Genomic DNA, 55,260 nt, shown 5'->3' on the forward strand with positions numbered 1-55,260 from the left:
AGGGCTTTGCTCAATGCTGCAGGCTTTTCCTCGGCTTCCTCGCCGGCAACAAATGCATTCATCATCACAACCAGCTCTTTTAATTGACGTGCCATCTCACTGGCCTTATCCAAAGTTTTCACATAATCAATCGGAGGCGAGCCATCTTCAAGTCTTTGAGCATGCAGCCGGGCAGTTAACACATCAATAGATTTGACAAGGTCATTGCCTACTGCCAAAGCCAGCCGTAATTCAACCACAGTATCTTTAATCAGTGGCTCATTCGCTTCCACATCAGACACCAGTCTTTCGTGTTCTTTGTCGAGCCAGTCCGTCAATTGACGAATGGTCTCTCTGCGTTCTTTGTTCACCGTACCGGGGAGGCTCTGAAACGTTTGTGACGCATTTTCAAAGGCTTTGGTTAACCGTCCAACTTCATCCTCAAGCTGCCTGACCTCGGGTTTAACGGCGACTTGATCCATCAACAGGTCGGTCTGGAGCGTCATAATTCGGGGCATACGCTGGAAGTAAAACATGGCGCGCTCCGCCGTGAGCAAAGCCTCGTCAACCTTTTCAAGAGATTTCTGCATCTGTCCCAGCAAGCTGTCGACTTCTTGTGTTCTCTCACCGGGATATTTGCCTCTCAACCCGGTCAGCTCCTTGAGCCGGACATCAGTAACATAATATTGTTGAGGGTGGGCAGCCCGCCATGCTTTGATCATGTCCCGCAACTCCCGGAGCTGGCCGGGGCTGAGCATTTCCCCGGCCAAGGACCAGATTTCTTTCTCAAACTGCATGTAGATTCCCACTAAATCCTTGGCCTCCGGGCCATAAACTTTCGGTATCCAGTATTCCTCGACAACCATGCGTTGCAGGGTAATAAATACAACCATATCCAGAAGATTGGCCGCAGGGTTGCGGTCGGCAGCCACCCGCATAACGGAAGAGATCAATGAGACTCTTCTGTATTTAAGGGCAATGCGTTTTGTGGGATCATCTATTTTCTCCAAAATTTTATCCATCTCCTCCCAGACCCGCGCGGTATATTGGTCCGAAAAGGCTATCACTTCAGCCTGCAGGCTCAAATAAGTACGCTTGGTTCCTCCTTTGCCTGCAAACTCTTTCTCGACTTCCATCTTGGGCTCTTTAGGCTTAAAAAGGTGAACGGAGCAGCCGGTAAGTGAGGTTACCGATAACAGAACCAACATGAAGGAACGTAAGCAAAGTATTGCTAGACGGTTTTCCATTCGCATGGCCATATTCTCCTCCCCTCCGATCGGGGTAAAGTCCAGATGATCAGGCGCGTCCCTCCTATTTAGTCCTATCAGATATGTACGGAACAGATCCCCCTTTTCATGTGCCGATCCCAAGTCCCCTTGTTGTACCATCATCTAAAAAAACGAAGCCGGACTGCGCCGCCGTAACTTTCACGGTCGTTTTCTTCCGGCAAGCCGACTGAGATCCTGAACATTTAACGGCCACGGTTAGTCTTACATGGCTGAATGCATCTCACAACAGTCTGAGCCCCATGGTTTTCCGGTCCCCGGTCACCTGAGGCTTGGCTCTTCACCCCACATATTAACAATTGTTAAAGACAGAGAGCTGCTTGTCAACTTTCGAAAGTGAGAGGAGAGGGGGAGGACTTAGGGGGTGATAATTGTCGTCAAGTGTAGATGTAAGCTGAGGGAAACAGCAAAAACTGGTAAGCTGCCTACTCTACCAGCAGCAGGCCGATATACTGGACGAAATCGTCATTGTTCCTGATCGGGCGCACCGTAATGCCGCAAGCTTCCGCCAGGGCGAACACGTCGCAGCCGCAGGATTCCAGCGAGGGGCGACGCTTTTCCGGGAAGCGGCAGGCGCGCTCGTCGCAGCTTTCGCACCAGCAGCACGGTCCGCCGGAGAATACCAGCGCCTTCTTGCTGCCCTGCAGAAAGGCCTCTTTTTCCAGCTCCAGCAGCCCCCTCTGGAACGCTTCCAGCGGCGGCTGTCCGGCTACGACGATTGCCTTGGAATAACAGGCCAGAAGCTCCCGGAATTCGCCCGTTCCCATCGAATGGGGGGGACAACTCCATTTGCGACCGTAGCATGAACAGCCGTAGCTGCACTTGGCCTTGACCCACGGTTCGATCCGGATCAGGGCGGGGTCGATGCCATTGGCCTCGAAAAATCCGAGCGCGAGGGCCTTCCTGCGCAGCACGGCGATTCGGTCGGTCCTGCTGTCGACCCGGGGATGGCGGGTGGCCACAATGGCATGGGAATAGGAGGGAAGTTCAAGGATCTCGACATGGCTGAATCCGGCCGAGCGCACCATGCGACTGGTTTCCTCGATGCTGTAAGCGCGGCCATTGTAGGTGTTGACCAGCATGTGCGCATCGTACAGAGCACCGAAATCGTTGCCATCGGTGAAAAAGTCGTGAATCACCAGCAGTCCGTCATCCTGCACGGTTTCACCCAGCCGGAGGAACATGGCTTCCACCTCCTGCGGCCCGTAGCAGTGGATCAGATTCGACAGCAGCAGGATTGAGGCGCTGCCGGCATGACGGCGGACAAAGGCGGCCGACTCCTGCGGATCGAGCAGGTTGCAGGGTTGAAGGCTGACCGGAGCATCCGCTGCAAAGGCTGCCAGTGCCAGTGTGTCCTCGAGGTCGCAGGCCACGGCGTGCCAACCGGCATGACGTTCCAGGAAAGTCTTGAGATAGGTGCCGTCGCCAGTGCCGATATCGATGAGCGTGCCCGCCGCGAAAGGAACCGGCAGCGCATCCCACAACTCCTGCGCCCGCACCAGGGCCGCCCCGTGCATGGCCTCCTGAAAAAGCCGGCGGCGCTGCTGCAGCTCTTCGGGAGCCAGATCCTCGGAGCGGCCCCCTTGGCCGTTGCGCAGGACCGCACCCAGCCCCTTCCACTTGTCCATCAGCAGCTTCTCGAATTCCAGCACCTTCAGCTGGTTCAGCCCACTCTCGCCCAGCAGGTATCTCCTTGAAAACTGCGAGAGATAGAGATGCTGGTCGTACTGTTCCAAAACGCCGAGCCGCACCAGCAGTTCCAGGAAGCGCGCCCCCTCTTGCTCTTTCATCCCGCCAGTCGCCAGCACCTCCGTCAGGCTGCATCCATTCTGGCCAACCGCCTCGATGATGCCGCATTCCACGGCCTGCATCAGGATCGACACCATCCGGTAGCCTGTCGTCAGGTCGCAGAATGTGGCGTATGTACCGTCCGAGGGCAGTATTTTCATTGTTATCCCATTGTCTCTGAGCTGAAACAGGCGAGTTCAGAACCTGTCATTTGAAGGAACGCAGAATATAGTCGGCGATTGCCCGGGCATCCCGGTCGGGCAGGCTGGCCTCATCGAACCTGATCATGCGCGAGCGGGGTTTGCGCACAACCCTGACGATATCCTCGGGGGTAGTGATATTGTTGGCTCGCAGAGTTGCACCGCGCAGGTTCCTGGCAGGATCGCTGACATTGCCGCCATCGGGATGACAACTGCTGCAGAACTGACGGAACAGCTCCTCGCCCGAGGCACTCTGCGGTTTCTGCACCGGAACCACTTTTGGCGCCTCGTTGTTCGTTTTCGAACCCTGAGGGCTGCAGGCCATGATCAGGCAGACAGGAACGGCCATCAGTGCGGCAGTGCGTGTAAACGACGTGAACATGGCGACCCCTTTCGAAAATTGAATCTGCAGACCATTTATCACAGAGGTCATGGAGAAAATTCAAGCAGTTACAGCTTTACACGTCTTCAGCGGCACGTGACTTAAAGTAGATTTTTATCGTTATTCCTCTCTGTGATCCCTGTGGCTGACTGCCGTTTTAGGTCAAATGGCAGTAGCAATTATGCGGTTCGTATGCTGGTCGAAGGGGTGAAAAGGAGGTCAAGCTCGTCGAAATCCAGGCTGCGTTCGGCCAGATTCCGCACCAGGTCCAGCTTTTCGGTGTCTTCGGCAGTGGTCTTGGACACATCCTCCGTAATGATGCGGTACAGTTCGGCAGTGGTCTGCAGCTCGGTGCGCAGGTAAGGGATGCGGCTGCGGTCGAGGATACGCTGGGTGATGGTGCTGATCTGGCTGATCCCGGGAATGACCAGGCCGGCAATGCGCGAGCGGTATTCCGGCATCTGGTACAGGTTGGCCAGGGTCACCAGCAATTCGTCGCGGCTGCTGGTAACGATCAGCAGGGATGACTCCTTGAGCAGTTCGGTGATGCGCTGGGTCGATGCGGCGCCGATCTGGACGTTGTGGATGATGCGCCCCATCTCGCGGCGGTTGCCGTGCAGCGGCAGGTTCAACAGGCGCGATATGCGCCGCAGGGTCGGGTTGGCCAGGACCGGCTGGTAATCGAATCCGCCGATGATGCGGAAGGGCTGGTCCGACAGCGCACGCCGGAGGTAATCCAGCACCCGCTCGCGCTTTTCGGGAATGAGCTTGTTGGCCAGCACAGCCCGCACCTCGGCACCCTCCTTCTCGAACAGGGCCAGGTTCATGCAGATCGTGTCGACCACGTTCCCCACCCCGCCCCCCGAGACCATCAGCACCGGTGCATCAAGCATGCGGGCGATGCGGGCATTGGAAAGTTTCAGGACCGAACCGACGCCGGGGTGGCCGGAGCCTTCGATGATGATGAAATCGCAGCGCCGCTCCAGTTCTGCAAAAGCCTGCAGAATCCTGTCCCGGAGGTCTGCCAGAGCGATGTCGCCGTCGATGAACCGGCGGGCGGTTTCGGGATACACCACCACTGGTGACATGGAGCGCAGATCTTTCTGAAGGCCGAACACTTCGGCTATCAGGGCCGCGTCCTTATCGACCGGTATCCCTCGCAGCATGGCGGGTTTGGGTCCCAAGGGCTTGATGAAGCCGACCCGTGCATATTTTTTCAGGGCCAGATGTAGCAGTGAAATGCTGGTGGTCGTCTTGCCGCAGTTCTGTCCGGTGGCCGCGATGAAGATCTTTTGCGCCATGGTTCATCCTCCCCGGCTGTGTGCACTCTGGATTCCGCGTATCTTCCCGGCGCCCGTCCCCTTATCTGTAGTTATATCACAGGCCCTTCGGCGTCACAGTACGCCTCAGGCGCAGCACCCGCAATTGTTCAGGCCGCTCAGGGCCGCATCGTAGATCTGGTCAAGCTCACCGGCATCGGCCACCGAGATCCCGAGATCGGTCACCAGTCCGTTCTTGAGGCTATAGATCCAGCCGTGTATCACCAGGTTTTGCCCACGCTCCCATGCCTCGCGCACGATGGTGGTTTTACAGACGTTCACGACCTGCTCGATCACGTGCAGTTCGCACAGCCGGTCAGAGACCGATTTCGATGACTCCTGTGGTAAGAGCCGCCGCTGGTGTTTCTGCTGCACATCCTGGACATGTCGCAGCCAATTGTCGATCAAGCCGAGCTTTCTGTTCTCCAGCGCAGCCTCGATACCGCCGCAGCCGTAGTGACCACAGACGATGATATGTCTGACCTTCAGTACCTCAACCGCGTACTGGATCACCGAGAGACAGTTCAGATCGGTATGGATGACGACATTGGCCACATTGCGGTGAACGAACAGCTCCCCCGGCAGCAGCCCGACAATTTCATTGGCCGGCACCCGGCTGTCGGAACAGCCGATCCAGAGATATTCCGGGGCATGTTGGTTGACCAGCCGCTGAAAAAAGGAGGCATCCTGCCCAGTCATCCGGATGGACCAATCACGGTTGCTCTCCAGCAGGTCGCTCAGATTTCTTTTCAGCATTCATAATCTCCTGGTTCGGAATATGGTCCGCACCCGCGGCACCGTGCAGCGCCCTACCCTATGTAAAACCTCAGTGCAAATCAACCCGAAAAAACATCCTCAAGCCCAGCCATCTGTGCAACGACATATTTTGGCTACCAGCAAAAAAGCTTCTGTCGCTCAAGCAGGATTGCCAGGGTCACCAGCAGGGGAAAGAAATTCAGGTAGGAAAAAAGGGCCGAGTCACAGCGGCAGAAGGCCATGACAACAGGCACCAGGGGAACCGTGGCGAACCAGGGGGCCAGCTTCGGACCGATCAGGCCAAAAGCCGGCAGAAGCATGGCGACAGCGGCCAGTGCCATCAGCCAGGGCAGCAGGTAGGCGACGGAAGCATGGCGTTCCGAAGCCGATCCCAAAAGCGGCAGTCCGGTGCAGCGATAGTCGTTGATGTGCCTGCTTTGAAACAGCCGGAAATGCGGAATCTGCCACAGATACAACAGGCCTGCCAGCAACACCGCGCGGAAATCGCGGGGATCTCCACCGGCAGCACTCCAGCCGATCAGAGGCGTCATGGCTCCGCACAGGGCGCCCACGACCGGGGCAAGAGAGGTATGACGTTTGAGGGGGGTATACACCGCCAGGTACCAGGCCAGGGCCACCCCCCCCAGCAGGGCCGGCAAAGCGCCTCCGGCCGCCGCCAGCAGAAGCAGGCCGGCCAGGGCGGCCGCGCCGCCGATGGCGGCTGCGCGGAGCGGCGTCAAATCCCCGCTGGGCAACGGGCGCAGACATGTCCGCACCATCAGGCGGTCGATATCCCGCTCCAGCACCTGATTCAATGCAGAACCGGCCGCAGCCAGCAGAACGACCCCGCCGTAGACCTCGACCAACAACGCCGGGTGCGTACCGGCCGAAAACAGGAAACAGCCCCCCAGAGCGGCGATACCGTTCAGCAACACCAGGCGCGGACGGAACAGCCGCATCAGGGAGACGATCATTTCAATTCCTTAATGAATTCGACGATCGCCTCCAGATCTTCCTTGGACAGATCAGGATTGGCGGGCATGATCGGCTGGAACCCCTCCACCACGGTCGCCATCGGCTCACGGATGGACTCTATCAGGAAAGCCCTGTCGGCGGTCACCGTCAGCGGCTTGCCATCCTTGGTCACTTTGACCTGACTGCCGAACAGCCCTTTCAAGGTGGGACCGATGCTGGGCGAGCCGTCCAGGGAATGGCATCCGACGCAGCCATGCTTCTCCATCAGCGTCCTGCCGTTACCGGCGGCGCCGGCGGTTTCCTGCTGCAGCCAGGCGGCAAACTCCGGCGCGGGCAGCGCCTCGATGGTGGTGATCATGGCCGAGTGCCCGGTGCCGCAGTACTGCGAGCAGAACAGGTCGTAGGAACCGGCCTTGTCGGCCACGAACCAGACATGGTTCTTCATGCCCGGCACCACGTCGCGCTTGACCCGGAAGGCGGGCACGTAGAAGCCGTGCACCACGTCCGGCGACACCAACTCCACCTTGACCGGCTTGCCCACCGGAACGTACAGCTTGGTGGCAGTCCTGCCGTTGGCATAACTGAAGCTCCATGACCACATGCGAGCAGTTGCGGTCACCTCCATCGCCCCTTCCGGCACGTTGCGCAATGCCAGGTAACCGGCCCAGCCGTAATAGAACATGGCCAGCACCAGTAAGGTCGGCAGCAGGGTCCAGACCACCTCCAGACGCAGGTTGTTCTCCACCCGCGAGGTCGGCTCCGGGGAGCGGGAACGGTGGTAACGGACGACAAAGGTCACCATGGCGGCTGTGATGCCGATCAACAGCACCAGACAGGCTCCGAAGATGAACATGAAGACCGGATCGATCGCTTCGGTCGTTGTTATCGGATGCATGGGGTTCACGGCGTCTCCTCACAGGCGGTTATCGATACAGCACATCGAAAAAGGTAAACCCGATGTTGACGGCAATGGCCACGAGGGCCACGAACAACAGAGCGCGCAGCAGCCGGCCTTCGTGCTTCATGTGCATGAATACGGCGATCACGAGCCCGGCCTTGAGCGAGGCGACCGCCAGGGCCACCAGCACGCGATAGCCCCCCAGGTCGAAACGCGTCACCAGCACGGTGACAACCGTCAGGACCAGCAGAGCTATCCAGACCAGGGTCAATGTGCGGTAGCTTATGATGTGGTGCTGTTCTCTCATGTATGACCTCTTGCATTCCCGGGAAAGGCGAGATACGCGGCGCAATAATCTGCAACGGCGGTTACAGGATCAGATAGTACAGCGGAAAGATGAAGATCCAGATCAGATCGACCAGATGCCAGTAAAGCGCCCCGTTCTCCAGCAGAACAAAGTGTTCGGCGTTGACCGAACCCCCCTTGACCTTGGCGGCGATCCAGGCCAGCAGCCCCCCTCCGATCAGGACGTGCAGGCCGTGAATGCCGGTAGTCATGTAGTAGAGACCGAAGAAGACCGATTCTCCCGGCGCCCCGGCCTTCAGGTGCTCCGAGCCGGGATAGATGCCGTGGCCGATTTTGGCGCTCCATTCGAAATACTTGATGATCATGAACCCCGTGGCACAGAGGATGGTACCGCCGATCAGTCCCACTGCCCGGCGCGCTTCGCTGCGCTGTGCGGCTGTCACCGCCATGGCGGCAAAAAGGCTGCTGGTCAGCAGGATCACCGTATTGGCGCTCCCGAGGACCCAGTTCAGCTGTTTTCCGGCGGTGGTGAACTCGTGGGGATAACGGCGAAGGTAGACCGCATAGAGCAGGAACAGGCCGCTGAACAACAGGAGCTCGGTAAACAGAAACAGCCACATGCCGAGCTTGGCCCCGGTGTAATCCTTATGCATTGGATGGCTCATGGGATGCCCGCCCCCCGATAATCATAGGGTCCGTGTGTCACCACCGGTTCCTGCAGGAAATTTTCCGAGGGGGGCGGTGTCGGAACGCTCCACTCCAGGGTGGCGCCCCCCCAGGGATTGCCGCTGAATTCCGCTCCCTTGAACAGTCCCCGGAACAGGTTGATCACCATCAGCACCAGTCCGGCCGCCAGAATCCAGCTGCCGATGGTGGCCACCAGGTTGAGGGGGGCGAACTCGGGCAGATAGTCGTAGTAGCGCCGGGGCATGCCGCGCATGCCGAGCACCTGCATGGTAAAGTAGAGGATATTGAAACCGGTGAACATCAGCGCCCAGGCAATCACGGCCGGTTTCTCGGCGTACCTGCGGCCGTAGAATTTGGGCAGCCAGTAGTGCATGGCAGCGAAAAAGGCGAAGCCGGCACCGCCGAACATGACGTAATGGAAATGCCCGACCACGAAGTGGGTGTCATGCACATGGATGTCAGTGGCAGCCGCGCCCAGGATCAGACCGGACAACCCGCCGATCGAGAACAGCAGGATAAAGGAGAGCGCGAACAGCATCGGGGCTTCCAGTGAGATGGAGCCCTTGTAGAGGGTCGAAACCCAGTTGAATACCTTGATGGCCGAGGGAATGGCCACGATGAAGGTCAGGAACGAAAACACCAGGACGGCGGTATCGCTCATGCCGCTGGTGAACATGTGGTGGCCCCAGACGATGGAACCGGCCGCAGCGATGGCGAGACTGGAAAAAGCGATCATCTTGTAGCCGAAGATCGGTTTGCGGGAAAAGACCGGGACGATGTCCGAAATCACCCCCATGGCCGGCAGGATCATGATGTAGACCGCCGGGTGGGAATAGATCCAGAACAGATGCTGGTACATGATCGGGTCTCCCCCCTGGCCGGGATCAAACAGGCCTGTGCCAAGGAGCCTTTCCGCCATTACCAGCACCAGGGTGATGGCCAGGATCGGGGTCGCCAGAATCTGCACCCAGGCCGTGGCATACAGCGACCAGGTAAAGAGCGGGACCCGGCTCCAACTCATCCCCTCGGCCCGCAGGCGGTGGATGGTGGTGACGAAATTGAGGCCGGTCAGGATCGATGAAAAACCGATCACGAACACGCCGAAAACGGCCAGGGAAACATTGGTCCCGGTGCGTGAGCTGAAAGGTACGTAGAAGGTCCAGCCGGTATCGGGGGGACCGCCGCCGGTAAAAAGCGCAACCACGATGATCACTGCCCCGATGATGAACAGCCACCAGGACAGAAGGTTCAGGCGCGGAAACGAGACGTCCCGGGCGCCGATCTGGATCGGCATGACCAGATTACCGAAAGAGCCCTGGAAGCCGGGAATGATGAACAGAAAAATCATCACCACCCCGTGCACCGTAAACAAGGCGTTGTAGGTCTGGGCATTCATGATGGTGCGGCCCGGCGCCATCAGTTCGATCCTCAGCAAAAGCCCGAGCACCGCCCCCACCAGGAAGAATCCGAACACCGAGTACAGATACAGAAGCCCGATCCGTTTATGATCGGTAGAAAAGATCCAGGCAGTGATGCCGCGCTTGCCGGTATCGTTCCAAAACCCGCCTGCGGCGGGGATATCAGCCTGTTCAACCTGGTTCATGTGTCCTCCGATTGAGCGGTCAAAAACAATCATATATGTCCTGTATCCAGGGGTGACGCCGGACTGCAGGAGCGCCTGAAAAAGCCGCCCCCGCCGCAGAAACGCTTTAAACCGCCGCGCTGCAGAGGTAGAGGCCTTTCAGGCGCGGAGGCAGGAAGGCGTCACCCGGATTCAGGATGTTCCCTTGCCGCCGCATTTTCTGCCGGTCACGATCAGATATGCCAGAAAACCGCCCGTGCACAGGATCACCACTGTGGCGCTGACCCGCAGCAGATTGAAGACGTAGGTCTTGTTGGCCGGGTCATAGGTGAAGCAGTAGTCGACCACCTTGCGGATGGTGGTCCCCACTCTCCCCTCACGCGCCTCGACCAGCGCCAGGCTCACGTCTTTGGCCAGGAACGAGGTCCCGTACAGGTAACGCACGATGGTACCGTCCCCGGCAATCACCAGACTCGCCACCGGATGAATGAAATCGCGCCCTTTACGCTGGAAATGGTAACCGGCAGCCTCGGTCAGGCGCCGGATGTCAGCCGCGTCGCCGGTCAGGAAGCGCCAAGCTTGTGGGGGAAGAGGGGGCTTCATGTTTGTCAGGTACATGCGTTTGGCACGTGCCGCCTGTTCAGACGTCTCGGTATCGTCGATGCTGATCGAGATCACCCGGTAGTCTTGGCCGGGGGTGCGCCGGATGTCCGGCAGCACGCGGGCCAACCCGCTCTGGAGATAATTGCAGACATTGGTGCAGCCGTAATAGACCGGCAGGATGATGGTGGGGCCGCTGATCAGCCCCCCCAGGCGGACCGATCTGCCTGACTCGTCCCGAAAAGCGATGTCCAGAGGAAGCTTGGCGCCGAGATGTTCCTCCAGGCCGACCGCAGCCTTTTGTGGCGAAGCGGCCTGTTCCGAGTGTTGCTGGTGTTCCTCGACATGGGCGGACACCGGGGCGGCTGACAGGACCAGTGCCGTCAGCAGTGCAGGTTTCGACAGCCCCTTGGCCAGCCGAAGTAAAACACCTTGTATATCGCTGAATTTAAGGCAGTTTTTCACAAATCGTCCTCCTGAAGCCTCAAGAGTTTCTAACACTATCACATTACATTCCGGGTCGCAACGACGAGCTGCTCCAGCTTCTGATCTCACTCCAGCTCCAGTGGCGGCTCGTCCAGCAGCGCCAGTTGCTCGCGCAGCTCCAGGATCTGTTCCCCCCAGTAGCGCACGGTATTGAACCAGGGGAAGGTCGCGGGAAAGATCGGATCGTGCCAGCGGCTGCCGAGCCAGGCGCTGTAATGGAGCATGCGCAGGGTGCGCAGCGCCTCGACCAGGCGCAGCTCGCGCGGGTCGAAGCGGTTGAACTCGTTGTAGCCCTCGATCAGCGCCTCCAACTGGGCGGTGCGGCGCTGCCGGTCGCCGGAGAGCATCATCCAGAGATCCTGCACCGCCGGGGCCAGGCGGGCGTCGTCGAAATCGACGAAGTGCGGGGCATTGTCGCGCCAGAGGATATTTCCGGCATGGCAGTCGCCGTGGGTCCGGATCAGACGGAGCGGGCCGAAATCGGCCAGCAGCGCATCGATGGCTTCGAGCAGCTGGCTGGTCACGGCCTGGTAGCTGGCTAGGTACTCCTGGGGGATGAAGCGTTCGATTATCAGCGCCACGGCTTCATGCCCGAAGGTGCGGCTGTCCAGCACCGGGCGGTGACTGAAGGGCTGCACTGCGCCGATGGAGTGGATCCGGCCCAGCATGCGCCCCAGGATCAGCAGGTTGTCCAGGTTGTCGAACTCCGGGGCGTGCCCCCCCTGGCGCGGGTACAGGGCAAAGCGGAACTCCCCGTGGCGGAACAGGCTGGCCCCGTCCGGATTCATCCAGGGCGCCACCACCGGCAGCTCGTGTTCGGCCAGCTCGAAGCAGAAGCGGTGTTCCTCGAGGATCTGCTCGTCGCTCCAGCGTCCGGGGCGGTAGAACTTGGCGATCAGCGGCTGCGCCTCCTCGATGCCGACCTGATAAACCCGGTTCTCGTAGCTGTTGAGCGCCAGGGTGCGGCAGTCGCAGCGAAAGCCCTGGCTTTCGACGGCATCCATGATAAAGGCCGGGGTCAGGGTCTGGAAGGGATGCAGGCTGGTATCGGTATCGGGCATGAAAGTCTCGCTCGGCTTTGAAATGCTCACAGTAATAGCATAGCATCTGCACGGCTGCAACCAGGGTGAACTTTGGAATGGAACGTGAGAACAGGGAGGGCGTGCAACTGCTCGTCCGATTATCCGGCAGATTTCAAGGCAGGCCCCCGACCATCAACCTGAAAGGGGTTGACAGCATCTTTCCGGCCACGATCAGGGTGAAGAGCAGGTACAGCACCATGGCAACCAGGACCAGCCTGCGCTGGATCGATGGAATGATCCGCACCAGGCTGCTGCGGTTTCTGAAGGGCATCAGCGCCCCTACCCCCAGTCCCGCAGTGCCCCCTCCCAGCAGCGTGGCATACAGGACATAACCGACATGGCCGTACTCCTGCTGCAGGAGGCAGAAGGGGCAGTGGTGGGTCGGCAGTTCGTAGAAGTAGAGGCAGATGAATGAGACCAGCGAGGCGGCTGCCATGATGAAGGCGACAAAGCTGGCGGCCGAAAACAGGTAGCCGCCGCGGTCTTTCAGCCGGAACCACGCCCCGCTCACCATGGTCAGCACCATGGCGCCGAAGAAGAGTACCGCCATCGGAGCGGCCGGCAGGGCGGCCAGGTCCCCGGCGATGTTCCGCTTGTCCAGGCTGAACAGGCTGCCGCAGCAGGAGGTGATCACATTCGCCTGCAATCCCCCGAAATACCCGAAAAGGGCCACGGTCTCCATCAGCACCAGCGGGACCAGCAGCATCAACAGGGCATACTTGGCCTTGATCAAGGGGTAGTCGTAGCCCCGGTTGTCGGCACGATTGACGATCAGCCACACCCCTGCCAGCAGGCAGTTGACGATCTTGAGCAGCAGCACCGGATAACCGTACGGATTCACGTTCAGGCTGCCGGCCGCGCACATGGCGCCTACGAAGCGGGAATGGAGCGCGTCAGCCGTGAAGATGAACAGGAACAGGGAGAGGATCTGGAACACCAGCACGCTGCCCAGGATGGCCGAGATCAGATAGGTCCGGCGCTCGAGCCGCAGCTGAAAATCGCTGCCGCTGCGCAGGTCCCATTTCCGCAGGATATGGTATCCGTACCAGCCAGCATAGATGAGCAGCAGGCTGATCAGGACCGACGTCAGTACCAGGGCGATGACGGCAGGGTGCATCATGGTGTGCCCCCGCTCCCGATGATGCGTCCGTCCCGCATCTCCACCACCCGGTCGGCCAGCGGCGAATCAAAGACGATCGGATCGTGGCTGGCGATCAGCACGGTCCTGCCCTGCTCCCTGAAGGTGCCGACGATCGCCATGAACTCCCGCGACAGCGTGCTGTCCAGGTGCGCGGTCGGCTCGTCGGCGATGATGACGGCGGGGTTGTTGATCAGGGCCCTGGCAATGGCGGCGCGCTGCAGTTCGCCCCCCGAAAGCCACTCCACCCGCGAGGCGGCCTGACGGGAAAGGGCGAACAGTTCCAGAAGCTCCATGGCCCGGCTGCGGCAGGCGGCATGGCTCTCACCGGTGGGATAGGCCGGGAGCATGATGTTTTCCAGGACCGAGATGCCCCGCACCAGGTTGAACTGCTGAAAGATGAAGCCGAAGGCCGAGCGCCGGATGCCGGTCAGGAAACGCTCCGGCAGGCTGGAGATGTCGAGGCCTTCTTCGGGAGGGCGTTCGGGAAGAAAATCGGGCCGGATACCATGCAGGCGGATGCGGCCCGACGTAGGACGTGCCATGCAGCCGATCAGGGCCAGGAGCGAGGTTTTGCCGGAACCGCTGGGGCCCTTCAGGATGGTGACTCTGCCCGGCTCCACGGTCAGGCAGACATCGTCCACTGCCGTAAACTGGTTGCTCTTGCCGGTATTGAAGGTTTTGGTGACGTGGGAGAGTTCGATCATGGTCATGACCTCATGGCGGCGTCCGGGTCGCTGGAGGCGGCCAGCCAGGCCGGAACGATGGTAGCTGCCGTATAGGGGAGTACGGACAGAAAAAAGAGCACCGTCACCTGGAAGGCGTCGATGACCGGCACCAGCCTGAAGCGGGGATAGAGGACCGACCATCCCTTCAGCGCCGATTCGAACAGGCCGGCGGAGAAGAAGAACACATGGCCATAGGCCAGCACGATCCCGACCAGAAAGGCGGTCAGCGAGATCACGGCCCCTTCCCAGAACTTGAGCAGCAATACGTCGGAGGTTTCCCAGCCGATGGACTTGAGGATGCCGATCTCCTTGCGCTCCTCGGCGGAGAGGCCGGTGGCCTTGTCCCAGGCGAATATGACGAACGAGAGCACCGCCGTAGCGAGGATCACGACCATCATGCCGCCCCGCCATTCGAAAATGGCGTCGTAGGTCCTCAGGATCTCGCTCTTCAGGATGGGGCGCGTGTCCGGGAACAGTTCCGCGATCTTGGCAGCCACGGTGGCCTGCTCGCGCGAGTTGGCCACGGTGACGGCCAGGTCGGTGGCATATCCCTGCGGCAGGTTGAATAACGCGTGAAAATCGGCGGCGGACATGACGATCAGGTCGGCCGCCACCAAGTCGGAAGCCGCCGGATACACCCCTCCTACGGTTACCGGCAGCGGCTCGCCCCTGGAGGAGCGCAATGCCGTCACATCCCCGACCTTGATCTGCTGATTTCGCGCAACGCCCGCTCCGACGAGGATTCGCCCCGGCGCGACGATCGGCTCTTCCGGCACCATCACCGTATAGGTGGCGCCAAAGGCCGGATGAAAGTAATAGCCCCACAGCCGCGGCGCCACCCTGCCGACCCCCCGGATGGCGCCGATCCGCTCGGCATAGCCGGCCGGTATCAGGTCGTGTCTGCCAGCCGCCAGCCGCTGCACCACGATGTCGGGTGCCTCCGCAAGGATCGCGGCGGCCTCCTGCCTGACGGCCTGGACGAAAAAGATCAGCGAGGCGAGTACGAAGACGATCAGCGTGTACACCGCCAGCAGGGAGAGATTTTTCACCTTACGGCGCAGCAGGGACGAAAGGGCGAAATCGATGATGTTTTTGTGACGGTTAACGCAGGTGTTCATGGGGCCTCTCAAGTCCGGCAGGGGGAGATAGGAACGATCCCGAGGGAAAATGCTCCAGGGCTACGGGATGTTCCTGAAACGGTGCATGCCTGTCCGCCATGGCAGGGTTGCGGGTATAGCGTGCATCGGTGAACAGGCACAGGTCGGTCAGCCGCAATTCGCGCACCAGGGTTGCGCGATGCCGGCGCTCGGTCCTGCCGTCGTAATGCCGGCGAAACGCGGCGTGCAGCACCGCCAGGAGGCATGCCGCCACAGAACAGGCCGTAAAAAGCAGGTAAATGGTGGATTTGCGCATGGCGTACCTCTCGGCCTGCTATTCCAGCGTCTTCAGCAGGGCCGGCGTGATTTCTCCGAAACGCAGGATCTTCCTGCCCCCATGGTCCTTGAGAAAGGCCTGGGCGTCGGCCTGTTTCTCAAACGGCACCAGTTCCTTGCCCATGGGGCCGTAGACGTCGCTTCCCATCACATAGAACGCCTGGCGGGCATCGACCGGCCTGAGCGCGTAGTAGTCCTTGACCGTGACGGATGCGATCGTGGCCCGGCTCCTGGCCGGGGTATACTTCCCGATGTCGTGATAATATGTGAAGAAATCCTTGGCTCCGTCGAAAAAGAGCACCGTGGCATCGTTGAAGGTGACGCTTGCGGTCCAGTCAGGGAATTTGGCGACGAACATGCCGCACACCGGGCATTTGTCCCGGGCTGATGGGACCAGGGGCGCCGCCAGGGCAGTGCAGACCGTCGAAAGCGCAAGAATGGCACTGTACGTGAGCAACGGGACATATCGATATCGTTTCATCTAGTGATCCTTTCGGCCGGTTCCGGCAGGATTGAGCCCCTGCCGGAACCGCTGTGTCGCGTATACCTGAATTCGTGAGGTCGTACTGCCGGAGTACCTGAAAGAGCCGGGGCCTGAACGTCGCCGGGCTGTGGCAGGTAGCTGAAACGGCTGGCCCTCCGTCGATATGCCACATGCCGCAGAAACGCAAAGGCAGAGGCCTTTCAGGCGCGTAGGCCGGGAGGCCTCACGGATTCAGATTATAGTCCCCCGTCATCGGCGGGACGGCGGCGCGGCATCCAGACGGGCCGCCTCCAAAGCTGTTTTCCAACCCACGATCTCGCCCCCGTTCGCCGTAACAAAGGCCTGGGCCGCGCTTCGGGTGCCAAAGGCCCATGTGGGGCGCATGGTCATGACCCCCCGTTTGCTGCCCCCCATGACCCAGACTGCGGTTTCCGCCTCGATCAACGCGCGGGTGTCGCGGTCTGCGACCAGCAGGGACCGTACCCGTTTGTCCCGGTGCTTCTCCAATTCCGTTACGGTGCAGTGCAGGCTGCATGTTCCCACCTCGCTCCCATCCTCGTAGCGTACCAGCATCCGGCTGAAGCCGTACGCTTTGCGGTCCATGCCGCAGTAGGTGCATTCGCGGTGTGTGTCGATGTCGTTTCCGGCTGCTGCGGCAAACGCCATGACAGCGAGCAGGACTGCGGCCAGGATGCATGTCATTGCAGTCTTTTTGTACATATCGATAGAACCTCCTGATGGTGATCGTGCTACGGCAGGGCCGTCAATGCGGTCCGCAGCCGTGAACCGTCCTGATAGTCTTCATTCATGGTGATGATCCCCGTACCGTCGATAACAACGGTGGTCCCCATGGTGCCCTGATAACTGCCCAACAGCACCTGTCCCACATCCGCCAGCACCGTGAAGCCGCTGCCGGCGTATCCGGCGGACGTTGCGGCGTTCGCTGCGTCCGTAACGGAACCGGAAACGTAATCGACCAGGAGGAAGGCAACGTCGGGAAAGGAGGGCATGACAACCGAACGGAGATGGTTCATGTGGATGTCGCAAATGGGACACCACATGGTGAAGTAGAGCACAAGGCCTTTTTTGCCGGCCAGGGCCGAAGAAAGGGTGACAGTGGCTCCGGTGATATCCCGGGCCGAGAAGTCGGGGGCCTGCTGTCCGACCGACGGGCCGGTCGTACCGGTCTGGACCGGCGGACGCTGGTCCTCGCCGGAGGGAAACAGGTTGTCGCCGCAGCCGGTCAGCAGGCAGAGCAGAACCAGCATGAGCAGCAGCATGTTTCGCTTCTGGATGGGATCTGAATTACCTGAAAACATAGCGTACCCCCACGGTAATGATGTCGGTAGTCGGGAAGTTCCTGCCCCAGCCGCTTTCGGCAATGGCGTGATTCCACGCAACCCTGGCGCTCCAGTCCCGGTCGAGATTGGCGTAGCTGAGCGCCAGTCCCACAGACTGCTTTTCAAAGCCGCCGGTGATGTCGTCGGCGCCGTTGATGCTGCCGTTGTCTTCGTGGAGGTAGCTGTAGGAGGCGGTACCGGTCAGGGTATCGCCGCCGGTGCCGAGCACATAGCGGTATCCGCCCGAGACCGAGGCGGAGAAGCGGTCCCCCAGTTCTTTTCGGTAGGGCTCCACAAACCGGCCATACTCCCGGTTGACGGAACGCTCGAAGTGGGTGCCGTAGGTGAGGGCGATGGATGCGTTCCAGGGCTGGATGGTCTTTTCGATCAGCAGATTGCCGTCCAGCCGATAAAAGCCCCTGCCGGTCACGTCGAAGCTGCTCTTCACGTCATCGTAGGGAGAGATGCCGGTGGGAAGCACCAGGGAGAGACCAAGGGTGACCGCCGGGATCAGGTCGCGCGCCTCGCGGATCCTCCAGGCGGATTCGTCGTCCAGGGCCTCGTACCAGAGGGAAAGCGTGGTGTCGCCGAGACCGCTGGTGCTCGACGACAGCCCGGAATACTTGTTTTCGTTCCACACATAGGGGAGGGTGATGCCGGCCTGCCAGTCCCTGGCCAGACGATGGGCGTACCCCAGGTTCAGCCGGTACTGTTTCAGGTCCGAGCCGGGCGGGTCCGACTTGTGGGTGCCGTTCTGGTTCCAGTAGCCATCGTACGACTCGATATCAAAGGAAAGGTCGGCCAGGGCCCTGGCGTACTTGGGCACGATCAGCGAGGTGGCCGAGCCGCCGCCGCAACAGGAGGCCGCATGAGCGGACGCGGGGAAAAGGGGGGCAGCCCCCGCGAGGAGGGCTGCCGTGACGATGAATGAATGAAATGCTTTCATAGGCGGTTACATGCCGCCGGTTGCGGCGATGGTGAAGTCGGCCACGCCGTTCGTTGCCGTTGCCGCGCTGCCGTCGGTGGTCTTCTGTTCGCCGTTGACCGTAACCCTGGCATAGAGGTGTCCCCCGCTGGCGGGCAGCGTCAGCCCGGCCGCGGACCAGTGGCCGTTGCCGCTATCCGTGGCCGCTATCCAGGTCGCCTTGTCCGTGGACAGTTCCACCGTCATGGCGGAAACCGCCACCGCTGCGCCGGTCTGGTCGTGGAGCGTACTGCCCGGAAAAACGGGCGCGAACGTCATCATCATGGCGTCGTCCTGGGCCGCGATGAACAGCGTAAAGGTTCCGTTGCTCAGCCCCTCGTTGAACAGGTAATAGGTGCGCTTGGCAGTGCCCATGCCCATCATGCCGGCGATCAGGTCGGCATTCCCCTTGAGGGTGGCACGGCTGGTGGAGCCCATGGACATGGCGACCGAGGGGTAGAAGACGACGGTTTCGGTGCCGATCTTCACCTTCAGTTCCCAGACACCCATGCCGGGACCGGATGCCATCAGATAATAGACGGTGCAATCATAGGTGCCGGGGACGGCGGATTCCACCACCGCATCGACCGGTGCCGCATGTGACATGGAGGCCATGTACATGGTGGGTATCAGGGTGATGATCTTGCCGGTGGCCGGCGTACCATCCGGGTTGCTCACCCTGATCCTGAAGCTGGTCTTGCCCTGGGCCGCAGCCATCGCACCGGGAACATACTCCACTTTGTAACTGGAAGTCAGGGCCACCGTGTTGAACGGCAGCGCCTCGATCTTGTCGATGGTCAGCCCGGTTTTGTTGTTCGTGCCGGTCACGAACGTTACCTGGGATTGTACGAAGCAATTGCCGGCATCTTCCGGAATGGCGGTGCCAGATGCGGTCGTGACAACGGTGCCGTTATGTCTGCCGTCCAGCACGCCGTCGGCAAGGTCCTCGGCCAGGGCCTGGAGCAGCTCGCTCTGCTGGGCGGGCGCCAGTCCGAAGTCTTTGGTCAACTGGCTGAAAGCGGCCACCTTGAGTCCTGCCAGGCGTTCGGCAGGCACGGCAGCGCTGGACTGGTTGGCAAAGGCCGGTTTGATGGCGGGATTCGGCTTGTAGCCGAAGGCGCTGCTGAAGGCGGAAAAGGCGGCGGTCCTGGTTCTGCCTCCTGCCACAAGCTTCTGGATGATGGTGCTGGAAGGGTCGATGGTTACGTTGCCTCCGGCAGCCAGGGTGCCGGCCGCCACGTGGGCGGTGAAGGTGCCCAGCGCCACTCCCGTGGTCGCGGTCGCCTCGTCGGTGAAGCTTCCGCCGCTGGCCTCGAAAATCAGGTCCGAGGAGAGGGCCGAGGTGGGAATGGCTACGGTGAAGGCGCCATTAACGTCGGTCGGCGCGGCGGTCCGTGCCACCTCTGTTCCGGCGGCGGTTTTTACGATGACCGTTGTTCCTGCCGCCGGCCCGGCCAGCACGACACCGGAAACTGACGTGGTCTGAGGTGCAGGTGCGGAGGTGCCGCCGGAACCGCCGCACCCGAAGATGACTGCCGAAATAAAGGCCGAGAACAGCAGGGAGAGATATGTTTTCATGGAGTTATCCTTTTCGTGTTTTTTTGATGGTGGCTTCCCGGCCTTCCCGCCCGGACCGGAATCGACGCCGGATGCGGGTGGGCCGTAGCGGAAATGCCTGCGGCTTCGGCATTTCGAAATGATGCCGGCGCCGGGTAAGGCACATCTGCGTGGCAGGCGCTGAGAAGTCTTCAGGCTGCGACGTCTTCGAACGTCAACGAGTCAATAAATAACCCTGATTAGCGCTGATCTTCCGCTAACAGCAATCACGTGCCAAGTCCCCCTTTGAAAAAGGACCTAAAGGGCCTAAAGGGGATTTAGGGGGATTTGCCGGTAACGGCGCTACTTCAAATCCCCCCTGGCCCCCCTTTTTCAAAGGGGGGGACTCTTGACGGAAGATTGGCGCTAATCAGGATAAATAAATGGTTATTCCGCCGCATGAGCTCCGAGTGCACCCCGCATGCAGGGAAACGGTAACCGCGCTGACAGGTCGAAACCGTCGTGCGTGCCGGTGTTCATGGAGTTCTCCCTTTCCCTGCCGGCCTGAAGTGCATGCCGGTCGTGAGGGGGAGGCTACATGAGCACTCCGGGCTTCATGAATCAGAAGTACGACGAGCAATGTCCGGCATCTGTCGCAGGCGGCAACCGGATGGTTTGCCACTGCGGCCGTGCATTGTCACGCGAGGATGCACCTCGAGTGCTGCAATCCCGTGTTCATGATGCAATGGTGTGACTGCGTGGTGTTTTCAGGCGTGATTGACGAGTTTCGGTGGGGGGACGGGGGGTTCTGGATGACGTGAGGTCAGGCGTTGCGGGGTGATGTGATAGGTACCGTAGTCTGATGGCGGCGAGATGCTTTCTGCAAACCGGTAGGGCACCAGTTCATTTTTTCCCGCTCCCCCTGTGGCAAGTGTCTTTCCTTTACCGCAGGGGCAGTTGCAGCTTAGTACGGTGACCTTGGTGCCTGCTTTATTCTTCTTGCAGCATTTCCCTGTTTTCTTGTCGGCATCATTATCGGTGGAAGCAGCGGTTTTTTCGGAACTGTCGTGCTGCTCCGCCGTATGCCGGTGCTGCTCCATCCGCTTTTTGATGGCGCAGCAGCAGGTCTTGTTGGCCCTGCTTTCCGGGGAACAGCCGCAGATATCGCAATCACCCACGCATTCGCCCGTCATGGCATAGGCCACGGTTTTTGAGCGCATGACCACGCTAGCCAGCGGGCTCACCGTGATCGTGAGATATATCACGGCGAGTCCCAGCGCAATTATGTGACGGCGAAACAGTTTCATCCCATTCCGGTCCCCGGTATGTTGAATCGGCACTGCCCGGTTTCAGATTGTTTGGCCCAGATAATACTGTCTACGAGGGATGCGTGACAAGATAATTTTGCAATTCATTATCAATTGGTGACCATGACCTGGACGTTTGCACATACGGCACACCACAAGTCGTCTCTGACCGCTATCGACTTCTGTCATAGCGAAGCAGGTCCGAAGGAAGGAGGCTGCTTTTGGGCGACAGCTTCAGCGACTCCAGTGATCCGCCGTTCTCCGCGATTTGAGGTTGCCGTGAGTCGTGGCACCGGCTACACTGGAGCCCATTTCACCCCCTGGAGGCATCATGTCACTGCTGTATACCCTGGATCTGCTCGGTACTGCCGCCTTTGCCGCTTCTGGAGCACTGGCCGGCATCCGGCGGGAAATGGACCTGTTCGGCGTACTGGTGCTGGGCATGGTAACCGCTACCGGCGGCGGTACCTTGCGCGACCTGTTCCTGGGAGACACGCCTCCGTTCATATTCAAAAATGAAACCTACCTGTACCTGTCGATCGCGGTATCACTGGCGATCTTCGTCTTTCACCGGCGGCTCGGCTTCATCCATCATCCTCTGTCCTATTTCGATGCGATCGGATTGGGCACCTTTGTCGTAATCGGCACCGGCAAGGCGCTCGATTTCAAGATCGGCTTTCTGGGCGCAGTGATGATGGGGGTCATGACCGCCACCACCGGCGGCATGATCCGGGACATGCTCTCCAACCAGGTTCCCCTGATACTGCAGAAGGAAGTCTATGCCTCGGCCTGCGTGGTTGGCGGGATACTGCTCACACTGTTGCACCACACTCCCCTGCCCCGTCCCTGGGCACTGCTGCTCTCGGCTGCCATAGTCATTGTCCTGCGCCTGCTGGCGATCCGCTACAACTGGTCGCTGCCCCGCGCCCGCCGCGACCTGCCACTGCACTGATCTCCGAAACATACCCAATATTCTTCCACTCCCCCAGCGAGAAAAGTTTCCTTAAACTTTTTAATTTACACACCTTCAGGGAATGCATATAGTGCGGAGCGGTTCCTGAGCTCGAAATCGGCCTTATGCGCACGTACAAATCCTCTGGAGGCACGTCATGAAACTTATTCCATCCTTCGTACTGATTGCCGGACTTTGTTCCGTGATTTCCGGATGCGGCGGAAGTTCGTCAGCACCGACCACGGCAACCGGCAAGTTCATCGACGGCCCGGTGGGCGGATTGACATACGTCTCCGGCGCGCTGTCGGGCACCACCGCCCCTGACGGATCATTCACCTATGAGATCGGCAAGAGCGTCAAGTTCTCCGTGAACGGCATCGTAATCGGCGAAGCACCGGCCGAAGCTGTCATGACCCCCATCCACCTGGCCGCGGTACACGATCCGAACGCCAATGCCTCATCGGACGAGGTCGTGAACATCGTGCGCTTCCTGATGGCTGCCAGCACCATCGACGCTCATGGCGCCATGACCATCGACAATACCAAAGTAGTGCCCACATCCTCCCATACGCTGGCCTTCTCGAACACGACCTCCGCCTTCAGAAACATGATAAACGACGTCGCACCCGGTATGGCAGCCGTGTCGGTATCTCAGGCCAAGACCCATTTGACCTCAAGCATCAATAGCCAGTGTGCCGGAACATATACGGGAACGTATCAAGGCTTTCAAACAGTAGCAATCAACTCCACATTCCCCCAAATGACATCAGCCATGCCTGGTGCCGGCGGCCGCAATCAGGGTGGAGCACTGATCACAGAGCCAACCATTCTTGGTTCATGGACCATCACGATCAAATCGGACGGTACGGCAAGCGGTTCCACAAGCAGGGGTGAAGCAATAAACGGGAGCCTTTCAAATGGCATAACATTCCATGCTACAGTCGGGGAAAACATGGTATGGGATGGTAAACTTAACCTTGCAGGAGGGAGCCTGAGCGGGTTTATATCCTATATGTCAACTGGCCGCAACCAAGGGGGAGGCAGCATCCAGAGTAGCTTTACCGGTTCTCGATAGATGCCAGCAGTCCACCTGTCTTTGATTATCAGAGGCGGGTGGTACAATTAGAGTAGGTATTCTATTCAGTTGGAGGCACCGATGAATCTGCAGCTGATCGGCAAGAAGGCCCTCATTTCCGGCTCCACCAAAGGCATCGGACTGGCTGTCGCTACACTGCTGGCCAACGAGGGGGCACGGGTGATCGTCAACGGACGAAGCGAGGAGTCTGTTTCGTCCGCACTCGAGCGGATCCGGAAGGAGGTGCCGGATGCCGTGCTAGAGGGGTTCTGCGGTGATCTGGCCGAAGCCACGACAGCCGGTGAGTTGCTGCAGCGGATACCGATAGTGGATATTCTGGTGAATAACCTCGGCATCTACAGGCCCAAACCGTTTGAAGAGATCCAGGACGATGAGTGGCGCCAATTTTTCGAGGTGAATGTGCTGAGTGCCGTGCGTCTGGCACGAGGTTACCTGCCCGGCATGAAGGAGCGCAACTGGGGCAGGATCGTGTTCATCAGCAGCGAAAGCGGCATTCAGATCCCGCCGGAGATGGTCCATTACGGCATGACCAAAACCGCTCTGCTGGCGGTATCACGCGGGATCGCAGAAACCTGCGCCGGCACCGGGGTGACCTCCAACGCGATACTGCCTGGCCCCACCCGCACGGCGGGCGTAGATGTATTCGTGGAAAAGGTCAGCGGCGGCAGAACCTTTGACGAGTTCCAGCAGGACTTCTTCAGCACGGTCCGCCCCACCTCGCTCCTGCGGCGTTTCGCCACCCCCGAAGAGGTCGCCGCCCTGGTGGCCTACGTCTGCAGCCCGCTCTCCTCAGCCACCAACGGGGCGGCCCTCAGGGTGGATGGCGGGGTGGTACGTTCCTGCTTTTAGCGCGCAATGCGAGGATGACATTTCGCTGCCTCCCCGATAGAGACAAAAAAATCCCCGCCCTGCGGCGGGGATTTTGATGACCATTCCTGTTTATCACATCAGACTCCGGAAGGATCGGCCTCTGTTCAGCAGTTCCCCCCTGTCCCTTGTGCAGCCATAGGCCTGCAAACCGCCCTTGCCATAAGACACTGTGCAGGATCATGGCATGAATAGAGACGCTCGGCCATGCGGCTGCGGCACTCCCTGAAGCGATCGGCCAATTCGAGGCTGCGGCGGGGATCACCGAAGATCTTCCAAGGGCCCTGGCAGGCGTATGCCAGCGGAATCCGCCCCATGAAGGCCAGCACATCCTTCAGGGGATACCCGAGAAAGATGCCGATCTCATGGGGAAAGGCATCGGCCCTGGTGCGCGCGCCGAGCTGACACAAGGTCTGCTCCGGATCGGCCGGCCTCTTGTAGCCCAGTTTGCCCAGAATGACTGTCACCGCCTTCATCTGCAGCAGCTCCTGCAGCAGATCCTCGCGGTAGAGATATACCAGCAGTGCCTCTCCGCTGTCCTTGAGTTCCCTGACCTTCAGGCCGCTGCCCGAGAGCAGCGCGGCGCCGTGTGTCTTCCAAATCCGGTAGGGATTGAGGCCGCATCGGCGGGTGCGGTTGACCAGGTTCACCAGGTTACCGGGCTTCTCCCCTTCGACCACCTCGGCTGCCTCCAGTGCCAGATATGCTGCAAAGCAGTCGCGGGTACCAGAAAAACGGGGAGCCAAGTCGTTCCAAAGGGGGTATGCAGTGACTGCTCGGCCGTTCAAACCGGTTGTCCGTTGCACTTGTGCCATTGCCATCTCCATACATGGTATTGAAATTCGTTTTCAATATATACGGGTAACGCCGGCATGTCAAATGGTAATGTCCGGAATACGGGCTTCGCGCTCATGGCAGAGCCGTGTGTTCCTGCCCTCTCCAGCCATCTGCTATAAAGTATACCATCAGGGATGTTCCATGAAGCCGTGGAAGGCATCCCCGGGCCGGCCCACCGCCCCAATATTATCGATATCCGCTGCCGATCGCCGAAAACGGCAGGTCCAGAGCGAGTGCCGGCACCTGCCGGGCCACCCAGGCGGTAAAGGTGTTGCTGTTCGGCCCCGGGAAGGCGCTGTAGGTATCGGGCCAGGGATAGCTGCGTGCAGCCCGGTCAACGGCGGTGATCAGTTCGTCCACACCGGCGCCGCGATGATCCTTCAGAAGCCGGGGACGCTCCCCGAACCAGAAGCGGTCCGGCAGGTCCTTTTCGATGCGCACTATCGGCAATCCGCGCCACTGGCGCCAGCCGATGACCTCGTAGACCGTGTAGCCAGGCTCGTTGCTATGCTTGGCCACAATCCAGGTGTGGATGGCGAACCAGCCGCGCCAGCCCCAGGTCGGCGCCCCGTACACCTGCAGCACCGCCTCTTTGACCACCGCGGGATCCGGCGCAATGCCGGCCGGCTCACGGCTGGCGGTTCGCCAGTCCTTGCCGGCGCCGCAGCCCGAAAGCATGTACATCATGACGCTGAACAGCATGATTCGTTTCACGATATGCTCCTGTTGCATTTTTCCCGAATGTACGGGCACCGCCGATCAGATATTATTCTGCACCGCTCTCGACGGTATTACAAGGAGGGAGCCCGTGCGATAGTGCTTGCCTGACCTTCCGGGAATACTTTATGGTGTGGACACATCCCCCCGCAGGAGACCATATGATCCGCAACCGCCTCACCTGTATCGACCTCGACCAGCCGGCCCTGGAAGGTTTCCGGCAATTCATCAGCTCCTGGCTGTACAGCAGCGATGACCTGACCATGCTGGTCGATCCCGGCCCGCTCTCAACCATCCCGCACCTCTGCACCCAGCTACGGCAGCAGGGGGTCGACCATCTCGATTACGTGCTTCTGACCCACATCCACATCGACCATGCCGGAGGAACCGGAGCCCTGCTAAGGGAGTATCCGGATGCGACCGTTGTCTGCCATCCCGAGGGGATTCGTCATCTGGTTGCGCCGGAGAAGCTTTGGCAGGGTTCCCGTACGGTGCTCGGCCGGCTGGCGGATATTTACGGCGAGATCGCGCCGGTACCGGAGAAACGGATAACCTTCGAAGAGAGCATCGGCCGGACCGGCATACGCGCCTTTCTGACCCCCGGCCATGCCCAGCACCACTGCAGCTATCTGCTGGACGAACTGCTGTTTGCCGGCGAAGTGGCCGGCGTGCGCTGCGACCTGCCGGACGGCATCTTCATGCGCCCGGCCACCCCCCCCCGCTTCATACTTCCCACCGCACTCGATTCGCTCGACCGTATGATCGTTCTGGCCCCCCGCCAGATGGTTTTTGCCCATTACGGACTGGTGGAAAACGCCCTCGAACACCTGCAGATCGCGCGCAACCAATTGTTGCTGTGGGTCAGGGGGACCGCGGCAGTCGCCGAAGTGGCAGAGGGGGAACGGGAAGAGGCCATGGTGGCCTGGCTGATGGAGCGGGACGAGCATTACCGGAATTTCGACCGCCTGCCGGTGGATATCCAGGCCCGGGAGCGCTACTTCCTCGGCAATACGCTGCGCGGCATGGGAGAATATGTGGCGGCCCTTCCGCCGGAAGAGCGCCGGGTATTGGCCGAAGCGGCTTCATAAAAGATTACCGGCAGAAGTGCGCACACAATCGGATAACACGCGGAGGCACGGATTTCACCAACCTTACGCTGCCACGGATCCGGGTTACACTATAACTGAAGTCAGACATCCACGAGAGCTTCGAACAGGCGAATCATGCGCCATAAACCGCGTCAAGCCACCGTACCGCGGCCCGCTCCGGAAACCGCCCGCCAGGCTGTCGCTGGCCTGCTCCGCGGGCCGCCTCTCTCCGTCAGGGAGATCTCGATCAAAGCCCATCTTTCAGAGAAAGAGGTCTATGATCATCTGGAGCATATCCGGCGCAGCCTTCAGGCCGAAGGGTGCCTGCTGGAGGTGACTCCCGCTGAATGCCGCAATTGCGGGTTCGTGTTTGCCAAACGCGAGCGCCTGTCCCCTCCGGGGAAATGCCCGCTGTGCCGGCATGAAGCGATCCTTGAGCCGCTCTTCTCAGTCAGGCGCCGCCGGGATCACAGCAAGGGCGACGAGTAAGGATTCCCGCCGGCAGTCATGCCGACTGATTTCTCTCCCAGGCCCGATCGTAGCTGTTGTGCCTGACCTTGCCATACTGCAACTGATCGGCGGAGAGCGGCTTTCTTGTTTCAGCGGGATGGCCGATGCCGATCATCGCTTCTACCCGTATATGCGCCGGCAGACCGAGCAGCTCCTGAACGAACGACTCGGCGCTGGTGCTGCGGTCGTGCGGGCGGTTGCGTATCTGTATCCAGCAACTGCCCAGTCCCACCGATTGCGCCACCATCTGCACCATGATGGCGGCTATCGAGCAATCCTCGACCCACACATCGGATTTTGTCTCATCAGCACAGACCACGATACCTGCCGCCGCCCCCTTGAAAAAAGCAGAGCCGTGCTCCTTGGCTGTTGCCAGCGTTTCCAGAATCGCAGGTTCATCCACAACCACGAATTCCCAGGGATTGATGTTACGTGAAGAAGGGGCACGCAGCAGCGTTTCCACCAGCAGATCAAGGGTGGTGCGATCGATCCGCTGAGCGGTATATCTGCGGATGCTGCGGCGGTTCCTTACCAGTTCGATCATTCTGAAATCCTCCTGAATATATGGTTGCGTTTGCCGCTCTTCAGAAAAGGCTGCTTATGCCATTCTTCCGGGGACAGGTTCCGGTCCCCCGGCCAGTATCTCCGCAACCTTATTCTCCATGGCCGCCACAGAAAAGGGTTTCTGAATGAAACCGGCACCTTTTTCCAACTGTCCCTGCTGAACGATCACGCTGTCGGTATAGCCGGACATGAACAGTACCCGCAAACCGGGCTGGTGCTTGGCCAGGCACCGGTACATCTCGTTGCCGTTCATCTCGGGCATGATCATATCCGAAATCAGCAGATCCAGTACCGTGTCCTTGGCCAGCTCCAGCGCCTTCGAAGGGGTATCCGCCTCAATTACCTCGTATCCGCGCATCTCCAGCAACTCCCTGACCATGGAGCGTACCATGCCATTGTCTTCCACCAGCAGGATGACCCCCCGCCCCTGATGCGCACTTTCGTTGACAGCCTCCGGTTGCCGTTCCCGGGGCTGTTCCTGGACACTGGGGAAGTATAATTTGAATACAGTCCCTTTTTCCGGTTCTGAATAGACCCAGACACTGCCGCCATGCTGCTTGACTATGCCGTAAACGGTGGCCAGGCCGAACCCGGAGCCCTGCCCGACCTCTTTGGTGGTAAAAAAGGGCTCGAAGATATGCTGCATGGTTTCCTTGCTCATGCCGCATCCGCTGTCGCTGATGGCCAGCATCACAAAACTGCCGGGCACCGCATCCGCATGGCTGCGGGCATACTCGCCGTCAAGGGTCGCCATGCAGGTCTCGATGGTAATGACACCCACCCCCTCGATGGCATCCTGAGCATTGACAACCAGGTTCATGATCACCTGCTCGACCTGGTTCCTGTCGGCACAAATCCGTTCGATGTCGGGGCCCAGCAGAAGCCGGATATCGATATTCTCGCGGATGGTTCGCCTCAGGATCGCCGTAAAGTCGGAAATGAGCTGGTTGAGACTCATGATATGCATGTCGAGCATCTGCTTGCGGCCGAAGCTGAGCAGTTGCTGGGTCAGCTCCCTGGCGCGGCCGGCGGCCTGCATGATCTGCCCGACCTGCTCCCGGGCAACGGGGTCGGCCGTGCGGTGCACCAGTTCGGCGTAACCGATGATCGGAGTCAGCAGATTGTTGAAATCGTGAGCTATGCCGCCTGCCAGGCGACCGATCGACTCGATGCGCTGGGCCTGGTTCAACTGTTCGGTCAGGCACCTTTTTTCATCTTCAGCGGCCTTGCGCTCGCTGATGTCGCGGACCAGAACGATCAGACGGTTGACGCCGCCGATGGCGGCCATGCGCATGCTGATCTCGGTCCAGAAAAGCCGGCCGTCGCGATGCTTGCTGCGCCACTCGAACAACTGCGGCTGTCCCTCCGCAGTCAGCGCCATCCATGCCAAAGCCTCCCGCTGGCTGTAGGGAGGCTCCCCCAGACTGAGGCGTTCCACATCCAACTGGAGAGCTTCATGCCGGCTGTAGCCGAACATGCTGCACATCGCCTGGTTCACGTCGAGAATCGTGCCGGTTTCGAGGTCGTGGATCAGAACCGCGTCATTCAGCGAATCGAAAATGGCATGAAATTTTTCCTCGCTCTCCTTCAGCAGCGCTTCGGCCTGATCGCGCTCATGCAGCCGGATACGGAGGGAATCGGTCATCGAATCGAAGGATTGCGCCAGCTGCCCCAGTTCGTCCCCGGTATACGGCACGTTGGTTCTGATGGCGAGGTTGCCGCGGGCAAGCGACTGGGAGGCTGCCGCCATCTTCTCGACCGGCACGACGAAATAGCGGCCGGACAGAATCCGCGTAGCTGCCAGGGTCAGGCTCGCCGCCAGGACGAACACGAACATCGAGCCGATCAGAAAGCGCCTGGCTGCAACCAGGGCCTCGTCTTCCGGTATGGAGACCCGGATATAGAGGTAAGGAGGATCGCCGGGGCGCAGACTGAGCCGCGTGAAAGCCAGCAGTCTTTTGACATTGTCCAGTCCGACATCCACAAAAACGCCTTCTTCATCGGGTCCGGTAACCCGGCTGCGCAGGTGGGGCAGGTCCTGCAGGCCGGGCTTGACGGTTTCGTGGTCCGGATAGCGCAGGATCACCACTCCGCGGTGGTCGGTCACGTTGAGGACGGCGTTTTCGGGGAGTTTCTGGGCGTCGAAGATGGCATCGAACTGGGTGAGATCGAAGGTGGCATATAGCACCACCACCGGATTGCCGGCATGGTCAAGAACCGGCAGGCTGAAATGGATCGAGGGTTTGCCCACTGAGCGGCTGACGGTGTATTCACCGGCGCTGAAGCGTCTGGTACGCAGGGCATCCTGAAAGTATTTGCGGTCGCGGATGTTGAAATTGCCCGGCACGCCGCTGGCTACCAGGTTGCCCTCCAGATCGGCAATGCCGATGTTCAGGCTCGACGGGCTCTGGCGCAGGATACTGCCGAGAATGGCGGTACAGGCCCGCCCATCCTTTTGCCGCACTTCGGGGAATTCCGACAGGGTGATCAGCAGGTTGCGGACCCCCTCCACCCGGGCGGCATGTTGAAAGGCGATCGCCCGGGAAGCAGCCAGGGCCGCCTGCTCGGCTTTTTTGTGCTCCGTTTCGTATCGGGAGTAGATGTCGTAGCAGCAGGCGGCAATCACCGGCAGGCCAGCGGCCAGCATGATGACAATCAGCTTGGTGCGGATGGAGAAATGCCGAATCATGCCCACAGTCGCCCTTGTGCGGCCCGGGCTCCTGCGGAAACAGGCTCTTCCGGACCGGTGCTGCGCTCTTCGCGCGCTGCTGATGGGACACCATACGGCATTGAGCCCATTTATTCAATAACTGCTTTGGTGCTGCTGCCGTGCCCGGGCATTGTGCCGCCTGCAGCTGAAGCGCTGCCTCAGCCCGTAATCACCCTTTATTCCCGCGGTAAAGTTTGGTAAGGTGACCACCGCCGCTTTCGTAAAGGGAAACTACTATCTACCGAAGGAGCCCATGTGGTAAAGACTGCCGTTGGAAAAGTAACCGTAACCCTCTGTCCGCCGGTTGATCTTCAGGGGGAGACGGATTGGACCCCCTTCGACGCCCCCGCACTGGTGGGCGAGTCTCTGCGCTTCGTATCGGGTGACCCGGAAGGCAACCGTTTTCGGACCCGCTACTACCGCGACCCGGAGCAGCACCTGCAGGCGCGGATCTGGTTCGGTCCCGAAACCGAAGGCCCTCCCGGGCATGCCCATGGCGGATCGGTGGCCGCGGTGCTGGATGAGGTGCTGGGCTTGGCGGCCTGGGCAGCCGGCTATCCGATCGTAGTCGGCAACCTGAGTGTCAGCTTCCGGAACCTGTTGCCGTTGCAGAAGGTGGTCACGGTAGCCAGCAGCGTCGTCTCCGCCAAGGGACGCAAGGTCATGGTGCATGGCCGCATCTTTTGCGGCGAAACACTCTACGCAGAAGGTGAATGCCTCTGCATCACAATTGCCGGCAAGGCCAAATCCCCCAATCGTGGCGACTGATTCTGGGGGCTTCGATCCTCAGAGCTGCCGCTGGTGTCGCTCCTGATCCCGCTAACCTTTGTGGCGGGACTGTTCCCCGGTTATGGGGCAGCTATCAGTGGAAACCGGGACGTAAATCAGACACCGTCCTATACATGTTTGTACCGGACTGCGGCACTCTGACTGACGACAGACTCCTCTATTTCTTCTTTCTGGCAACTTTCGTGGGGTGCGAGACTGCTCTCTCGTCATGGATTTCGGGCAGTGGTATGAACGAACCAAGAAGGGCTGGCTGGAGGATGTCAAAATGGGAAATGGCGATCTTGCGGTTTTTGCCGTCGCTGAATTGGATCATAGCGAGGGTGGCTGTTACTTCCAGGACCTTGCCGGCGCCCCATTCGAGCATCCCGCTGTGATTTACAATGTTGCCTACTTTGAGTGTCATTGATCATACCGCTTTCTTTTGTAAAAATGGTGAGTGTTTCGAATATCAACCCGAGCACATGGACGAAATAATAAAATATGTACATGACATAACTATTTTATAGTACGGCAATGCTATCATAACGCAAGGAATATTCCGCTCGCCGTCTTCCTGAATGATACCGAAAACTCCATCTATCACGTAGTTATTACGTAAACTTACACGTATTTTACGAATTTCGTATGAAAGATATCGGGAGAAAATAGTTTGGCAATTGCCATGTCTTGGCTTTCTCCTTCATATTCGACATACATTTTAAATTATTTACAGCTTGACTTGCAGCACATACAGGTTTACGCTTAAACAGATTCGGAAATTTTCCGGATAAATTTAAAAGAAGTATCAGGAGAAGGTAAGAAAAATGGTAAATGGAACAGTAAAATGGTTCAACGACAGCAAGGGTTTCGGGTTTCTTGAGCAGGAAAATGGCGACGATGTATTTTGTCACTTTTCCGCCATCGTCGGTGACGGATTCAAATCCCTTGCTGAAGGTGATAGAGTAACGTTTGATGTGACCAAGGGTCCGAAAGGGCTTCAGGCCGCGAATGTGAAACGGGTCTGACCCACTCTTCCTAGCGCTCCCAACGAAAGCCCCGGCATGCCGGGGCTTTTTCGTTTCAGAAAATTATTCAGCAGGAGGAACGCAATGGCGAAACCCAATTTCCAGTTTCAGAAGCGGAAAAAAGAACTTGAACGAAAAAAAAAGAACGAGGAAAAACTGTTGCGCAAGCAGACCAGAAACAGCGTTCCCCCCGAGGACACCTCCGAAGAGCCCTCCGCCGGAGAGAAGACCGAGTAAGGCAAAATCCGGGAATTTTGGCGGCCATTGGCATTGACTCGGCCGGCAAACTCCCCTATAGTATCTCCCGCTGAACGCTCGATAACGATAAGACTAAACCATCCGTGAGGGTGGGACGGAAAGCCCATTGGGTCTCGATCAGAGACAGCCGGGATGCCGAACTATCACGATAGTCGTCATCCCGGTTTTTTTATGCCCGGATGACAGGTTTTCAACAGGACCTACAGAAAGGGAGAAGAACGAGATGGGAATGCATGTGAAGAAGACAGTGATCGGTAGTGTTGTCTGTGTGGTGGCCATGGCCGGCATCGCGGCTGCGTCCAATGTGGGGGTTGACGTCAACACCCCTAACGTCCGGGTTTCGGTCGGCGGCGTGCCGGCGCCCCCGCCGCCGCCCCTGCCCCATGTGACCGTGGTGGAGAAGGAGCGCGTCATCGTCCGGGAAGGGCATGATCGCGGCAAGCACAAGGGATACTACAAGAAGCACCACAAAAGGCACTGGAAACACCATCGTGACTAGCCGTTGCGGTGCGACCGAATCCCGGCATCATCCGGCCGGAGGTTGGCCTTGAAGCATCCGCAATAGTACTGGTTCAAAAGAAAGGCGGCCCATTGGCCGCCTTTTTCAATGCCCCGGCAACGCTCCGCGCATCACCCCTGCAGGCCGGATGAATCCCAGAAAGCGTTCCTCCAGACGGTCCGCCTCCGCCAACCGCCCCGTGTTCCGCAGGATCTCTATCACACATTCGGCAGTACAGAGACAGGCCTCTTTCTGGTTTTTCCTGAGGTTGTAGACGGAAGGTCCGGAGGGCTTGAGGCAGACCCGCCGGACCTTTTGCAGGTACGGACTGCGCTGATGGATCCTGCGTGCCTCATGCCAGGTACCGTCTATGATCACGAACTGCCTGATCCCGCTCAGATCGCTGCTGCTTTCGTCAGGGGCACCGGGATAGACCAGGGCCACGCCTCCTGCCTCGATCTCCTCCAGCAGCCGGGCCGGCGGATTCATCCGGTCCCAGCGCACCTGTTCGGCGGCGCCTCCCAGCACCTGCAGCACCAACTGTCCGGTATTTGATCTCTTGCCGATTTCCTTGAAATGGGTCAGAAGGGTAAATTTCATGTTTGCAGGTGCCCGTCGTAAAGTGATGAATGTTGTGCAAGGTACCGCCAGGGTCGCGCCCGGCCGCTATCTCCCCAGCAGCACCCGGTATTCGCTCAGCGGAATGGCGGTGTGCCACACATCGCACGCCTCGCCGATCGCCGTGCCTCCCCAGAAGCAGAGCACCACCAGCAAGGCGAAGACAATGCCCGAAATCGCGACGCGGCCGGCCAGTCGCATCGACAGTGTCCCCTCGGCCCGGCAATGGGCAATGCAGCGCCAGCAGCCGATGCACTCGGGCGAATTGACGCTCCGCTTGCGCATCACATCGATCCGGGTCGGGCAAACCTGACTGCAGACGCCGCAGGAGACGCAGGTCTCCCGGTCGCGGCTCACGCGCACCGGGGAGAGCATCGCCACCAGGCCGAGCAGTGCCCCGTACGGGCAGAGATAGCGGCAAAAAGGATTCTTGAACGGCAGCGAGAGCAGCAGCAGGAACAGGATCACCCCTGCGGCCAGCGACGAGGGGTGCAGAAAAAAGTCCAGCAGACGTACATCGGCAACCCTGTGATAGTCCGACAGGATGAAGTCCCTCAGGGATCCGGTATCCATACGGATCACGATCGGATAGATGAACAGGGCCAGCAGCAGATACTTCAGGCCGCGCAGAGCCACATCCAGCCGCTTGGGCAATTGCAGATTGCGGCGGAACACCTTGAACCCGAGCTTCCAGGCCGATTCCGAGATGGTTCCCACCGGACAGATCCACGAGCAGAACGAGCGCCTGAGCAGCAGCGACACCGCCAGCACCGTCAGCAGCACCACCAGCGCCGCCGGATGGACCGGATTGATGCCGGCTCCCTTGAGCCAGGCCGACAGCCCCAGCAGACCTGAGATCGGCAGAAAGCCCTCGATGCCGTCCGGCCGCGGCACGAAAGCGGTGGCACCATTGCTGCGGAAATGCTGCACGAACTGGTAGAAGCGCATGCCAAGCCAGAGCATGAACGCCAGAAACGCGCACTGAATCAGGATGCGGAGCGGCTGTACGTAGCGGGTGGGCATCGAATCTCCCCGTGTTTCCATAATGACGGCAGCGCTTGCCGCCGCGGGGGTGGACATCTGTCATTGCGGCGGTCTCGCCGGCAAGGTTCCCCCGGGGCGGTTCAGGCCGCCCGAACGGCGAAGGGCGGGTGCACTTTCGTGCGACGCCGCCCTTTGCCACGTTTCAGGTTCTCACTATACCCGTGCGAAATAGAAAAATCAATCGTCGGCGAATCTCCGCTGCAGCCGGTTACCCCTCCCGCAGAATATAGCCTTGGCCACGGACCGTGTGGATCAGATTGGTGGGATAGTCCTTGTCGATCTTCTTGCGCAGGTAGTTGACATACACGTCGATGATGTTGGTGAAGCTGTCAAAGGCATAGTCCCAGACATGTTCCGCAATCATCGCGCGGGACAGGACCGTGTTGGGATTGCGCACCAGGTACTCCAGGAGGCCGTACTCCTTGGCGGTCAGGTCGATCTCCTTTTCGCCGCGCCACACCTTGTGGGTGACGGGATCGAGCCGCAAGTCGGCAAAGCGGATCTCGGCGCCACGATCCTGTTCGCTGCGGCGCAGGAGCGCCCTGACCCGTGCGGTCAGTTCGGCAAAGGCGAACGGCTTGGTCAGGTAGTCATCGGAGCCGGCATCCAGACCCGATACAATATCGTCGGTGGTACCGCGTGCCGTCAGCATCAGCACCGGAATATGCTTGCCCGCCTCGCGCAGCTCTTTTACCACGGTCAGGCCATCCTTTTTCGGGAGCATCACATCCAGAATCACCAGGCTGTAGTCGCTGGCAAGCGCCTGCTTGAGCCCTTCGGCTCCGTCATAGGTCACCGTGACTTCATACTGATCTTCTTCCAAGCCGCGCTTGATAAAGCTGGCCACTTTCTTTTCGTCTTCAACCACGAGAATTTTCATGTCGTTTTCCTCCTTATTTTCTCATTACCGTTATTGTAGCACTAATTAATTATTTTTGTGCTAGTAGATCCATCCGTCGCATGATCTCCGAGGATGCCTCCTCAACCGATTTGTGGGTTACGTCGATGACCATCCATTCCGGATGCCTGCGGTACAACTGTCTACAATAGCCGATCTCATCCTCCACCAGATGATAGTCCGCATACTTTCCGCGGGGGCTCTGGCGCATGGTGATCAGCCGGGAGGCGCGAATTTCCACCAGGCGCTTGGGATCGATGATCAGGCCGACAATCTTGTTCTGGTCGATCTGAAACAGCTCCTCGGGAGGATCGATGCCCTTTACCAGGGGCACGTTGGCGACTTTGTATCCCTTATGGGCCAGATACATCGAGAGCGGCGTCTTTGACGAGCGCGACACGCCGACCAGCACCAGGTCCGCCTTGTGCAGATTACGCGTTTCCTGCCCGTCATCGTGCTTGACCGTGAAGTCCACCGCTGCCACCCGTTTGTGATACTCGGGATCGATCCGGTAGAGAAGCCCCGGTTTCTCTTTGGATGGAGCACCGAGGTAGCGCGAGAGGTTATAGATCAGGCTCGTCAGCAGATCCACCACCAGCAGCCCGTGTTCTTCGGCGATCCTCTCCACGGTCTGGGACAGGTGCGGGTCCACCAGGGTATAGACAACCATGCCCGGCTCCCGGACGGCAACCGACATGGCCTGATGCACGTCGGGCTCGTTGCGGATCTGGCACAGGCGCTGCACCCTGACGTCCTCATCGTAAAACTGGGAGAGGGCGGCCCTGATGACGCGTTCGGCAGTTTCACCGGTTGCATCGGAAATGATGTAGATTATCTTTTTCTTCATATAGCAGATCCCGCTGTCTCCCCGAATCGGTATGTCTTCCAGCCTTCTCCCGCTGCCATGCTTTCGTCTCTCGCGCGAGCGGCATTCCGCCGCAGAGACGGCACGGCACCTGAACGGGGGGCCAACAACGAATGGGTTTCGGACTGGCACCTTCTCCGGCTTCCGTGCTTCACGGACTTCCGGTTTCATTAATTGGGGAAGTTACGCTTTCTAATTAAAGATGATTTGTTTGTCAAGGATTTTTTGTTGCCAACCTTGTACTGCTCTGCTAACCTGCCGATCTTATGATCAAATCACCGAAGGACGGTCACATGAGCGACAGTTGGATCGAGATTACCTGTGAAATTTCCGCCGAGCTGGCCGACATTCTGGCCGACTATCTGGCAGAGCTCTCCGGAACCGGCGTCTGCACCGAAAACCTGAACGTGGATGCCTTTTCGCACAGCGAGATCGTCCATGCCCCGACAGTGGCGGTCAAAGCCTATTTCTCCGCCAACGACGACATCGAAGCCCGGATGCGGGAGATCGGCAGCTTCCTCGACCATCTGGCCGTACAACATCCCGGCCTGGCCATTACCCCACCCTCGCGCTCCACGGTACGCAGCGAAGACTGGAGCACCAGTTGGAAAGCGAACTTCAAGCCCCTCCGGGTCGGTCGTCGTCTGCTGGTCGTCCCGACCTGGGAGGATATCCATCCGCGTCCGGATGACATCGTACTGCGGCTTGACCCCGGCATGGCCTTCGGCACCGGCGGACACGAAACCACCAAGCTGTGCCTTGAGATCCTGGAAGAAACCATGGACACCATGCCAACCCTGCTGAGCCCTTCGGTTCTGGACCTGGGCACCGGCTCGGGCATTCTCGCCATGGCCGCCGTCAAACTGGGAGCGGGCCGGGTATGCGCGGTCGACATCGATCCGCTGGCAATCGACGTTGCCAGGGAAAACCTGACCCTGAACCAGTTGAGCGATCAGGTGGAATGCAGCACCACTCCCCTGGAAGCGCTGGACGGTGCCTTCGATGTCATCCTGGCCAACATCCTGGCCGAAGAGCTGGTGCGGCTGGCTCCGCACCTGACGGAGCATCTGGCCCCCGGAGGGAGGCTGGTACTCTCCGGCATCCTGGCCGAAAAGGAAATGCTGGTCCGCAGTGGTTTTGCGCAGCAGCCGGTCGAGTATAGCGAGACACGCCGCCAGGGGGAATGGGTTGCGCTCGTTTACCGGAAGGCCCATCCATGAGCGTCCGGCGCTTCATGATCAACTCCCGCAGCATCCGCAACGGTTATGCCTCGTTCGATGGTGACCTGTTCAATCACATGGTCCGGGTCCTGCGCCTCGGCACCGGCGCCGCCGTGACGATGGTGGACGAGCGGGGGGCGGAATACCAGGGCCGGATCGACCAGGTCGACCGGGAATGGGTGGTTGTCAAGGTCGATTCTCTGCAGGAGACGCCCGAACAGGCTGCCGGACCGCGGCTGACCATCTGCCAGGCCCTTCCCAAAGGGGAGAAGACGGAGCTGATCCTGCAGAAGGGCACCGAGCTGGGTGCCTGTGATTTCTGGCTCTTCGGCGGACGTCGCTCCGTGGCGCGCGTCCGCGACGACCAGCGCGCGCCCAAACTGGAGCGATGGAACCGCATTGCGTCGGAAGCGGCGCGGCAATGCGGGCGGCGCAGCATTCCGGAGGTCAGATGGTTCCAAAGTGCGGTCGAGGCGGCCGACGCCTCGGATCATGATCTGAAGCTGCTCCTCTGGGAAGGGGAGCGCACGCAGAGACTGAAGGATGCGCTGGCCGGACATGCCGCTCCGGCGTCGGCCATCGTTGCCATCGGCCCGGAGGGGGGGCTCGATCCGTTGGAGGTCAGGCATTTCTCCCGGCACGGTTTCCTGCCGGTTTCCCTAGGAGAAAGGATCCTGCGGACCGAGACCGCTGCTCTTGCCATCACTGCTATTTTACAGTATATATGGGAAGAAATCTGAAAGCACCCAGGCTGTACCGTCGTCAAGAAACCAGGCTCCCCAAAAACCTGGCCACAATCTGACCCCCAATGCGGCACGGTGCGAGGAGCCACCGATGAAATGCCCCAAATGCGGCTACAACAGCTTCGAATTCCACGACATCTGTAAAAAATGCTCCCATGAACTGAACGGTTACAAAGCGACCTATGGGCTGAAACCGATCGTGATGCCCCAGCAGGCCCGCACCGCCCTGGCGGCCGAATTCTCCGCCTCCGCGCTGATGCCGGAACACGCACCGGAAACCCTCGAACCGGAAGCCGGCATCTTCTCCTTCGATCTGCCCGCAGAGGATACCGACGCCGCTACCGGCGCCGACACCGAATACGACGATCCCTTTGCCTTCATCAAGGTGGGGAACGAAGAGACTACGGAACCCGGCGGATTTCCGTTCGATGAAAGACAGGACCCTTTCCTGTCCGCACCCCCTGCCCAAAACGACGATGAACGTGCCAGCCTGCTGGAAGCGGTTTCCTTCGGAGGAGAAGACCCCTTTGCCGTGCCGGTGGCTGAGCAGCAGAAAACTCCGGCCCCGGCAGCCGGCATCATCGAATTCGACCTGAGCAGTTTTTCCTGGGATGAGCCGGCCGTGCCGGATGCCGTGACCGGCAGCGACAAGCCGGAGAGTGGTCACACCGGACTGACCGGAGGCGGCAGCTCCACTCCCCGGTAGTCACCTCACGCACAGCTCAAAAGAGCGGGAGATCCCCGCTCTTTTTCTTTCGTCCGACCTTCTGACCTGATCAACCCGGAGAACTTCCGTGTCCCAACGCATAACCATCCTGCCCGAAATCATCACCAACAAAATCGCTGCCGGCGAGGTGGTCGAGCGTCCTGCCTCGGTCATCAAGGAACTGGTCGAAAACGCGCTGGATGCCGGCGCCACAGAGATCTCCGTGGAGATTGCCGCGGGTGGCCGGCGCCTGATCAGGATCACCGACAACGGCCATGGCATGTCCCGCGAGGATGCCCTGCTTTCGCTCGAGCGTCATGCCACCAGCAAGATACGGAACGACAGCGACCTCGATGGCATCCTCACCCTGGGATTCCGCGGAGAAGCGCTCCCTTCGATCGCCTCGGTTTCCCGCTTTCGCCTATCGACCCGGGAAGCCGACAGCCTGGAAGGAACCGAGATCACTGTGGAAGGGGGACGGGTCAGGGATGTCAAGGCCTGCGGCATGGCGCCCGGCACGGTAATCTGCGTCGAGCAGCTCTTTTTCAACACGCCGGCACGGCTCAAGTTCCTGCGCAGCGCCGAGACCGAGGCCGGCCATGTCGGGGATTGCATATCGCGCATGGCCATCTCCCGGCCGGATGTCTCCTTCAGGTGCACCAGCGAGGGACGGGAACTGCTGCGGGTGCAGCGCGGCGATCTGCTGCGGCGGCTGTCCCAGGCCCTGGGCAGAATCACCGCCGACAATCTCTATCCGGTTGAGCATGTCAGGGACGACATCACTGTCACGGGCTTCATCTCCGGCCCCTCCGCCGTCCGCTCCACCACTGCCGCCATGTTCACCTATATCAACGGCCGGTTCGTTCGGGACCGGGTCGTGCAGCACGCCATCATGCAGGCCTGCCGCGGTGTCATCGACCGCGGCCGCTATCCGGTCTGCGCCCTGTTCATCACCATTCCAGCCGGCGAAGTGGATGTCAATGTCCATCCCACCAAGCATGAGGTGCGCTTCCGGCGGCAGACGGAAGTCCATGACACCATCCAGGCCGCTCTGGAGGAGGTATTGTCGCGCTCCCCCTGGCTGGCAGGACGGCAGCAGCCGGCTGCGCCGCCCCCCTCCAACGGTCAGGCCTATCGGGAGCGGATAATGGCCGCCGCTCAGGCCTCTCTCGACCTGCCCCGGCGCGAGCGGCCCCTGTTCGATCCGCAGCCGGCTCCTCCCGCGGCCGAGCAGCCGCGCTACATGGTGTCTCCTACCGAGGCCACCGAGGACACTGCGGTACGGGAACCGGCCGTCCCGTTTCAGCCGGCGCCGACGGAAACCCCCGGCAACGGCGGCTATTTTTCCTCCCTGTCCGTGATCGGCCAGTTCCATGCCGAGTACATTCTGTGCCAGTCCGGTGCAGAGCTGGTGATCATCGACCAGCACGCCGCCAGCGAACGGGTCGCCTACCAGCGCCTGCGTCGGCAGTGTGCCGCCGATGGAGTCGAATCCCAACGGCTGCTTTTCCCGGAAACACTGGAGCTGAGTTTCAGCGAAGCAGCGGCTGCACAGCGTTTCGCAGAAGACCTGAACCGGATCGGCCTGGAGCTGGCGCCGTTCGGCGGCAATACGGTGATTGTCAGTGCAATCCCGCGTATCGCTGCCGCAACAGACACGGCGCGCCTGGTGCGGGACATGCTGGAGGAACTGGCCCAACTCGGCACCACCGCCGCATTCCGGGAGGTCGAGGAGAACCTGCTTGCCCGCATCGCCTGCCATAGCGTAATACGCGGCATGCGCCAGCTGGAGCAGCGGCAGATCGCGGAGTTGCTGCGCAGCATGGATGAAACCGATTTTGCGGCCAGTTGCCCCCACGGCCGCCCGGTTTCCCACACCATTACCCACGCCGAACTCGAAAAGATCTTCCACCGCACATGATTGCCCGAATCCGCTGCCGATCGTGCCTCTCCCTCCAGGGAAAGCCTGAGCACCCACCTGCCCCGCTGCCCTTTTCTTAGGCATCAATACATTAAATTTCAGTAAAATTATTGACAACCGCCAAAACAGGGTTATTTTCTCTACTGTGTGCATTAATTAAATGCAGCGGTGACCTTTGACCGCACATACAGGAGCATGTAAAACGGCTGAAAACGCTTTCCAGCCCACCACGCCTGCGGTATTGACGTTTCGCAAATGTGATGTCCAATCTCTAATCATCTGCAGTATTAGGGAGGCTTCATGGCAAACGGAAATTATCTACTCGGCAGACAACCGATACTGAATCGCGGAGAGGAGCTGATAGGATACGAGCTGCTGTTCCGCTCAACCGACTCGGGCGTGGCAGAGGCGACCAATGCCACGTACGCCACCGCCAGCGTGATTACGAACGCCCTGACCAGTTTCGGCATCGAAGAGATCCTGGGCCCGCACAAAGGCTTCATCAATCTGGATCTGGAACTGCTGATGCACGATTCATTGAACATCCTGCCCAAGAACCAGGTGGTGATCGAGCTTCTGGAAACCATGCAGATTACCCCCGCGCTGGTGGAGCACTGCCGCTCCCTCAAGCAGGACGGCTTCACCCTCGCGCTTGACGATCACGAATACAGCCCGCTTTATCATGAATTGTACGAAATCGTGGACATCGTCAAGGTCGACCTGACCCAGAGCCCCCTGGAAGATTTGGAAGAGATGGTGAGACAGCTGCGGACCTACGAGCTGCAGCTGCTGGCCGAGAAGGTGGAGACCCAGGAGGAATTCAACCGTTGCCTCGAACTCGGTTTCGACCTGTTCCAGGGCTATTACTTCGCCAAGCCCTCGGTCTTGAAAAAGCGGCGCATGGAACACTCCGGCCATACGTTGCTCAAGCTGATGCGCCTGCTCGAGGATGACGCGGAGGTGGCCCGTATCGAAGAAACCTTCCGGGAAGATCCCGGCCTCACCTGCAAACTGCTCTTTCTGGTCAACTCAGTCAGCATCGGCCTGCGCTGCAAAATCGATACGATCCGCCATGCGATCATGTTTCTGGGACGCCAGCAGATCAAGCGCTGGATACAGATGGCCCTGTTCGCGGACAGCGATCAGTACGGTGCCGAGAATCCGCTGATGGAGATGGCTGCGGTGAGAGCCAGCTTCATGGAAAACATGAGCAGTTGCCATCGCACCTTGAAAACCGAAGAGGAATCGCCTGAAAAGGCATTCATGACCGGTATCCTGTCAGTGCTGCAGAAGGTCTACGACATCTCCATCGACGATGTGATTCAAAAGCTTAATCTCTCCGAAGATATCAGCGAGGCACTGGCCGAGCGGAAAGGCGAGTTGGGAAACCTGCTCCACATGGCGGAACTGCTCGAGCAGGCCGATTTTCGGCACTTGGTTTCACATTTGAACGAATTGGATATCGGTTTCGACGAGGTGCTCATGTCCCAGAAAAGGGCTTTTACCTGGCGCAGCGGCATCGCCTGAAGACAACTCGCGGCACCGCAGCATCGAGGCCGGTGCGGTGCCCCCATTCCGCGCGTGACCGCCCCCCTAACAATGGATTTGCCCAAAGGAGCATTTTCATTGTACTCTTCCGGACATGCAGGCAGAGCATACTCCCCCCAACAGGTTGTTGAAATCCCCAGATTGTCCCAAAATGGGCAGATTGTCGCACTCGCAGGAAGCGCCACGGCGGCGTAGCAGCGCTACGCCGCACCAGAGGGCTGACGAGGACGACGGCGAGATGCCCGTTTTTCAACAACCGTCCAAACTTCTGGTCATCTGCGGGCCGACCGCCTCGGGCAAAACCGAACTGGCACTGACGCTGGCGCATGAGTTGGACGCCGAAATAGTCAATGCCGATTCCATGCAGGTCTACCGCGGCATGGACATCGGCACGGCCAAGCCTTCTACCGAGCAGCGCACCCTCATCCCCCACCACCTGATCGATGTGGCCTCTCCGGACCGGCTCTTTTCGGCCGCGGACTTTGCCGATGCCGCCGATGCAGCCATCCGGGAGATCACCGGACGGGGCAAACGGGTCATCGTTGTCGGAGGCACCGGGCTCTATCTGCGCGCGCTGCTGCAGGGGCTGGTCGATTCGCCCAGCGGCGCCGGCGCGATCAGGCAGGAGCTTCAGGCCGAGGCCCGGGCCGAAGGCAACGCGGCCATGCTGGAAAAGCTGTGGCAGGTGGATCCCGAATTGGCTGCTCATATCCACCCCAACAACTTGGTGCGCATCATCCGGGCACTGGAGGTCCACCGCCTGACCGGCATTCCCCTGTCCCGCTACCAGCGCGAACACGGCTTCAGCGGCAGGCGCTACGACAGCATCAAGATCGGTCTCTCCGTCGAGCGGCAGGAGCTGTACGGCCGTATCGAGGCGCGAGTCGACCGCATGTTGGCAGAAGGGTTGCTGGAAGAGGTTCGGGGACTTCTGTCGTCGGGGTACGGCCGGGAGCTGAAAGCCATGCGCGCCATCGGCTACAAGGAAGCGGCTGCCCACCTGGACGGAGAGTGCAGCCTCGAAGATGCTGCGGAACTGATCAAACGCGACACCCGCCGCTACGCCAAGCGCCAGCTGACCTGGTTCAAGGCCGATCCTGACATAATATGGCTTGAATATCCGGCAAACTTTGTTAGTATTTTGCATCATGCAATTGAATTTTTTGATCACTGACAGGAGGCGCGACAACAATGGCAAAAGCACCTTTCAATATCCAGGATCAGTACCTGAATCAGTCCCGCAAGGAACGCGTCCGCGTCATCATCACCATGATGTCCGGTGAGACGCTGGAAGGATTCATCAAATCATTCGACAACTTTTCGGTCCTGTTGGATGCGGCCTGCGATATCCTGATCTACAAGCACGCCATCGCCACGATCACGTCCGCTGACGGGAAATTCCGGCTGCACCAGTAATCGCGCCTCCAGCACCTCATAATCACATCGACAGGGATGAACGGATGGACAGGACAAAGAGTCCTGTGCTAACCTGATCATCCCTGTTGCCGTTTCAACGTTCATCCAGGTTTTCCATGCCAAAACCACGCACCCGACTCACACACGCTCCCCTGTCTTTCAGCTTCCGTGCCGGCGATGCCGCCCCCCCCTTCCCGGAGGCCGCACCATGCCGCCCGTGAACGGACTTCTGATCGATACCGTCGCACCCGGTACCCTGGCCGACGAATTCCAACTGGAGCCGGGCGACCGCCTGCTGGCGGTGAACGGACACCGGCTGCGCGACATCATCGACTACAGCTATCGCATCGATGGAGAACAGGAACTGCTGCTGGAAGTGGCCCGGCAGGATGGCGAGCTGTGGGAACTGGAGATCGAACGCGATCCGGATGAGCCGCTGGGGCTGACCTTTACCCCGCCTGAACCGGAACGCTGCGGTAACAACTGTCTCTTCTGCTTCGTGCATCAACTCCCCCCGGGTCTGCGCCGGCCGCTGTACGTCAAGGACGAAGATTACCGCCTCTCCTTCCTGAACGGCAACTACGTCACCCTGGCCAACCTCTCCCCGGCCGACCTGGAGCGGATCGTAGAACAGCGCCTCTCGCCGCTCTACATTTCGGTGCATGCCACCAATCCCGAGCTGCGCGCCCGGCTGCTGGGCAAACCGGGCATCCCCCCGATCCTGGAACAACTGCGGATTCTCGCCGAATCGGGCATCCGCATGCACACCCAGGTGGTGCTCTGCCCCGGCCTGAACGACCAAGCGGAGCTGGAGCGCACGGTCGACGATCTTGCCCGGCTTTACCCGGCAGTGCAGTCCCTGGCAGTCGTGCCGCTGGGGCTGACCCGCCACCGCCGTCACCTGCCGCAGTTGAAGCCGGTGGACAGCGACTATGCCCGCACATTCATCGCCACCTGGGGAGACCAGGCTCCCCGGCTCAGAAAGCGCCTCGGCGCACCGTTCCTGTTCCTAGCGGACGAGTTTTACCTCAAGGCCGGCCTGCCCTTCCCTACCCTGCGGAGTTATGGAGATTTGCCCCAGATCGAGAACGGTGTAGGCCTGGTGCCCCTTTTCATGCGTGACGCCGGCCGCACGCTGCGAACGGCCCGCCGCATCGGTTCCGGGCGGGTCACGGTGGTAACCGGCCAGTCCGCCGTGGGCTTTGTCAGCGAATTCGCTGCCGGACTGGGGGAAAAATCGGGTGTGGAAATTGTGGCGGTAGGGGTGGAGAACCGTCTGTTCGGCCCCAGCGTGACCGTCAGCGGCTTGGTCTGCGGCAACGACATCATCCATGACCTGCAAGGGCGTGAACTTGGGGAAGCCGTGCTGGTGCCGGACGTGATGCTGAAGGAGGGTGAAGGAATCTTTCTGGACGACGTCACCCTGGCTGAACTGCAACAGCGCCTGAGCTGCCCGGTAATCGTCTTCGACTCCACCCCCCAGGGCTATTACCGCGTCCTGAGGTCGATTTTCCGCGCCACGCCGGCCTGATCGGCGCTTCTTCGACGCATTCCAGCAGACTCTGTTGAAATTCCAAGGTTGTTTAAAAATGGGCAGTTCGTCGCACCCGCAGAAAGCCCCGCGGAGGCGTAGTACCCAAGGGCATAAACAGCGCTACGCCGCACAAAGGGGTTTTCGAGGACGGCGGCGAGATGCCCGTTTTTAAACAACCTTCTAAAGCTGGGCCGCTTTGGGAAAGAGGATGTTGTTCTCCAGGTGGACATGCTTGTGCAGGTCGTCCTCGAACTCCTTCAGCTTGCGATAGGCAACCATGAAGGTATTGCAGACGTTGTCCGGAATCGCGTAGTCCTTGGACAAGTCCCGGATGGCGTGGACCGCCTCCCCGATGGCATCGTGTTCCTGGTCCAGTTTGTCGAGCGAAGCCCGCAAGAGAGCAAGATCCTCTGTCTCCGGTTCGCCGCCCCCTTTCCTGGCCGTGTCGATGCGTTTGATGGCCGGAAACAGCACTTCCTCCTCTTCGCGCAGGTGAGCCTCCATATCGGCCGCAATCCGGTCGAATATCCGGGCGATCTCAACCACCTCGGGATGCGCGGCGCCATGAACCTCGGCGATCTTGTGCGCATACACGGCGATCTGCCGGGTGTTCTCGTTCAAATAGCCATGATGGGTGGTGACGATGTAGTCCGCCAGGAACGGCAGCCCCCAGGCCGCGAAATTCTGGCTCCGGTCCAGCGGTTCGCTTGTGGCCGCCTCGATCTCGCCCCGCAGGGGAGCAGGATCGATTCCCTTTTCCCGGCACGCCTCGGAGAGCGGGATTTTACCACCGCAGCAGAAATCGATCCCATATTTCTCGAAGACCTTGGCGGTGCGGTAATCCTCGGCCACATAATCACCAACGGTTTTGTCGTTTTTCTCTTCCATGGCTCGTTGCTCCTTTCATGTCTTCGCACAATTCCCTAGGGTATTCAGATTGTTCGAAAACGATCAGATCGTCGCACCCGCAGAAAGCTGCGCGGAGGCCCTCACCCGGCCTTTGGCCACCCTCTCCCGAAGGGTGAGGCCGCAGGCCGAAGTCACAAGAGGGCTGACGAGGGCGCGGCGAGATGCCCGTTTTTCAACAACCTCCCTAATCCCAGTCCAGCAGCCGCTGTTCCCCTTCCAACTTCCTGATGCCGGTCACGTCCTGGCTCACCTCCAGTGTACCACGATAAGCCCCCTGACTGTCCCGCACCGCAAAGTACCTGATGTGGATGAAGCGTCCCCCCATCTGGATCCAGAACTCGGCGCTCTCCCTGGTGCCGGCCCGGAATTCGTCCAGTATCTTCTGGACCACATGCAGGCTCTTGGGGGGATGACAATTGCGGACATTCCTGCCGATCACGCCGGGGCTGCGGGGAAAGATGCGCTCCTTGGTCTGGGAGTAGTAGACCACCTCATCCTTCTCGTTGACCAGCGAGATGTCCACCGGCAGATGGGCCAGCATCAGGTTGATCAGCTCCGGACTCATGATACCGGTGTCGAGCGCCACCCCACCCGACTGGGGCGCCGGTTCCGCCGTAGCAGCGACCGTTTCTTCCGGCCAGGCTGCCTCGGGACCGCCCCAGGCGTAGCCGATTTCCTCCTCCCCCCGGCGCACCTTGAACCAGTCGGTCTCGCCCAGTATTTCGAGCGCCATGGGAAAGAGGATGTGCTCCTCCTTGTAGATCATGTCGCTGATCGCCTTGAGCAGTGACGTGAGCGTTTCGCGGAGCGCCGGCACCCGGAGCTCGGTCACCTGGGTCCGGGCCTGCTTCAGGGCCTGACGGATATCGTCGTGTATGGCCCACATGACCTCCGTGGGACCGGTGATCTCGTGCAGTTCCAGCACCGGGAAGAGCTGGTTCTCCTTGCGCAGGTAGTGGAGATTGATGCGTGACAGGTTCTCCAGCAGTCCTGCCAGTTCTTCCCCGGCCATCCGGAGGCCCTCCTGGTCCGGGGCCTCCCCCAACCGCTCCGCAAGACCGGCGATCTGGCCGACGATTCCCTCCGCGACCCGGTTTTCCTTCATCAGGGTATGGAGCGGGTGTCCGGCCGGTACACTGGGGGGCTCCTGTTTGGCGAGCGACTCCTTGAAGACTTCCACGTGCACGTCGCACAGCCGTTTGATCTCGCTTTCAGGCATCCCCTCCGCGATCAGGGCCTGCTCCATCCGGGCGATCTCGCTGGCCTCGATGTCCCGGACCAGTTCGTGAAATCTGTGCTTCAGGACCGCCATCTCGACCCCGGCATGAAGATCGCGGATGATTCCCTTGAGCAGCTCCTGCCGGGCTGCCGCATCCTGCTGCGGGGCATTGCCATCCCGGCCCACGGAAACCTCGCGGCCCGTCTTGACCTTGATCTCGGCCGCTATCTCCGTCAGCAGCGTATCCAATGCAATGCCCCCCCGGGCGGCAACATGCTCCAGCGGCGCCACCTTGCCGACCGTTTTCCGCATCACCGCGCTCTGCAACATCTTGTATTTGGGTGAGCGGTTGATGAAGAAGTCCAGCAGAAAGGGGTACTCCTTCAAAAGGTCGTCGAGTTTCGTGGCAGCGTTCAGTTCCATGGCATCCTCCAGACACGGTTTGAATGAGTTTCCGTTGCGTTCCTGACATCATTGATAGCAGATGCAGGGCACAACATCCTTGATCCGGATCATGAAAATGAACTACGGCACTGGTTCGAAAACGGCCCGAATGGACAGGTGGGGGAATGACTGGAGGGTCAAGGAGGCCGCCAGAAAAATACGCAACGGGACGAGCCAGAGACACAGACAGATATGATCGGCGGAGAAGGGAAAGACGGGCTCCCGCCCGCGTTTTGAACGGGGGCCGGTGGTCAACGAAGAGGTGCCGGAGGCAGGATCGGCCTGCCGCCGGACCGGTCAGTCCCGGTCCTCCTCACGGGAATGGTCCGGCGAAGAATGCCGGGCAGCTAGGAAAAGCACTATGGAGACGGCAACGGCAATGACCGCTATCGTGTACGCCAACGTCTGCCCCTGCCACAATCCCTCGAACCAGCGCGAAAACTGATCCGCCAGCACCGAGGCATTGCCGCCGTACATTCTCAGCTCATGGGTATATTTCTTGGACTCGAGAAAACCATCGACAAGAGTACTGTCGGAACTGTCACCGGCACTCAGATGGATGCCCGCAGCCGCAGCCAGACCGACCACCAGGACCAGGAGGGCGATCAGGTTGAGACGGGTTTGCAGATCGAAGTTTTTCCTGGCCATGGCAGTGCTCGCTAATCCGGATCTCCGGGAGTTTTGGCGGAAAGGCTCCCCTACTGAGTAAAAGGGGCTGCGCCCTGGCGCACTTGCCGCTCTCCAGCACGGTAACGGAAGCGGCGGCGTATATCAAGCACACAAAAGGGGTTGCCCGCTGCGGACAACCCCTTTTGTGTTCCGAACTCTGCGTCCGGCCAATGACGGCTCACACGGCAAAGGTCATTTGGTGGTATAGGTGATCGTGTATTTGAAGCCGGCCGGGTCGAGCCAGTCCAGGACCTTGTCCCCGATCCGGGCAAAGGGATACATCAGGTAGTTGACCGGTGGGCCCGGCTGCGGCGGGTTGAGGGTCAGGTCGCGGCCCATCGACAGCTTGACGCGGTACGGGTCGATGCCCCCCCAGAAATAGGCGCGATAGTCGATAGTCTTCTGGTCCTGCAGCTTCAGGTTTTCGGTCAGCATCGCCTTGCGCACATCAGCGGCATCGACCGGCACCCATCCGTAGCCCGGCAGATAGAACTCGGCCCAGCAGTGCTGCCAGCCAGTCACGTCCTCCTTGTCCTTTTTGCCCAGGCGCAGGCCGAACACCTCGCGGCACGGCACTCCGGCAGCCCGTGCCAGGGCGATGAAGACCGAATGGATATCAACGCACTTGCCCCCCGGCTTGGCAAGCAGGGCGCACACATCACCGGCGCCGCAACCGCGGGTTGCGGGATCCCGGTAGGTATTTTCACAGGTCCAGTCGTAAATGGCCTTGGCCTTCTCCAGCACCGTGGTCTTGCCGGCGGTGATGCTTTTGGCCAGCCTGCCCACTTCGCCGTCGGTCGGCCCGATGCTGCTGGGGGCCAGATATTGGGCAAAATCGGCGCGATCCCAGGCCGCCTCTTTTGCGGGGAAATCCCGGCGGATCACCTCTTTGCGCTCGGTCTTGAAACTGAACACCAGTTTACGGCTGGCAGCCCCTTGATTCCAGCGGGCATAGAGCATCGGCGTGCTGTAGGTCTTGTCGGTGTATACCGCCGACGCGGCAAAATCGCCGCTGACCTTGATGTCGGTGATGGTCTGGTCATTGTCGGAAACCGGGTACGGGAGCCATAATTCGGCTTCGCCGGCTGGGTTGTGGCCCGAGAGATCGACTGAAACGGTGGTAACTCCCGAGTGGACTGCGGCAGCCTGTGCCGGGGCACTGCAGATACCTGCAAGCAGCAGCGCGATGCCGAATACGGCCAGTTTTTTTCCCAGGAACATCAAATCCTCCTTCTCGCTGTCAGATAGGTAAGGAGGTAATCTAGCCCGTCAGCCCGAGCGCGTCAAATCGATACTTATAATAGAAACCAACCACAACTATCGGTAAATGCGATATCAAAAGAAGGAGCCATCCCTGCGCGGGTCTCGTCTCATGAGATAGAAGGTATGGTTGCTTCGGGGAGTGTCGCGATAGTCCCGGTCTGTGGGCAGGGGGAAGGCGGGGGCAAGTGTTGGGGCGGGCGGATATGCAAAGGAGACAGCCACCTGAGCGGGTGCGGCCGTCTCCCCTGTTCCGTGCCTGTGCTGCAGATCAGCTCTTTTTGCTCGTCCTGGCAAAGAACGTACTGTACTGCTGTACGATCGAGACCCCTTTGCAATCGGGGCAGGTCATCCGCTGCTGATCGTGCTCCGCAATGTGCATCGTGACCGAAAAGTTCCTTCCGCATTGCTGGCAGCGGTAATCGTAGGTCGGCATATCGATGGTCCTCCCGATGATGAAGTCGGGCCGCGCAGCCCCCTGCTTAAACTGTAGAAAAGTTTCAGGGATTGTCAACGCGCAGCCGCCTACCACCAGCGCCACAGGGCCAGGATCAGCACTATCAGAAAAACGATCGCCAGGTTCATGTAGGCCATGAAGAAGAACACCCGTTCGTGGAGCGGCGCCGGCCGTTTGACGCCGGCTACCAGCCGGCCGACAGCCGGCAGCGCCGCGAGAAGATCGGCGTTGTGGGGTGCCTGGGAAAGCGCTTCGGTCAGGTCGCCGCCCGCCTGGTGCCGCCCCATGTGGCTGCCCTGTTTCCAGAAGCGGCTGGCACTGGCGTCATAGATGGTTCCCTGATGGGCGAACAGGGCCGGCCGCCCCTCCTTGCCGTCGCACAGGGCCAGCTCTTCGGCACTCATGTCCCCTTCGACGATCAGGGGGAAGGAGTCGGGCTCCTTGCGCCTGAGACGGGGCCCGATCACGGTGATGACGAAGGTGGCCGAGATTACCATGACCAGGTAGAGCGCGATCTTTGCCAGCAGCAGAATCCCGAAACGGGACTGCAGCAGCAGTTCCGGAGAACCCACCCGGAAACGGGTCAGAATGATGCCGGTGATACCCATGACCACCATGGAAATGATGCCGACCCGTAGCTCGCCGCGCGGCAATCCGCTGGAGGCATAGGCCGGCTTGAGCACCAGATGCACGTACAGGATGGTGCCGAACCAGAGGAAGGCGGTGATGAGGTGCAGATAGCCGACAGCGAAACGGAAGCCCTTGGCTGCAGCGGACAGGGCCGGCTTCGCGGCGGCATCCGCGCGTGTCGCGGCAAACTCTTTGCCTGCCCGGGTGAGCTCGCCACCGCCGGCAGGATCGAGGTGGCAGGCGGCGCATTCCCGGCCGGTCTGGCGGGCATACTCTTCGGTGGCGGCGGCTGTCAGCGGACAGGCCAGCATCAATACCATCACAAGCTGGATCAGTAATCTGCACATGAAACGTGTATAACCATTGCGAGGAAATCTGTCAATCTCTGCTCGCCCCTGCCCTGCACCATTGAGGAAAAAGAATGCAAATCGTCACGACCGGCGTACCATTTATAAGGAGGCAATGAAAACATGAAAGGGGAGAACTTCATATGGCAACCAAAGCCGAATACAAACATTTCGCCACTCCTGACGAGGTCAGGAGTTTCAACCACGGCAGGGTGGAAATCGTCAATATCCTAGGCGGTGTGGTCGGCCGTTTTATTCTGGAACCCGGTTGGCGCTGGTCGGAAGATGTGAAGCCGATCGCTGGCACAGAATGGTGCATGGCCCCCCATTTCCAGTACCTGGTGTCCGGGCGTGTCCACATCAAGATGGAGGATGGCAGCGAGTTCGAACTGGAGCCGGGGGATGTCTTCGCCCTTCCCGCCGGCCACGATGCCTGGGTTGTGGGAAATGAACCGGCCGTGGCGGTGGATTGGCACGGGGCGGTCGAGTATGGCAAGACCAAGGGATCCTGATCGCTGATGTCGGGCGGCAAGAAGCCAAAACATGGAGGCCGCTCCCGCGCGGGAGCGGCCTCCTTTTGTTCGTCTATCTTCGTCTATCCCTGGCAGCATCAGTTGGAATAAGACGGAGCGACGGAGAGCACGGGGAATCTTTCACAAAAGCCGTCACGGAAAAGTCGATTCCTACACGCTGCTCCATTGCACCATTGGGTTCTTATGAGCTGCCTGAACTGCCACTCTTGAATTTTGTACAGGTTCAGAGTAGGAATGGATAATTTTTATGCCAGGGGGCAGCGATGGGCGACAATCGGACAGTTCTTCAACCGGCGTGGCAACAGGTGCTCTCTCTGCCGGTAATCGTGGCGGCACTCGGCTATTTCGTTGACATCTACGACCTGGTGCTCTTCAGCATCGTCCGCGTGCCCAGCCTCAAGGGGCTCGGACTTTCCGGGCAGGAGCTGATCGATCAGGGGGTATTTCTTCTCAACATGCAGATGATCGGCATGTTGATCGGCGGGGTGATCTGGGGGGTGCTGGGGGACCGCAAGGGGCGCCTCAGGATCATGTTCGGCTCCATTTTCCTCTACTCTGCGGCGAATCTGGCCAACGGCATGGTAACGTCGGTGGAGGCCTACGCTGTCCTGCGCCTGGTGGCCGGGATCGGACTGGCCGGCGAACTGGGGGCCGGCATCACCCTGGTCAGCGAAGTGCTGCATAAAAACATCCGCGGCTACGGTACCATGATCGTTGCCACGGTGGGCGTCTCCGGCGCCATTCTGGCCAACATCGTCGCCAAGTCCTTCGACTGGCGCACCGCCTTTTTCATCGGCGGCGGACTGGGGTTTCTGCTGCTGGTCATGCGGATCGGTACAGTGGAATCGGGCCTGTTCAGGGGCATGGAAGGGAGCCGCGTTTCACGGGGCAATTTCCTGTCGCTCTTCACCTCCCGCGACCGGTTCGGACGCTTCCTGCATTCGACCCTGATCGGCCTGCCGTCATGGTTCGTGGTCGGCGTGCTGATTACTTTCTCCCCTGAATTCGCCAAGGTCCTGAAGGTCCAGGGCACTGTCAGCGCCGGTAATGCCGTCATGTACTGTTATCTGGGATTAGTGGCGGGTGATCTGGCCAGCGGACTCTTGAGCCAGCTGCTCAAGAGCCGCAAGAAGGTGGTCCTGCTCTTCCTGCTGCTGACTGTGGCGGCGGTGACCGGCTATTTCGCCGCGACTGGTGTCTCCAGCGCCACTTTCTACCTGATCTGCAGCCTGCTCGGCTTTGGAATCGGCTACTGGGCCATTTTCGTTACGGTGGCAGCCGAGCAGTTCGGCACCAATCTGCGCGCCACGGTCGCCACGGCGGTGCCGAACTTCGTGCGCGGCATGACAGTCCCGATCACCATGCTCTTCCAACTGGCCCGCAAACAGCTTGGTATCGAAACCGGCGCACTTTCAGTCGGGCTGCTCTGCCTGGCGATCGCGCTGTTCTCGCTCTCGCGGCTGCAGGAAACTTTTCACAAAGACCTGGATTACTTCGAGGAGTTCATCTGACTCTCAGGTAGTGCCCGTAAACCCTCCCCTTCCGCCGCCGTTATTTTTCAAGAGATGCAAGGCTGGTTTGCGGTCTGAAATTCCGTACAAGCCGCCGATGGAATCGAGCATTTCCTTCCAGCCGTACATGAGCTTCGACAACTCTCCATCCTCACCGAACACGCGGCCATAGAAGATACTCTCCATTATCTGCATCCTTTGGAGCGGGGTCTTTGCTTTCCGGAGCTGCCCGTCGATGGACCACTGTATCTGCCGGAGTCTGATCGTCTGCTCCGGGCTTTTTCCGATACAGGCTTCGTGAATGGCGGCAGCGGCAAGCTCGTCGAAGCGTTCGGGATTGCGTTTGTAGAGCTCGCTCAACTCGTCCGGCGTATACCGGGTGAATTCCTTCAGCGATGCGATGTTCATGGCATCCCCCTGGCCTGCGGCAGGACTGGTACGGCCTGATCCACATCAACTATAGCTCCTATATTGCCGATGGCAACCTGCTGCCAGCTGGAACTGCCGGGGGATCAGTTCAGGGAGGGAATATGATGCGGCGGGATGCTGCTTCGCGGGGACAGTCGAAAAGCTGGAACCGGCACAAGGCCCCTGCAGGGCTGCCCTGTGCCGGTTCAATCGAAGTCAGTAAGCGAGGGGTAACGTCAGGAGGCCGGTTCCTCTGCGCCGGCAACCGTCTCTGCAGCCGGAGCGGGCTGCCGATTGATCCGCAGCACCAGTCCGGCGGCCAGCAGGCAGATCAGGCCGGACAAGAGGAAGGCGATCATGTAATCCCCCAGGTAGGTGCGCACGCTGCCGGCAAAGGTTGCCGCCAAAGCCGCCCCGATCTGGTGGCTGGCAAAGATCCAGCCGAACATGATCCCCACGCTGGCCCGACCAAAGGCCTCTGCGGTGAGCTTTACCGTGGGGGGTACCGTGGCGATCCAGTCCAGCCCGTAGAAAATCGCAAAGGCCGAGAGCCCCCATTCCGGGCCTGCCAGCGCCTGCGGCAGCCCCAGGAGCGACAGGCCGCGCAGGCCGTAGTAGCAGCAGAGCAGGTAACGGCTGTTGTAGCGGTCCGAGAGCCAGCCGGAAAAGGTCGTGCCGAACAGGTCCAGTATCCCCATCAGGGCCAGCAGTCCCGCGGCCCGTACTTCGGTGATGCCGTGATCGACACAGGCAGGAATGAGGTGGGTGCCGATCAGGCCGTTGGTGCTGGCGCCGCAGATAAAAAAACTGCCGGCCAGAAGCCAGAAATCGCGCGACACCAGACCGCGCCGCAGCCCCTGTATGGCCACCTGAAAAGGATTGCTGCGCTGGACGGCCGACGTATCGGAAGCGATATCGTCACCCGGGGTTTCGCCATAGGCAAGCAGCCCCTTGTCCCGGGGGTGGTTGCGCATGAAGCAGGCCACCAGCGGTAGAATGGCCAAGGCGGCGCAGGCAATGGCAAAGGCCGCCTGCCGCCAGCCGTGGTGGTGGGCCAATTGTGCCAGAAAGGGGAGGAACAGCAGCTGGCCGGTTGCGGTGCTGGCAGTCAGAACTCCCAGCACGGTGCCCTGCGACGTGTGAAACCAGCGGCTGACAACGGTGGCACTCAGGCTGTAGGCGGTCATCCCGGCGCCGCATCCGACCACCACTC

At 59.9% G+C, this 55,260-nt stretch carries 58 protein-coding genes and 1 riboswitch (2 of these 59 cut by a window edge); of the genes, 19 read left to right on the plus strand and 39 right to left on the minus strand.

The annotated features are described in order from the left end of the window. The 22 genes from GSVR_RS17985 to GSVR_RS18090 form a co-directional block, all read right to left on the minus strand. Positions 1-1,115, minus strand: the 5' portion of a protein-coding gene (locus GSVR_RS17985; protein ID WP_173201975.1) for a hypothetical protein. Its footprint begins 142 nt before the window's first position; 1,115 of the gene's 1,257 nt are visible here — the first part of the coding sequence; the start codon lies at positions 1,113-1,115; its stop codon lies off the left edge, out of view. A 575-nt stretch (positions 1,116-1,690) separates the two neighbouring features. Continuing rightward, on the minus strand, positions 1,691-3,214 hold the full coding sequence (locus GSVR_RS17990) for a DUF2284 domain-containing protein (RefSeq protein ID WP_173201976.1): 1,524 nt from the start codon (positions 3,212-3,214) through the stop codon (positions 1,691-1,693). Positions 3,215-3,260: 46 nt separating this feature from the next. After that, positions 3,261-3,635 carry a cytochrome c gene (locus GSVR_RS17995; protein ID WP_173201977.1) on the minus strand — a complete coding sequence of 125 codons (375 nt, stop codon included), beginning with the start codon at positions 3,633-3,635 and terminating at the stop codon, positions 3,261-3,263. Between the two features lie 179 nt (positions 3,636-3,814). Further along, positions 3,815-4,936, minus strand: a complete 1,122-nt coding sequence (locus GSVR_RS18000; RefSeq protein WP_173201978.1) for a phosphotransacetylase family protein — start codon at positions 4,934-4,936, stop codon at positions 3,815-3,817. A 105-nt stretch (positions 4,937-5,041) separates the two neighbouring features. After that, entirely contained in the window at positions 5,042-5,710 is a 669-nt protein-coding gene (can, locus tag GSVR_RS18005; protein WP_173201979.1) for a carbonate dehydratase, read from the minus strand. Positions 5,711-5,844: 134 nt separating this feature from the next. Then, positions 5,845-6,684 (minus strand): UbiA family prenyltransferase, encoded by an 840-nt coding sequence (locus GSVR_RS18010; RefSeq protein WP_173201980.1) that lies wholly within the window; start codon positions 6,682-6,684, stop codon positions 5,845-5,847. Beyond that, on the minus strand, positions 6,681-7,580 hold the full coding sequence (gene coxB / locus GSVR_RS18015; RefSeq protein WP_173202050.1) for a cytochrome c oxidase subunit II: 900 nt from the start codon (positions 7,578-7,580) through the stop codon (positions 6,681-6,683). Before coxB ends, GSVR_RS18010 begins: the two co-directional genes overlap by 4 nt. Positions 7,581-7,608: 28 nt before the next feature. Beyond that, positions 7,609-7,890 carry a cytochrome C oxidase subunit IV family protein gene (locus GSVR_RS18020; protein ID WP_173201981.1) on the minus strand — a complete coding sequence of 94 codons (282 nt, stop codon included), beginning with the start codon at positions 7,888-7,890 and terminating at the stop codon, positions 7,609-7,611. 61 nt (positions 7,891-7,951) lie between these two features. Continuing rightward, entirely contained in the window at positions 7,952-8,554 is a 603-nt protein-coding gene (locus tag GSVR_RS18025) for a cytochrome c oxidase subunit 3 family protein (RefSeq protein ID WP_173201982.1), read from the minus strand. Next, positions 8,551-10,179 carry a cytochrome c oxidase subunit I gene (gene ctaD, locus GSVR_RS18030; protein ID WP_173201983.1) on the minus strand — a complete coding sequence of 543 codons (1,629 nt, stop codon included), beginning with the start codon at positions 10,177-10,179 and terminating at the stop codon, positions 8,551-8,553. Before ctaD ends, GSVR_RS18025 begins: the two co-directional genes overlap by 4 nt. 171 nt (positions 10,180-10,350) lie before the next feature. Next, entirely contained in the window at positions 10,351-11,223 is an 873-nt protein-coding gene (locus GSVR_RS18035; RefSeq protein WP_173201984.1) for an SCO family protein, read from the minus strand. Between the two features lie 86 nt (positions 11,224-11,309). Further along, on the minus strand, positions 11,310-12,305 hold the full coding sequence (locus GSVR_RS18040; protein WP_173201985.1) for a serine/threonine protein kinase: 996 nt from the start codon (positions 12,303-12,305) through the stop codon (positions 11,310-11,312). Between the two features lie 133 nt (positions 12,306-12,438). After that, positions 12,439-13,446 carry a hypothetical protein gene (locus GSVR_RS18045; RefSeq protein ID WP_173201986.1) on the minus strand — a complete coding sequence of 336 codons (1,008 nt, stop codon included), beginning with the start codon at positions 13,444-13,446 and terminating at the stop codon, positions 12,439-12,441. Beyond that, positions 13,443-14,171, minus strand: coding sequence for an ABC transporter ATP-binding protein (locus GSVR_RS18050; RefSeq protein WP_173202051.1), 729 nt, complete (start codon positions 14,169-14,171; stop codon positions 13,443-13,445). The genes GSVR_RS18045 and GSVR_RS18050 overlap by 4 nt, the downstream gene beginning before the upstream one ends. 2 nt (positions 14,172-14,173) lie before the next feature. Continuing rightward, a complete protein-coding gene (locus GSVR_RS18055; RefSeq protein WP_173201987.1) occupies positions 14,174-15,310 on the minus strand; it encodes an ABC transporter permease in 1,137 nt (378 codons plus the stop codon). Then, the gene (locus GSVR_RS18060; protein WP_173201988.1) at positions 15,294-15,605 is read right to left on the minus strand and encodes a hypothetical protein; all 312 of its coding nucleotides are present in this window, start codon (positions 15,603-15,605) and stop codon (positions 15,294-15,296) included. The genes GSVR_RS18055 and GSVR_RS18060 overlap by 17 nt, the downstream gene beginning before the upstream one ends. Before the next feature lie 18 nt (positions 15,606-15,623). After that, the gene (locus tag GSVR_RS18065) at positions 15,624-16,106 is read right to left on the minus strand and encodes a nitrous oxide reductase accessory protein NosL (protein ID WP_173201989.1); all 483 of its coding nucleotides are present in this window, start codon (positions 16,104-16,106) and stop codon (positions 15,624-15,626) included. Positions 16,107-16,358: 252 nt separating this feature from the next. Beyond that, entirely contained in the window at positions 16,359-16,829 is a 471-nt protein-coding gene (locus tag GSVR_RS18070) for a nitrous oxide reductase accessory protein NosL (RefSeq protein WP_173201990.1), read from the minus strand. 29 nt (positions 16,830-16,858) lie between these two features. Continuing rightward, entirely contained in the window at positions 16,859-17,389 is a 531-nt protein-coding gene (locus GSVR_RS18075; protein WP_173201991.1) for a peroxiredoxin, read from the minus strand. Between the two features lie 25 nt (positions 17,390-17,414). Beyond that, positions 17,415-18,395: a hypothetical protein gene (locus tag GSVR_RS18080; RefSeq protein WP_173201992.1), complete on the minus strand. Its 981-nt coding sequence runs from the start codon at positions 18,393-18,395 to the stop codon at positions 17,415-17,417. 6 nt (positions 18,396-18,401) lie between these two features. After that, positions 18,402-19,991, minus strand: a complete 1,590-nt coding sequence (locus tag GSVR_RS18085; RefSeq protein ID WP_173201993.1) for a hypothetical protein — start codon at positions 19,989-19,991, stop codon at positions 18,402-18,404. A 725-nt stretch (positions 19,992-20,716) separates the two neighbouring features. Next, on the minus strand, positions 20,717-21,256 hold the full coding sequence (locus GSVR_RS18090; protein WP_173201994.1) for a hypothetical protein: 540 nt from the start codon (positions 21,254-21,256) through the stop codon (positions 20,717-20,719). A gap of 331 nt (positions 21,257-21,587) precedes the next feature. On the opposite strand from GSVR_RS18090, the gene GSVR_RS18095 reads away from it, so the two are divergent. The 3 genes from GSVR_RS18095 (at position 21,588) to GSVR_RS18105 (ending at position 24,153) form a co-directional block, all read left to right on the plus strand. Further along, positions 21,588-22,208 (plus strand): trimeric intracellular cation channel family protein, encoded by a 621-nt coding sequence (locus GSVR_RS18095; protein WP_173201995.1) that lies wholly within the window; start codon positions 21,588-21,590, stop codon positions 22,206-22,208. A gap of 157 nt (positions 22,209-22,365) precedes the next feature. Beyond that, entirely contained in the window at positions 22,366-23,283 is a 918-nt protein-coding gene (locus GSVR_RS18100; protein WP_173201996.1) for a hypothetical protein, read from the plus strand. 81 nt (positions 23,284-23,364) lie between these two features. Beyond that, complete coding sequence (locus GSVR_RS18105; RefSeq protein WP_173201997.1) at positions 23,365-24,153, plus strand: SDR family NAD(P)-dependent oxidoreductase; 789 nt, start codon at positions 23,365-23,367, stop codon at positions 24,151-24,153. Positions 24,154-24,278: 125 nt separating this feature from the next. On the opposite strand, the gene GSVR_RS18110 is transcribed toward GSVR_RS18105, so the two are convergent. Together GSVR_RS18110 and GSVR_RS18115 are read right to left on the minus strand one after the other, a co-directional pair. Then, positions 24,279-24,986: a DUF3793 family protein gene (locus GSVR_RS18110; protein WP_173201998.1), complete on the minus strand. Its 708-nt coding sequence runs from the start codon at positions 24,984-24,986 to the stop codon at positions 24,279-24,281. Positions 24,987-25,194: 208 nt separating this feature from the next. Further along, positions 25,195-25,710, minus strand: a complete 516-nt coding sequence (locus GSVR_RS18115; protein ID WP_370552088.1) for a DUF3750 domain-containing protein — start codon at positions 25,708-25,710, stop codon at positions 25,195-25,197. A 176-nt stretch (positions 25,711-25,886) separates the two neighbouring features. Here GSVR_RS18115 and GSVR_RS18120 point away from each other — a divergent pair, with 176 nt between their 5' ends. Next, positions 25,887-26,813 carry an MBL fold metallo-hydrolase gene (locus GSVR_RS18120; protein WP_173202000.1) on the plus strand — a complete coding sequence of 309 codons (927 nt, stop codon included), beginning with the start codon at positions 25,887-25,889 and terminating at the stop codon, positions 26,811-26,813. A gap of 135 nt (positions 26,814-26,948) precedes the next feature. Continuing rightward, entirely contained in the window at positions 26,949-27,302 is a 354-nt protein-coding gene (locus tag GSVR_RS18125) for a transcriptional regulator (protein WP_173202001.1), read from the plus strand. 16 nt (positions 27,303-27,318) lie between these two features. Here GSVR_RS18125 and GSVR_RS18130 read toward each other — a convergent pair whose 3' ends face one another. Both GSVR_RS18130 and GSVR_RS18135 read right to left on the minus strand, forming a co-directional pair. After that, the gene (locus GSVR_RS18130; protein WP_173202002.1) at positions 27,319-27,867 is read right to left on the minus strand and encodes a nitroreductase family protein; all 549 of its coding nucleotides are present in this window, start codon (positions 27,865-27,867) and stop codon (positions 27,319-27,321) included. A gap of 54 nt (positions 27,868-27,921) precedes the next feature. Then, positions 27,922-30,576, minus strand: coding sequence for an ATP-binding protein (locus GSVR_RS18135; protein ID WP_173202003.1), 2,655 nt, complete (start codon positions 30,574-30,576; stop codon positions 27,922-27,924). A 276-nt stretch (positions 30,577-30,852) separates the two neighbouring features. Between GSVR_RS18135 and GSVR_RS18140 the strand changes: the two genes are divergently transcribed. Next, the gene (locus GSVR_RS18140; RefSeq protein ID WP_173202004.1) at positions 30,853-31,365 is read left to right on the plus strand and encodes a PaaI family thioesterase; all 513 of its coding nucleotides are present in this window, start codon (positions 30,853-30,855) and stop codon (positions 31,363-31,365) included. Positions 31,366-31,543: 178 nt separating this feature from the next. Here the strand turns inward: GSVR_RS18140 and GSVR_RS18145 are convergent, their stop codons facing one another. After that, positions 31,544-31,789 (minus strand): DUF3553 domain-containing protein, encoded by a 246-nt coding sequence (locus tag GSVR_RS18145; protein ID WP_173202005.1) that lies wholly within the window; start codon positions 31,787-31,789, stop codon positions 31,544-31,546. Positions 31,790-32,189: 400 nt separating this feature from the next. Here GSVR_RS18145 and GSVR_RS18150 point away from each other — a divergent pair, with 400 nt between their 5' ends. The 3 genes from GSVR_RS18150 to GSVR_RS18160 all read left to right on the plus strand — a co-directional run bounded on the left by GSVR_RS18150 (position 32,190) and on the right by GSVR_RS18160 (position 33,147). After that, positions 32,190-32,390: a cold-shock protein gene (locus tag GSVR_RS18150; RefSeq protein WP_173202006.1), complete on the plus strand. Its 201-nt coding sequence runs from the start codon at positions 32,190-32,192 to the stop codon at positions 32,388-32,390. 84 nt (positions 32,391-32,474) lie between these two features. Continuing rightward, positions 32,475-32,627 (plus strand): hypothetical protein, encoded by a 153-nt coding sequence (locus GSVR_RS18155; protein WP_173202007.1) that lies wholly within the window; start codon positions 32,475-32,477, stop codon positions 32,625-32,627. A gap of 82 nt (positions 32,628-32,709) precedes the next feature. Beyond that, positions 32,710-32,788: riboswitch (cyclic di-GMP riboswitch) on the plus strand. 83 nt (positions 32,789-32,871) lie between these two features. Beyond that, positions 32,872-33,147: a hypothetical protein gene (locus GSVR_RS18160; RefSeq protein WP_173202008.1), complete on the plus strand. Its 276-nt coding sequence runs from the start codon at positions 32,872-32,874 to the stop codon at positions 33,145-33,147. Positions 33,148-33,252: 105 nt separating this feature from the next. On the opposite strand, the gene GSVR_RS18165 is transcribed toward GSVR_RS18160, so the two are convergent. From GSVR_RS18165 to GSVR_RS18180, 4 genes are all read right to left on the minus strand, one after another. Further along, complete coding sequence (locus GSVR_RS18165) at positions 33,253-33,747, minus strand: tRNA-uridine aminocarboxypropyltransferase (RefSeq protein ID WP_173202009.1); 495 nt, start codon at positions 33,745-33,747, stop codon at positions 33,253-33,255. A 66-nt stretch (positions 33,748-33,813) separates the two neighbouring features. Then, entirely contained in the window at positions 33,814-34,788 is a 975-nt protein-coding gene (locus tag GSVR_RS18170; protein ID WP_173202010.1) for a 4Fe-4S binding protein, read from the minus strand. Between the two features lie 229 nt (positions 34,789-35,017). Continuing rightward, a complete protein-coding gene (locus GSVR_RS18175; protein WP_173202011.1) occupies positions 35,018-35,689 on the minus strand; it encodes a response regulator transcription factor in 672 nt (223 codons plus the stop codon). Between the two features lie 49 nt (positions 35,690-35,738). Beyond that, positions 35,739-36,554, minus strand: coding sequence for a pyruvate, water dikinase regulatory protein (locus GSVR_RS18180; protein WP_173202012.1), 816 nt, complete (start codon positions 36,552-36,554; stop codon positions 35,739-35,741). Positions 36,555-36,865: 311 nt separating this feature from the next. On the opposite strand from GSVR_RS18180, the gene prmA reads away from it, so the two are divergent. From prmA to GSVR_RS18220, 8 genes are all read left to right on the plus strand, one after another. Next, entirely contained in the window at positions 36,866-37,792 is a 927-nt protein-coding gene (prmA, locus tag GSVR_RS18185; RefSeq protein WP_173202013.1) for a 50S ribosomal protein L11 methyltransferase, read from the plus strand. Next, entirely contained in the window at positions 37,789-38,532 is a 744-nt protein-coding gene (locus GSVR_RS18190) for a 16S rRNA (uracil(1498)-N(3))-methyltransferase (RefSeq protein ID WP_173202014.1), read from the plus strand. The genes prmA and GSVR_RS18190 overlap by 4 nt, the downstream gene beginning before the upstream one ends. 94 nt (positions 38,533-38,626) lie before the next feature. Then, positions 38,627-39,241 (plus strand): hypothetical protein, encoded by a 615-nt coding sequence (locus tag GSVR_RS18195; protein WP_173202015.1) that lies wholly within the window; start codon positions 38,627-38,629, stop codon positions 39,239-39,241. Between the two features lie 88 nt (positions 39,242-39,329). Further along, positions 39,330-41,162, plus strand: coding sequence for a DNA mismatch repair endonuclease MutL (mutL, locus tag GSVR_RS18200; protein WP_173202016.1), 1,833 nt, complete (start codon positions 39,330-39,332; stop codon positions 41,160-41,162). A gap of 300 nt (positions 41,163-41,462) precedes the next feature. Further along, entirely contained in the window at positions 41,463-42,689 is a 1,227-nt protein-coding gene (locus GSVR_RS18205) for an EAL and HDOD domain-containing protein (protein WP_173202017.1), read from the plus strand. 259 nt (positions 42,690-42,948) lie between these two features. Continuing rightward, a complete protein-coding gene (gene miaA, locus GSVR_RS18210; RefSeq protein WP_173202018.1) occupies positions 42,949-43,884 on the plus strand; it encodes a tRNA (adenosine(37)-N6)-dimethylallyltransferase MiaA in 936 nt (311 codons plus the stop codon). A gap of 17 nt (positions 43,885-43,901) precedes the next feature. Next, positions 43,902-44,126, plus strand: coding sequence for an RNA chaperone Hfq (gene hfq / locus GSVR_RS18215; RefSeq protein WP_173202019.1), 225 nt, complete (start codon positions 43,902-43,904; stop codon positions 44,124-44,126). A 217-nt stretch (positions 44,127-44,343) separates the two neighbouring features. Further along, positions 44,344-45,657: a DUF512 domain-containing protein gene (locus GSVR_RS18220; protein ID WP_173202052.1), complete on the plus strand. Its 1,314-nt coding sequence runs from the start codon at positions 44,344-44,346 to the stop codon at positions 45,655-45,657. A gap of 183 nt (positions 45,658-45,840) precedes the next feature. Here GSVR_RS18220 and ric read toward each other — a convergent pair whose 3' ends face one another. The 6 genes from ric to GSVR_RS18250 form a co-directional block, all read right to left on the minus strand. After that, positions 45,841-46,548, minus strand: coding sequence for an iron-sulfur cluster repair di-iron protein (ric, locus tag GSVR_RS18225; RefSeq protein ID WP_173202020.1), 708 nt, complete (start codon positions 46,546-46,548; stop codon positions 45,841-45,843). Positions 46,549-46,753: 205 nt separating this feature from the next. Then, positions 46,754-48,211, minus strand: coding sequence for a DUF438 domain-containing protein (locus GSVR_RS18230; protein WP_173202021.1), 1,458 nt, complete (start codon positions 48,209-48,211; stop codon positions 46,754-46,756). Positions 48,212-48,529: 318 nt separating this feature from the next. Beyond that, a complete protein-coding gene (locus tag GSVR_RS18235) occupies positions 48,530-48,880 on the minus strand; it encodes a hypothetical protein (RefSeq protein ID WP_173202022.1) in 351 nt (116 codons plus the stop codon). A 213-nt stretch (positions 48,881-49,093) separates the two neighbouring features. Beyond that, the gene (locus GSVR_RS18240; protein ID WP_173202023.1) at positions 49,094-50,122 is read right to left on the minus strand and encodes a transglutaminase-like domain-containing protein; all 1,029 of its coding nucleotides are present in this window, start codon (positions 50,120-50,122) and stop codon (positions 49,094-49,096) included. Positions 50,123-50,432: 310 nt separating this feature from the next. After that, positions 50,433-50,597: an FmdB family zinc ribbon protein gene (locus GSVR_RS18245; RefSeq protein WP_173202024.1), complete on the minus strand. Its 165-nt coding sequence runs from the start codon at positions 50,595-50,597 to the stop codon at positions 50,433-50,435. A gap of 89 nt (positions 50,598-50,686) precedes the next feature. Next, positions 50,687-51,595, minus strand: a complete 909-nt coding sequence (locus GSVR_RS18250; protein ID WP_173202025.1) for a CopD family protein — start codon at positions 51,593-51,595, stop codon at positions 50,687-50,689. 143 nt (positions 51,596-51,738) lie between these two features. On the opposite strand from GSVR_RS18250, the gene GSVR_RS18255 reads away from it, so the two are divergent. After that, the gene (locus GSVR_RS18255) at positions 51,739-52,107 is read left to right on the plus strand and encodes a cupin domain-containing protein (protein ID WP_173202026.1); all 369 of its coding nucleotides are present in this window, start codon (positions 51,739-51,741) and stop codon (positions 52,105-52,107) included. A 284-nt stretch (positions 52,108-52,391) separates the two neighbouring features. After that, on the plus strand, positions 52,392-53,639 hold the full coding sequence (locus GSVR_RS18260) for an MFS transporter (protein WP_173202027.1): 1,248 nt from the start codon (positions 52,392-52,394) through the stop codon (positions 53,637-53,639). 3 nt (positions 53,640-53,642) lie between these two features. Here GSVR_RS18260 and GSVR_RS18265 read toward each other — a convergent pair whose 3' ends face one another. Then, positions 53,643-54,047 (minus strand): DUF3135 domain-containing protein, encoded by a 405-nt coding sequence (locus GSVR_RS18265; RefSeq protein WP_173202028.1) that lies wholly within the window; start codon positions 54,045-54,047, stop codon positions 53,643-53,645. Positions 54,048-54,283: 236 nt separating this feature from the next. Continuing rightward, positions 54,284-55,260, minus strand: the 3' portion of a protein-coding gene (locus tag GSVR_RS18270) for an MFS transporter (RefSeq protein ID WP_173202029.1). The gene runs 328 nt beyond the window's last position; only the last 977 of its 1,305 coding nucleotides appear in the window; its start codon lies off the right edge, out of view — the gene reads right to left on this strand; it ends in the stop codon at positions 54,284-54,286.

This window comes from Geobacter sp. SVR, assembly GCF_016865365.1.
Lineage (GTDB): Bacteria > Desulfobacterota > Desulfuromonadia > Geobacterales > Pseudopelobacteraceae > Pelotalea.

Excerpts from the sequence above, each read along its gene's own strand:
- GSVR_RS18085 (WP_173201993.1), bottom strand. The coding sequence starts at position 19,991 with ATGAAAACATATCTCTCCCTGCTGTTCTCGGCCTTTATTTCGGCAGTC.
- GSVR_RS18080 (WP_173201992.1), bottom strand. The coding sequence starts at position 18,395 with ATGAAAGCATTTCATTCATTCATCGTCACGGCAGCCCTCCTCGCGGGG.
- GSVR_RS18105 (WP_173201997.1), top strand. The coding sequence starts at position 23,365 with ATGAATCTGCAGCTGATCGGCAAGAAGGCCCTCATTTCCGGCTCCACC.
- GSVR_RS18020 (WP_173201981.1), bottom strand. The coding sequence starts at position 7,890 with ATGAGAGAACAGCACCACATCATAAGCTACCGCACATTGACCCTGGTC.
- GSVR_RS18180 (WP_173202012.1), bottom strand. The coding sequence starts at position 36,554 with ATGAAGAAAAAGATAATCTACATCATTTCCGATGCAACCGGTGAAACT.
- GSVR_RS18230 (WP_173202021.1), bottom strand. The coding sequence starts at position 48,211 with ATGGAACTGAACGCTGCCACGAAACTCGACGACCTTTTGAAGGAGTAC.
- GSVR_RS18025 (WP_173201982.1), bottom strand. The coding sequence starts at position 8,554 with ATGAGCCATCCAATGCATAAGGATTACACCGGGGCCAAGCTCGGCATG.
- GSVR_RS18195 (WP_173202015.1), top strand. The coding sequence starts at position 38,627 with ATGAAATGCCCCAAATGCGGCTACAACAGCTTCGAATTCCACGACATC.
- GSVR_RS18090 (WP_173201994.1), bottom strand. The coding sequence starts at position 21,256 with ATGAAACTGTTTCGCCGTCACATAATTGCGCTGGGACTCGCCGTGATA.
- GSVR_RS18070 (WP_173201990.1), bottom strand. The coding sequence starts at position 16,829 with ATGTACAAAAAGACTGCAATGACATGCATCCTGGCCGCAGTCCTGCTC.
- GSVR_RS17990 (WP_173201976.1), bottom strand. The coding sequence starts at position 3,214 with ATGAAAATACTGCCCTCGGACGGTACATACGCCACATTCTGCGACCTG.
- GSVR_RS18095 (WP_173201995.1), top strand. The coding sequence starts at position 21,588 with ATGTCACTGCTGTATACCCTGGATCTGCTCGGTACTGCCGCCTTTGCC.
- GSVR_RS18190 (WP_173202014.1), top strand. The coding sequence starts at position 37,789 with ATGAGCGTCCGGCGCTTCATGATCAACTCCCGCAGCATCCGCAACGGT.
- GSVR_RS18055 (WP_173201987.1), bottom strand. The coding sequence starts at position 15,310 with ATGAACACCTGCGTTAACCGTCACAAAAACATCATCGATTTCGCCCTT.
- GSVR_RS18155 (WP_173202007.1), top strand. The coding sequence starts at position 32,475 with ATGGCGAAACCCAATTTCCAGTTTCAGAAGCGGAAAAAAGAACTTGAA.
- GSVR_RS18060 (WP_173201988.1), bottom strand. The coding sequence starts at position 15,605 with ATGCGCAAATCCACCATTTACCTGCTTTTTACGGCCTGTTCTGTGGCG.
- ric (WP_173202020.1), bottom strand. The coding sequence starts at position 46,548 with ATGGAAGAGAAAAACGACAAAACCGTTGGTGATTATGTGGCCGAGGAT.
- GSVR_RS18245 (WP_173202024.1), bottom strand. The coding sequence starts at position 50,597 with ATGCCGACCTACGATTACCGCTGCCAGCAATGCGGAAGGAACTTTTCG.
- GSVR_RS18125 (WP_173202001.1), top strand. The coding sequence starts at position 26,949 with ATGCGCCATAAACCGCGTCAAGCCACCGTACCGCGGCCCGCTCCGGAA.
- prmA (WP_173202013.1), top strand. The coding sequence starts at position 36,866 with ATGAGCGACAGTTGGATCGAGATTACCTGTGAAATTTCCGCCGAGCTG.
- GSVR_RS18235 (WP_173202022.1), bottom strand. The coding sequence starts at position 48,880 with ATGGCCAGGAAAAACTTCGATCTGCAAACCCGTCTCAACCTGATCGCC.
- GSVR_RS18205 (WP_173202017.1), top strand. The coding sequence starts at position 41,463 with ATGGCAAACGGAAATTATCTACTCGGCAGACAACCGATACTGAATCGC.
- GSVR_RS18065 (WP_173201989.1), bottom strand. The coding sequence starts at position 16,106 with ATGAAACGATATCGATATGTCCCGTTGCTCACGTACAGTGCCATTCTT.
- GSVR_RS18050 (WP_173202051.1), bottom strand. The coding sequence starts at position 14,171 with ATGATCGAACTCTCCCACGTCACCAAAACCTTCAATACCGGCAAGAGC.
- GSVR_RS18010 (WP_173201980.1), bottom strand. The coding sequence starts at position 6,684 with ATGATCGTCTCCCTGATGCGGCTGTTCCGTCCGCGCCTGGTGTTGCTG.
- GSVR_RS18075 (WP_173201991.1), bottom strand. The coding sequence starts at position 17,389 with ATGCTGCTGCTCATGCTGGTTCTGCTCTGCCTGCTGACCGGCTGCGGC.
- GSVR_RS18265 (WP_173202028.1), bottom strand. The coding sequence starts at position 54,047 with ATGAACATCGCATCGCTGAAGGAATTCACCCGGTATACGCCGGACGAG.
- GSVR_RS18145 (WP_173202005.1), bottom strand. The coding sequence starts at position 31,789 with ATGACACTCAAAGTAGGCAACATTGTAAATCACAGCGGGATGCTCGAA.
- GSVR_RS18110 (WP_173201998.1), bottom strand. The coding sequence starts at position 24,986 with ATGGCACAAGTGCAACGGACAACCGGTTTGAACGGCCGAGCAGTCACT.
- GSVR_RS18120 (WP_173202000.1), top strand. The coding sequence starts at position 25,887 with ATGATCCGCAACCGCCTCACCTGTATCGACCTCGACCAGCCGGCCCTG.
- miaA (WP_173202018.1), top strand. The coding sequence starts at position 42,949 with ATGCCCGTTTTTCAACAACCGTCCAAACTTCTGGTCATCTGCGGGCCG.
- GSVR_RS18170 (WP_173202010.1), bottom strand. The coding sequence starts at position 34,788 with ATGCCCACCCGCTACGTACAGCCGCTCCGCATCCTGATTCAGTGCGCG.
- GSVR_RS18135 (WP_173202003.1), bottom strand. The coding sequence starts at position 30,576 with ATGATTCGGCATTTCTCCATCCGCACCAAGCTGATTGTCATCATGCTG.
- GSVR_RS18250 (WP_173202025.1), bottom strand. The coding sequence starts at position 51,595 with ATGTGCAGATTACTGATCCAGCTTGTGATGGTATTGATGCTGGCCTGT.
- GSVR_RS18260 (WP_173202027.1), top strand. The coding sequence starts at position 52,392 with ATGGGCGACAATCGGACAGTTCTTCAACCGGCGTGGCAACAGGTGCTC.
- GSVR_RS18175 (WP_173202011.1), bottom strand. The coding sequence starts at position 35,689 with ATGAAAATTCTCGTGGTTGAAGACGAAAAGAAAGTGGCCAGCTTTATC.
- coxB (WP_173202050.1), bottom strand. The coding sequence starts at position 7,580 with ATGCATCCGATAACAACGACCGAAGCGATCGATCCGGTCTTCATGTTC.
- GSVR_RS17995 (WP_173201977.1), bottom strand. The coding sequence starts at position 3,635 with ATGTTCACGTCGTTTACACGCACTGCCGCACTGATGGCCGTTCCTGTC.
- GSVR_RS18045 (WP_173201986.1), bottom strand. The coding sequence starts at position 13,446 with ATGATGCACCCTGCCGTCATCGCCCTGGTACTGACGTCGGTCCTGATC.
- ctaD (WP_173201983.1), bottom strand. The coding sequence starts at position 10,179 with ATGAACCAGGTTGAACAGGCTGATATCCCCGCCGCAGGCGGGTTTTGG.
- GSVR_RS18115 (WP_370552088.1), bottom strand. The coding sequence starts at position 25,710 with ATGCTGTTCAGCGTCATGATGTACATGCTTTCGGGCTGCGGCGCCGGC.
- GSVR_RS18160 (WP_173202008.1), top strand. The coding sequence starts at position 32,872 with ATGGGAATGCATGTGAAGAAGACAGTGATCGGTAGTGTTGTCTGTGTG.
- GSVR_RS18240 (WP_173202023.1), bottom strand. The coding sequence starts at position 50,122 with ATGTTCCTGGGAAAAAAACTGGCCGTATTCGGCATCGCGCTGCTGCTT.
- GSVR_RS18040 (WP_173201985.1), bottom strand. The coding sequence starts at position 12,305 with ATGCCCGATACCGATACCAGCCTGCATCCCTTCCAGACCCTGACCCCG.
- can (WP_173201979.1), bottom strand. The coding sequence starts at position 5,710 with ATGCTGAAAAGAAATCTGAGCGACCTGCTGGAGAGCAACCGTGATTGG.
- GSVR_RS18150 (WP_173202006.1), top strand. The coding sequence starts at position 32,190 with ATGGTAAATGGAACAGTAAAATGGTTCAACGACAGCAAGGGTTTCGGG.
- GSVR_RS18255 (WP_173202026.1), top strand. The coding sequence starts at position 51,739 with ATGGCAACCAAAGCCGAATACAAACATTTCGCCACTCCTGACGAGGTC.
- GSVR_RS18165 (WP_173202009.1), bottom strand. The coding sequence starts at position 33,747 with ATGAAATTTACCCTTCTGACCCATTTCAAGGAAATCGGCAAGAGATCA.
- GSVR_RS18100 (WP_173201996.1), top strand. The coding sequence starts at position 22,366 with ATGAAACTTATTCCATCCTTCGTACTGATTGCCGGACTTTGTTCCGTG.
- GSVR_RS18130 (WP_173202002.1), bottom strand. The coding sequence starts at position 27,867 with ATGATCGAACTGGTAAGGAACCGCCGCAGCATCCGCAGATATACCGCT.
- GSVR_RS18000 (WP_173201978.1), bottom strand. The coding sequence starts at position 4,936 with ATGGCGCAAAAGATCTTCATCGCGGCCACCGGACAGAACTGCGGCAAG.
- hfq (WP_173202019.1), top strand. The coding sequence starts at position 43,902 with ATGGCAAAAGCACCTTTCAATATCCAGGATCAGTACCTGAATCAGTCC.